At 49.8% G+C, this 57,671-nt stretch carries 45 protein-coding genes and 1 pseudogene (1 of these 46 running past the window's edge); 25 read left to right on the top strand and 21 right to left on the bottom strand.

The annotated features are described in order from the left end of the window. The 8 genes from bamB to ndk form a co-directional block, all read right to left on the bottom strand. Positions 1–1,041, bottom strand: partial view of an outer membrane protein assembly factor BamB gene (bamB, locus tag C3B51_RS16430; RefSeq protein WP_125721008.1) — the 5' portion only. Its footprint begins 135 nt before the window's first position; only the first 1,041 of its 1,176 coding nucleotides appear in the window; it begins with the start codon at positions 1,039–1,041; the stop codon falls past the left edge of the window. Positions 1,042–1,050: 9 nt separating this feature from the next. Further along, entirely contained in the window at positions 1,051–1,668 is a 618-nt protein-coding gene (locus C3B51_RS16425) for a YfgM family protein (protein ID WP_130245770.1), read from the bottom strand. A 72-nt stretch (positions 1,669–1,740) separates the two neighbouring features. Next, entirely contained in the window at positions 1,741–3,018 is a 1,278-nt protein-coding gene (hisS, locus tag C3B51_RS16420) for a histidine--tRNA ligase (protein ID WP_125721012.1), read from the bottom strand. A 133-nt stretch (positions 3,019–3,151) separates the two neighbouring features. Continuing rightward, positions 3,152–4,270, bottom strand: coding sequence for a flavodoxin-dependent (E)-4-hydroxy-3-methylbut-2-enyl-diphosphate synthase (gene ispG, locus C3B51_RS16415; RefSeq protein ID WP_046005072.1), 1,119 nt, complete (start codon positions 4,268–4,270; stop codon positions 3,152–3,154). A 5-nt stretch (positions 4,271–4,275) separates the two neighbouring features. Continuing rightward, positions 4,276–5,286, bottom strand: a complete 1,011-nt coding sequence (locus C3B51_RS16410; RefSeq protein WP_130245769.1) for a RodZ domain-containing protein — start codon at positions 5,284–5,286, stop codon at positions 4,276–4,278. Next, entirely contained in the window at positions 5,283–6,917 is a 1,635-nt protein-coding gene (pilW, locus tag C3B51_RS16405) for a type IV pilus biogenesis/stability protein PilW (RefSeq protein WP_130245768.1), read from the bottom strand. Before pilW ends, C3B51_RS16410 begins: the two co-directional genes overlap by 4 nt. A gap of 135 nt (positions 6,918–7,052) precedes the next feature. Then, positions 7,053–8,183, bottom strand: a complete 1,131-nt coding sequence (locus tag C3B51_RS16400) for a bifunctional tRNA (adenosine(37)-C2)-methyltransferase TrmG/ribosomal RNA large subunit methyltransferase RlmN (RefSeq protein ID WP_125721018.1) — start codon at positions 8,181–8,183, stop codon at positions 7,053–7,055. A 188-nt stretch (positions 8,184–8,371) separates the two neighbouring features. Then, positions 8,372–8,803: a nucleoside-diphosphate kinase gene (ndk, locus tag C3B51_RS16395; RefSeq protein ID WP_010383936.1), complete on the bottom strand. Its 432-nt coding sequence runs from the start codon at positions 8,801–8,803 to the stop codon at positions 8,372–8,374. A 313-nt stretch (positions 8,804–9,116) separates the two neighbouring features. Here ndk and yegQ point away from each other — a divergent pair, with 313 nt between their 5' ends. The 7 genes from yegQ to C3B51_RS16360 all read left to right on the top strand — a co-directional run bounded on the left by yegQ (position 9,117) and on the right by C3B51_RS16360 (position 16,804). After that, positions 9,117–10,475, top strand: a complete 1,359-nt coding sequence (yegQ, locus tag C3B51_RS16390; protein ID WP_130245767.1) for a tRNA 5-hydroxyuridine modification protein YegQ — start codon at positions 9,117–9,119, stop codon at positions 10,473–10,475. 24 nt (positions 10,476–10,499) lie between these two features. After that, complete coding sequence (locus tag C3B51_RS16385; RefSeq protein WP_046005076.1) at positions 10,500–10,751, top strand: YfhL family 4Fe-4S dicluster ferredoxin; 252 nt, start codon at positions 10,500–10,502, stop codon at positions 10,749–10,751. A 187-nt stretch (positions 10,752–10,938) separates the two neighbouring features. Then, complete coding sequence (locus tag C3B51_RS16380) at positions 10,939–11,697, top strand: EAL domain-containing protein (RefSeq protein ID WP_125721022.1); 759 nt, start codon at positions 10,939–10,941, stop codon at positions 11,695–11,697. 11 nt (positions 11,698–11,708) lie between these two features. Next, positions 11,709–14,387: a PAS domain-containing protein gene (locus C3B51_RS16375; RefSeq protein ID WP_130245766.1), complete on the top strand. Its 2,679-nt coding sequence runs from the start codon at positions 11,709–11,711 to the stop codon at positions 14,385–14,387. Beyond that, positions 14,387–14,794, top strand: a complete 408-nt coding sequence (locus tag C3B51_RS16370) for a response regulator (protein WP_125721026.1) — start codon at positions 14,387–14,389, stop codon at positions 14,792–14,794. The genes C3B51_RS16375 and C3B51_RS16370 overlap by 1 nt, the downstream gene beginning before the upstream one ends. A gap of 3 nt (positions 14,795–14,797) precedes the next feature. Then, positions 14,798–15,727, top strand: a complete 930-nt coding sequence (locus C3B51_RS16365) for a GGDEF domain-containing protein (protein ID WP_130245765.1) — start codon at positions 14,798–14,800, stop codon at positions 15,725–15,727. Between the two features lie 378 nt (positions 15,728–16,105). Continuing rightward, positions 16,106–16,804 carry a helix-turn-helix transcriptional regulator gene (locus C3B51_RS16360; protein ID WP_125721030.1) on the top strand — a complete coding sequence of 233 codons (699 nt, stop codon included), beginning with the start codon at positions 16,106–16,108 and terminating at the stop codon, positions 16,802–16,804. Here the strand turns inward: C3B51_RS16360 and C3B51_RS16355 are convergent. The 4 genes from C3B51_RS16355 to C3B51_RS16340 are packed head-to-tail and all read right to left on the bottom strand — an operon-like array spanning position 16,801 to position 19,965. Then, on the bottom strand, positions 16,801–17,586 hold the full coding sequence (locus C3B51_RS16355) for a CsgG/HfaB family protein (RefSeq protein WP_125721032.1): 786 nt from the start codon (positions 17,584–17,586) through the stop codon (positions 16,801–16,803). The genes C3B51_RS16360 and C3B51_RS16355 overlap by 4 nt on opposite strands. Next, entirely contained in the window at positions 17,586–18,002 is a 417-nt protein-coding gene (locus tag C3B51_RS16350; protein WP_130245764.1) for a curli assembly protein CsgF, read from the bottom strand. Before C3B51_RS16350 ends, C3B51_RS16355 begins: the two co-directional genes overlap by 1 nt. A 2-nt stretch (positions 18,003–18,004) precedes the next feature. Further along, positions 18,005–18,439, bottom strand: coding sequence for a CsgE family curli-type amyloid fiber assembly protein (locus tag C3B51_RS16345; protein WP_125721034.1), 435 nt, complete (start codon positions 18,437–18,439; stop codon positions 18,005–18,007). 5 nt (positions 18,440–18,444) lie between these two features. Then, a complete protein-coding gene (locus tag C3B51_RS16340; protein ID WP_130245763.1) occupies positions 18,445–19,965 on the bottom strand; it encodes a curlin in 1,521 nt (506 codons plus the stop codon). A 719-nt stretch (positions 19,966–20,684) separates the two neighbouring features. On the opposite strand from C3B51_RS16340, the gene C3B51_RS16335 reads away from it, so the two are divergent. Beyond that, positions 20,685–23,186: a S8 family serine peptidase gene (locus C3B51_RS16335; RefSeq protein ID WP_130245762.1), complete on the top strand. Its 2,502-nt coding sequence runs from the start codon at positions 20,685–20,687 to the stop codon at positions 23,184–23,186. Positions 23,187–23,315: 129 nt separating this feature from the next. On the opposite strand, the gene C3B51_RS16330 is transcribed toward C3B51_RS16335, so the two are convergent. Beyond that, positions 23,316–23,603: a hypothetical protein gene (locus C3B51_RS16330; protein ID WP_130245761.1), complete on the bottom strand. Its 288-nt coding sequence runs from the start codon at positions 23,601–23,603 to the stop codon at positions 23,316–23,318. 83 nt (positions 23,604–23,686) lie between these two features. Further along, entirely contained in the window at positions 23,687–24,082 is a 396-nt protein-coding gene (gene gloA2, locus C3B51_RS16325; RefSeq protein WP_130245760.1) for an SMU1112c/YaeR family gloxylase I-like metalloprotein, read from the bottom strand. Between the two features lie 352 nt (positions 24,083–24,434). Here gloA2 and C3B51_RS16320 point away from each other — a divergent pair, with 352 nt between their 5' ends. The 3 genes from C3B51_RS16320 to C3B51_RS16310 all read left to right on the top strand — a co-directional run bounded on the left by C3B51_RS16320 (position 24,435) and on the right by C3B51_RS16310 (position 29,173). Beyond that, entirely contained in the window at positions 24,435–24,887 is a 453-nt protein-coding gene (locus C3B51_RS16320; protein ID WP_125721042.1) for a hypothetical protein, read from the top strand. A 459-nt stretch (positions 24,888–25,346) separates the two neighbouring features. Beyond that, positions 25,347–26,774 (top strand): hypothetical protein, encoded by a 1,428-nt coding sequence (locus C3B51_RS16315; protein WP_130245759.1) that lies wholly within the window; start codon positions 25,347–25,349, stop codon positions 26,772–26,774. A gap of 209 nt (positions 26,775–26,983) precedes the next feature. Continuing rightward, positions 26,984–29,173, top strand: a complete 2,190-nt coding sequence (locus C3B51_RS16310) for a TonB-dependent receptor (protein WP_130245758.1) — start codon at positions 26,984–26,986, stop codon at positions 29,171–29,173. Between the two features lie 12 nt (positions 29,174–29,185). On the opposite strand, the gene C3B51_RS16305 is transcribed toward C3B51_RS16310, so the two are convergent. Beyond that, entirely contained in the window at positions 29,186–30,502 is a 1,317-nt protein-coding gene (locus tag C3B51_RS16305; protein ID WP_130245757.1) for a sensor histidine kinase, read from the bottom strand. A 9-nt stretch (positions 30,503–30,511) separates the two neighbouring features. After that, entirely contained in the window at positions 30,512–31,915 is a 1,404-nt protein-coding gene (locus tag C3B51_RS16300; RefSeq protein ID WP_130245756.1) for a sigma-54-dependent transcriptional regulator, read from the bottom strand. Positions 31,916–32,147: 232 nt separating this feature from the next. On the opposite strand from C3B51_RS16300, the gene C3B51_RS16295 reads away from it, so the two are divergent. Genes C3B51_RS16295 through C3B51_RS16285 form a run of 3 tightly spaced genes read left to right on the top strand, consistent with a single transcriptional unit; the run spans position 32,148 to position 36,561 of the window. Beyond that, positions 32,148–33,395, top strand: coding sequence for an efflux RND transporter periplasmic adaptor subunit (locus C3B51_RS16295; protein WP_130245755.1), 1,248 nt, complete (start codon positions 32,148–32,150; stop codon positions 33,393–33,395). A gap of 33 nt (positions 33,396–33,428) precedes the next feature. Then, the gene (locus tag C3B51_RS16290) at positions 33,429–34,121 is read left to right on the top strand and encodes an ABC transporter ATP-binding protein (protein ID WP_130245754.1); all 693 of its coding nucleotides are present in this window, start codon (positions 33,429–33,431) and stop codon (positions 34,119–34,121) included. Between the two features lie 28 nt (positions 34,122–34,149). Continuing rightward, positions 34,150–36,561, top strand: coding sequence for an ABC transporter permease (locus C3B51_RS16285; protein ID WP_130245753.1), 2,412 nt, complete (start codon positions 34,150–34,152; stop codon positions 36,559–36,561). Between the two features lie 59 nt (positions 36,562–36,620). Here C3B51_RS16285 and C3B51_RS16280 read toward each other — a convergent pair whose 3' ends face one another. Continuing rightward, the gene (locus C3B51_RS16280; protein ID WP_130245752.1) at positions 36,621–38,144 is read right to left on the bottom strand and encodes a hypothetical protein; all 1,524 of its coding nucleotides are present in this window, start codon (positions 38,142–38,144) and stop codon (positions 36,621–36,623) included. Positions 38,145–38,808: 664 nt separating this feature from the next. Here C3B51_RS16280 and C3B51_RS16275 point away from each other — a divergent pair. Next, the gene (locus C3B51_RS16275) at positions 38,809–40,887 is read left to right on the top strand and encodes a winged helix-turn-helix domain-containing protein (protein ID WP_130245751.1); all 2,079 of its coding nucleotides are present in this window, start codon (positions 38,809–38,811) and stop codon (positions 40,885–40,887) included. A 170-nt stretch (positions 40,888–41,057) separates the two neighbouring features. On the opposite strand, the gene C3B51_RS16270 is transcribed toward C3B51_RS16275, so the two are convergent. After that, positions 41,058–43,157, bottom strand: coding sequence for a TonB-dependent receptor plug domain-containing protein (locus C3B51_RS16270; protein WP_130245750.1), 2,100 nt, complete (start codon positions 43,155–43,157; stop codon positions 41,058–41,060). Positions 43,158–43,233: 76 nt separating this feature from the next. Between C3B51_RS16270 and C3B51_RS16265 the strand changes: the two genes are divergently transcribed. Further along, positions 43,234–43,635, top strand: a complete 402-nt coding sequence (locus C3B51_RS16265; RefSeq protein ID WP_130245749.1) for a MerR family transcriptional regulator — start codon at positions 43,234–43,236, stop codon at positions 43,633–43,635. Between the two features lie 137 nt (positions 43,636–43,772). Here the strand turns inward: C3B51_RS16265 and C3B51_RS16260 are convergent, their stop codons facing one another. Together C3B51_RS16260 and C3B51_RS23600 are read right to left on the bottom strand one after the other, a co-directional pair. Further along, complete coding sequence (locus C3B51_RS16260) at positions 43,773–44,891, bottom strand: hypothetical protein (RefSeq protein ID WP_130245748.1); 1,119 nt, start codon at positions 44,889–44,891, stop codon at positions 43,773–43,775. A gap of 141 nt (positions 44,892–45,032) precedes the next feature. After that, positions 45,033–45,203 carry a hypothetical protein gene (locus C3B51_RS23600; protein ID WP_165389178.1) on the bottom strand — a complete coding sequence of 57 codons (171 nt, stop codon included), beginning with the start codon at positions 45,201–45,203 and terminating at the stop codon, positions 45,033–45,035. Between the two features lie 26 nt (positions 45,204–45,229). Here C3B51_RS23600 and C3B51_RS23980 point away from each other — a divergent pair. The 7 genes and pseudogenes from C3B51_RS23980 to C3B51_RS16230 all read left to right on the top strand — a co-directional run. Next, a pseudogene (locus C3B51_RS23980) lies at positions 45,230–45,442 on the top strand (transposase); the annotation flags it as partial. A gap of 253 nt (positions 45,443–45,695) precedes the next feature. Further along, the gene (locus tag C3B51_RS23795) at positions 45,696–45,866 is read left to right on the top strand and encodes a type I restriction-modification enzyme R subunit C-terminal domain-containing protein (protein WP_206076648.1); all 171 of its coding nucleotides are present in this window, start codon (positions 45,696–45,698) and stop codon (positions 45,864–45,866) included. Between the two features lie 60 nt (positions 45,867–45,926). Next, the gene (locus C3B51_RS16250) at positions 45,927–47,678 is read left to right on the top strand and encodes a restriction endonuclease subunit S (protein ID WP_130245747.1); all 1,752 of its coding nucleotides are present in this window, start codon (positions 45,927–45,929) and stop codon (positions 47,676–47,678) included. Beyond that, positions 47,678–49,429, top strand: coding sequence for an AAA family ATPase (locus C3B51_RS16245; RefSeq protein WP_130245746.1), 1,752 nt, complete (start codon positions 47,678–47,680; stop codon positions 49,427–49,429). Before C3B51_RS16250 ends, C3B51_RS16245 begins: the two co-directional genes overlap by 1 nt. Next, the gene (locus tag C3B51_RS16240; RefSeq protein WP_130245745.1) at positions 49,429–50,304 is read left to right on the top strand and encodes a hypothetical protein; all 876 of its coding nucleotides are present in this window, start codon (positions 49,429–49,431) and stop codon (positions 50,302–50,304) included. The genes C3B51_RS16245 and C3B51_RS16240 overlap by 1 nt, the downstream gene beginning before the upstream one ends. Further along, positions 50,301–51,386, top strand: a complete 1,086-nt coding sequence (locus C3B51_RS16235; protein WP_130245744.1) for a PDDEXK nuclease domain-containing protein — start codon at positions 50,301–50,303, stop codon at positions 51,384–51,386. The genes C3B51_RS16240 and C3B51_RS16235 overlap by 4 nt, the downstream gene beginning before the upstream one ends. Continuing rightward, positions 51,383–52,927, top strand: a complete 1,545-nt coding sequence (locus tag C3B51_RS16230; protein ID WP_130245743.1) for an HsdM family class I SAM-dependent methyltransferase — start codon at positions 51,383–51,385, stop codon at positions 52,925–52,927. Before C3B51_RS16235 ends, C3B51_RS16230 begins: the two co-directional genes overlap by 4 nt. Before the next feature lie 184 nt (positions 52,928–53,111). Here C3B51_RS16230 and C3B51_RS16225 read toward each other — a convergent pair whose 3' ends face one another. Then, complete coding sequence (locus C3B51_RS16225; RefSeq protein WP_130245742.1) at positions 53,112–54,299, bottom strand: NAD(P)/FAD-dependent oxidoreductase; 1,188 nt, start codon at positions 54,297–54,299, stop codon at positions 53,112–53,114. Positions 54,300–54,668: 369 nt separating this feature from the next. On the opposite strand from C3B51_RS16225, the gene C3B51_RS16220 reads away from it, so the two are divergent. Continuing rightward, a complete protein-coding gene (locus C3B51_RS16220) occupies positions 54,669–56,774 on the top strand; it encodes a S8 family peptidase (RefSeq protein ID WP_130245741.1) in 2,106 nt (701 codons plus the stop codon). A 181-nt stretch (positions 56,775–56,955) separates the two neighbouring features. Further along, the gene (locus C3B51_RS16215; RefSeq protein WP_130245740.1) at positions 56,956–57,141 is read left to right on the top strand and encodes a hypothetical protein; all 186 of its coding nucleotides are present in this window, start codon (positions 56,956–56,958) and stop codon (positions 57,139–57,141) included. The last annotated feature ends 530 nt before the right edge of the window (positions 57,142–57,671 follow it).

Genomic DNA, 57,671 nt, shown 5'->3' with positions numbered 1-57,671 from the left:
CAGCCAGTGCAGGTTGCCTTCCTGATCACCCACAACCAGATAGTTGCCAGCCACCGCAGGTGTGGTCAGATACCAACCACGCAACGCAGGCTGGCTCCAGCGTTCAATGCCTGACTCTCTATCTAGAGCATAGAGCACGCCTTCACTGTCTACCAAATAAATGGTATTCAGCTCGACACTGAGGTCGCGGTAACTGCTATATTCCCGGTCCCACAATACATTACCATTGCGCACGTCCAGGGCTGCCAGTTTACCATTATAGGCAATGGTATACACGGTACTGCCAACCACAACCGGTTTGGTATCGACATCAACCAGACGCTCGAACTCGGACGCGCCTTTCGCAAGGGCAATATCCGTGCTCCAGGCCATAAAGCCATTCTCGGCAATCAAAACCGACAACTTGCCACTTTCTTCGCCAACCAGCACACCACCATTGGCCGAGGTGGGTGAGCTCAAACCGCGCAATGTCAGTGCCGGTACTTCCTGCTCAAACTGCCAGCGTTCTTCACCGGTATCCGGGTGCAGTGCCAGTAGTTTGCCTGAACCCAGGTTGACATACACTAAGCCGTCTCCGGCAGCCGGTGTTGAAAGCGCCTCTCCTGGCACAGACTTACGCCAGACGATTTCCCCGGTGTCACGGTCCAGTGCAATCACTTCACCGTGCTCAGAGCCGATATACAGTTTGCCATAGGCCTGCAAAATGCCGCCCGATAGCTTTGCTGTGTCATCGTCTTCCCAGGGCCAGAACGCCGGGTTCTCGCGTGTATCGACTTCCCACAGCGTGTCACCACTGCTGACATCCAGCGCAGCAACCAGGCCATTGCGCTCAGCCACATAGACCGTACTCTGGTAAAAGGTTGGCGTCAGGCGAGAAAAATAATGCTCAACACCATCGCCCACAGATTCCTGCCAGATCACGTCTGTTTCAAACTGGTTTACGATTTCAGGTAGTACCAGCTCTTCTTCATCATCACTTGAAGAGCACCCCAGCAATGACGCCATACACAGCGCCAAAGAGGCCATAGTCAACTTCTTCATGGCTACTCCTTACAGTGCTGTTGTGCCAGCCAGGTCGTCCAGTTTAATTTGTAGCAGTGGATTATTGTCGCTACCACCGGCGGTCACTGCTTTTTGGTATTCGTCACGTGCAGCGTCTTTTTTGCCTTGCGCCAGCAGAATATCACCTTTAACTTCAGCAACCTGAGCAACGAAGCTCTCTGGCATTGGGTTGCCCAAAGTAGCCAGTGCAGCAGCGTAATCTTCGCGCGCAGCCTGTACACGAGCCAGGCGCAGATAGGCTGTGGCTTTTAGTTCAGGGGTTTTCACAGTATTTGCCGCAAAGGTGAGCTTTTCTTGTGCCACATCCAGCTTGCCTTGCTCAACCGCTTCTTTTGCCGCCACAAAGGCTGCCAGAACGGCGTAGCTAGATTCGCCATTGTTTGCTAAAAAGTCATCGCTTTTGGTCAGAACGTCACCACTCTCAACCAACTGGTTGTAGGCTTCAGAACCTGCTTCTGCGGTGTCGATTTGATGCTGGTTATACGCTTTCCAACCATACAGGCCACCCAGGCCCAGCACCGCGCCGATGATCAAAGATGTTCCATTTTCGCGGAAAAATCGTTTTATTGCTTCGGCTTGTTGTTCTTCTGTTGAATAAATTTCCATTCTGACCTCTTAATTAATAGCGTAAAGCCAGTCTTTTCAGATATCTGGCCTGACTTTACTGCGCCGCTGCGCTTAATCCACTAACGCCGACAGCAAGCTTTTTGCCTCTGCCAGTGTCAGGGTAACTTGTTCTTTATGTTCGCGGAGATACTTAACAGTCACCTTACCTTCGGCCAATTCATCTTCGCCAAAAATCAGGGCAACTTGCGCATCGCTCTTATCCGCACGTTTCAGTTGTTTTTTGAAGTTGCCACCACCGGCATTGACCAGTACGCGCAAGCCAGGGATTTCACTGCGTAGTTGTTGTGCAATCACCGGCGCCTGAATGCCAGCCTGTTCACCCATCGCTGCAACGAACACATCTGCATTACGGCGTAATGTGCCAATACGCTCAAGCTCTTGTAACATCAGTACGAGACGCTCCATGCCCATAGCAAAGCCCACAGCCGGCGTCGCTTTACCACCAACCTGCTCTACCAAGCCATCATAACGGCCGCCGGCACACACAGTACCCTGAGCGCCTAAGCTGTCCGTCACCCATTCGAATACGGTGCGATTGTAATAATCCAGGCCGCGTACCAGTTTTTCATTAACCTGGTATTCGACGCCCGCAGCGTCCAAACGTTCACATAAATTTGCAAAATGTTCGCGCGACTCTTCGTCCAGATATTCAGACAGTTTTGGCGCGTTGACCAAAATGGCCTGCACGTCTGGATTTTTGCTGTCCAGCACACGTAATGGATTGCTATGCATACGGCGCTTTGAATCTTCGTCCAGGTGCGCTTCGTGTTGTTCCAAAAAGGCAATCAAAGCATCACGATAGGTGGCGCGCGCTTCGTTTGAACCCAGGGAATTCAGCTCCAGGCGAACAAATTCGCTGATCCCAAACTGCTGCCACAAACGGGCAGTCATCAGGATCACTTCCGCATCCATATCGGCGCTGGCTACGCCAAACGTTTCCACACCAAACTGGTGGAACTGGCGGTAACGGCCCTTTTGCGGACGCTCGTGACGGAACATCGGACCCATATACCACAAGCGCTGCTCCTGGTTATACAGTAAGCCATTCTGGTTACCAGCCCGTACACAAACTGCGGTGCCTTCAGGACGCAAGGTCAGGAGATCGCCGTTGCGATCTTCGAAGGTATACATTTCTTTTTCAACGATGTCGGTGACTTCACCAATCGAGCGCTTGAATAACTCGGTGGACTCCACGATGGGAAAGCGGATCTCCTGATAGCCAAAAGATGCCACTGTGTCACGTAAGATAGATTCTACCTTCTGCCAGACTTGCGTATCACCCGGCAGACAATCGTTCATACCTCGAATTGCCTGAATTTGTTTTGCCACTGAAATTCCTAGTAATCTAATTTTTTACACGAAATGGGTGGCTATGCCCGATGGCTTAGCCATTCCTGATAAACCCGCTATTATACCCAGCTCGGCTAAAACGTAAACGCTTAGTTTACCGGGCCTGCGTTACTTACTCGACTATCTTGACGTCGATTTTGGGTTCGTTTTGTTGTTTTTCAACATAACTGCGCACCTGCTCTTCGAGCTGCTCGACGATATGGTCGTTATCAATACGCAATTTCTGGCGCTCGCCATTGATGTATAAGCCCGAACGACGGTTTGCACCGGCCAGACCCAAATCGCTCACCAGGGCTTCACCCGGACCATTGACCACGCAACCAATGACGGACACGGAAATAGGCGCTGTGATGTCTTCAAGGCGCTCTTCAAGCTGATTCATGGTATTAACCACGTCAAACTCCTGGCGGGAACAACTTGGGCAGGCGATAAAGTTAATACCGCGCGAGCGAATGCGCAGCGACTTTAAAATATCAAAACCAACTTTGACTTCCTGAACCGGATCGGCCGCTAAAGATACCCGCAGCGTATCACCTATTCCCTCGGCCAACAGCATGCCCAGGCCCACTGCCGACTTCACTGAACCGGCACGCATACCACCGGCTTCGGTGATCCCTAAATGCAGTGGCTGATCAATCTCTTTGGCCAGCAGACGATAGGCGCCGACCGCTAAGAAAACGTCCGACGCTTTCACCGAGACCTTAAACTGGTCGAAGTCGAGTCGTTGCAGTATCTCAACGTGGCGCATCGCTGACTCAAGCAAAGCTTCGGGTGTTGGCTCGCCATATTTTTCCTGCAGATCACGCTCCAGCGAGCCACCATTGACTCCGATGCGGATCGGAATGTTCTTATCACGTGCAGCATCGACGACTGCACGAATACGCTCTTCATTGCCTATGTTACCTGGGTTGATGCGCAAGCAATCTACGCCATATTCAGCCACTTTCAGGGCGATACGATAATCAAAATGAATGTCGGCGACCAAAGGTATCTCGGACTGTTCTTTGATGCTCTTAAACGCTTCTGCGGCTTCCATAGTCGGAACAGAGACCCGCACTATGTCCGCGCCGGCATCGGCAATCGCCCTGATCTGGGCTACCGTGGCGTCTACGTCCAGGGTATTGGTGTTGGTCATCGACTGCACGGCGATCGGTGCTCCGTCCCCGATGGGCACATTCCCCACATTAATGCGCGTGGATTTTCTACGTTTGATCGGTGATTCTGAAAACATGACGATTACTCTGCTAACGGTAAATTAAATTTGGCTAAACGATTGCGCGGCAGGCTTGAAATGTCCACGGCTTCGCCATCCAGTGTGATGCTCACGGCCAGGTGTTTGCCCAGCACGACGGAAAATGGGGCCTGTCCACTGACGGTCATGGTGTATCCCGCTTTTTTAACGCCAAACGCCACTCGCTCCTGACTGGCATCAAAGATCTCAACCCAGCTGTCTTCTTTAAACACCATCACAATAGTGCTCTGGGCAAACTCAGATTGTGCATCACCCGATACAGTCTCTGTCGTCGGCGTTGCCTGCGCTGCACTGTCATTATCACGCTGTACAGTCGAACTTTGCGCAGGCTCTGGCAGTGCCTCGGGTTGACCTTCCGGCGTCTGCACTGCAGATGCAGGCTGCACTTCCACACTTGATTCAGCTGTCTCTGGCGTATTTTGTGGCGCATTGTCTGCAACCGATGTTTCAGTAACTGACGTGTCTGGTATCGAAGCCATTCGCTCGGCATTCAATGAACCCGGTACTATTTGCGGAGTATTGTCTGTTGCCACGTTGGCCTGTGGGATATCCCGGGCATCACCTGGGGTGATCTCACTTTGACTACTGCTGTTTTGCCAGAACCAAATCGCTGAACTGCCTATTACCAGAATTAACACCGCGTAACTGACCCACATCAGGCGATTATCGTGAGCTTCTTTTTCCGTGCGGCGCGAAAAGCTTTTCATTTTGCCTTTTTGCTCTGGCACAACCGGAGACTGGTAAAGTTTAAGAGTTTGTTGTGCATCCAGACCCAACAAACCACAGTAGCTCTTTATGTAACCACGCACAAAGGTCTCAGGCCCGAGCTTGTGGTAGTCGTCCTGCTCCAGTTTGTTGATCTGGGTTTCACTGAGCTTCAGCCGAGCGGAGATCTCCTCATAGCTGACACCCTTATCATGTCTGGCCTTGGCCAGTGTTTGTCCGAGCGACAGTAAGTCGCTGCTGTTTTCTGTGTCTATTTCTGTTTCGTTCATAAAATATAGTTATCTGGATCCACGATTAAGAGATGCCGTCCTGGTTGTAAGACGATATCCGGGGTCAATTTGTTCCACCGCATCAGGTCGTCAATCTGGAGTTCATATTCCATCGCAATGTCGAACAGCGACTGACCTTCGCCTATAGTGTGTACTATCTTAGGATTATTTAAATACACCACCTGACCAACCGACAACTGGTCCGACTCACGCAAATTATTCCATGCCATCAGCTTGTCTAACTTAAGGTTATACTTCACTGAGACGTTAAACAGGTTCTCCCCCAGCCGAATGGTGTGCTGAGGGACGCTAGGTAACACAATATCGCGATTCAACAAGCCACCAGGCGCGCGCTCAGGGGCACGCTGTTCAGGTAGCTGCGCAAGCCAGCTATCTGTCCTGGGTTCCTCACCGCGGGGGCGTGAGGAGGGCGCAGAAAACGCAATATCAGATGGGTCGGGCTCATAGAAGACCACCTGGCCTTGGGTGCGCGGGGCAACCGGCTTAATAGTCTCAGTAACCTTGTCCGGCGCTGTTGCCGGGGCAGCTACTGTATCCACTTTGGGTGAATGGCCGGTGAATTGCTGTGTCCGCAATGAGCGAGTTTGTACAGGCGCGGGGGCTGACTGTGACGTCAATGCCTCTGCGGGCTCCGATGTAGACACCTGAGCACGATTAGCGGCCGGTTCTACTTTCCGGCGCACTTTGATCTTAGGTTCAGCCACCAGGTGCGTGGGTGACTTGTGCGTGATTTTAGTCAACTGGGCCTGACGGTATTGCTCTTTGAGACGCTCAAACTCGCTGTCCTTCAGGCGTTGCTGGATCACCAGGGCTGCCTGGGGAGAGTCCGGGTAAGTTTGCAACAGCAAAGCAGCCGTTTCTTCGGCCTTCTGTAGATGACCTTTGCGCAGCTCCAGTAAATGAGACAGCAATAAGCCACGTGCCGACACAAACCCACGCTCACCATAGACCTTAAGAATTTCTTCGGAGCGGTGCAGTTCACTCTTTGCATAGTGCAGACCAGCCATAAGTAGCAGAGTCGACTGACGCTGACCATTGTGTTTTTCGGCACTGCCCAGATACTCCAGCGCCAGCTCGAAGTTATCCTGACGCAATGCACACAGGGCTAGATTTTCATAGCTTTGTGCAACGCGAATATAGCTTGGGATCTCAATGGCTTTAAACAGCTGCTCCGTCGCTTCATCATATTTGCCGATGCGACATAAGAAGGTGCCGTAGTTATTGAGTGTGTTTGGGTCTTTCGGCGCCAGTGCCAGAGCCTTTTGATAGGCCTGCTCGGCACGGGCATTCTCGCCTACCTGCTCATAGTAATAAGCCAGAGAATAATGGGCTTCGGGGAGTTGCGGTGCCAGTGTCAGCGCACGCTCAAGGTTATACTTAGCCTGGGTGTTGTTGCCGTTGGCCAGGTATTGCAGGGCCAGCGAGATGCGGGTTTTAGCAGCGTCTTCGCGACTTGCCTTGCTTTGCACGACGGGCTTGTCGCTGTTGGCATAGCGAGTTTCGGTCACGCAGCCACTGAGCAGCACACCCAGCGTGAAGAGTAATCCGGCACGCCCGATCACAGTGCGCTTTGAGACCTCAAAGGAGAAACTTTTTACCAATGAAAACATAGCTAAACTAAACACTTTAGTTAAAAGCGCGCACTGACAGGTGACAGTCGGCGTAAGGCCGCAGGCATAGCTCACCAGAGCGCGGTTGATCTATGCCCATATATTACCCGAATGCGTTCGAGTTTCACCCTTTTTTTAGCCAACCTTCACCGCTATCGCGTTGTCTTCCAGCTGCTTTTTCTTCGCCAGACGCTTGGTTCTGTCGACCACGTCTCCCACCAGCTGACCACAAGCGGCATCGATATCATCGCCACGGGTACGGCGCACGATACAGGTTAACCCGGCTGCCTGAAGTACTTTAGAGAAACGGTCAATACGACTGTTGCTCGAACGCCCATACTCATTGCCCGGGAACGGGTTGAATGGGATCAGGTTGATTTTAGACGGCGTGCCTTTCAATACCTGAACCAGTTCATGGGCATGATCGGTGCTGTCGTTCACGCCCTGCAACATCACATATTCAATGGTGACGTCTTTATTGGCCTTTGAGCCATCGATATAACGACGACAGGCCGCCAGGAACTCTTCAATGGGGTACTTTTTATTGATAGGCACCAGCTCATCACGCAGCGGATTGTTTGGCGCATGTAAGGAAATCGCCAGTGCTACGTCTATTTTTTCTTTCAGAATATCCAATGCCGGTACCACACCTGAAGTGCTCAGGGTCACACGACGCTTAGACAGACCAAATCCCCAGTCGTCCATCATCAGTTCCATGGCAGGCACGACGTTATTGATGTTGAGCAGCGGCTCACCCATGCCCATCATCACCACATTGGTGATAGGACGCTTAGTGCTGTCACCATCATGCAAGCCAATGTCTTTGGCTACCCGCCACACCTGACCAATGATCTCACTGACTTTCAGGTTACGGTTAAAGCCCTGCTGGGCCGTTGAGCAGAAGGTACATTCCAGCGCACAACCCACCTGAGAAGATACACACAAGGTAGCGCGGTCTTTTTCCGGGATCCACACGGTCTCGACTTCCTGTCCGCCATCCAGCACAAGCGCGTACTTGATAGTGCCATCGCTGGCCTGCTGACGTACCGAAATTTCCGGTGCACGGATCTCACACTCAGCCTGCAACTTAGCACGCAGCTTTTTATTGATGTTGCTCATATCATCGAAGTTATCGATGCCGAAGTGGTAAATCCATTTCATGACCTGATCGGCGCGAAACGGCTTCTCACCGTATGATGCAAACAACTCGCGCATCCCCTCGCGATTTAAATCAAGTAAGTTAATTTTTTTCTCAGTCGTAGTCATGAAACAACCCCAGATCAGATGACGGCCAGTGCAAATTTAATAAAACGCCAAATTGTACAAAATTTAATCAGCGCTTTCAAATCTGAATACTTTGCTAAGCCTGTTGTCTGTCGCATTCAGGCTTAGCAAAGTGCATCAGGGACGAAAAAAGGGCGCTAAGGCCCTTCTTTGATGTCACCGTGCTCGAATTAACGAGTACGTGCGCACAGCTCTTCTTCAGTGAAGAAGTAAGCGATTTCACGTGCAGCAGACTCTGGAGCGTCTGAACCGTGTACCGCGTTCTCGTCGATGCTGTCAGCGTAGTCAGCACGTAGCGTACCCGCTAGCGCTTCAGCTGGGTTAGTTGCACCCATGATTTCACGGTTTTTACGGATTGCATCTTCGCCTTCAAGAACCTGAACCATTACTGGACCAGAAGTCATGAACTCAACCAAAGCACCGAAGAAAGGACGCTCTTTGTGCTCTGCGTAGAAACCTTCCGCTTTCTCTTGAGAAAGGTGGATCATTTTAGCTGCAACGATCTTCAGACCAGCAGACTCGAAACGGTTGTAGATTGCACCGATGTGGTTTTTAGCGACCGCATCAGGCTTAACGATTGAAAAAGTACGCTCTAAAGCCATCTTTTTTGCTCCAAAATGAAATTAATGAATTTATACGGGCGCGAATTATACGCGTTTTAGATGTAAAAACCTACTATTTCTGTCCCGCGATGAATTTGTGTGAAACCAGGCCTTATGTGGCCGCAGGTTGGGCAATTTGTCAGGGACCCCGCAAAACCTGATCCAAGTCAAAAAACACCTCGGCGGCTTGCCCTATACTGCGCCGCTTTTTGATTTAACCCAATCGTCCGGTTCACTGCAATGCAGGGCGCGCAGACGATTGATTTACCCCAACAGCTGACCCGTAATCAGTTCAATGTATGAGGTTTTTGAGATGTTTGTACCTGAGCTCCTTTCACCCGCCGGTAGTTTAAAGAATATGCGTTACGCTTTTGCGTACGGTGCCGATGCCGTGTACGCCGGCCAGCCGCGCTACAGCCTGCGCGTGCGCAACAATGAATTCGACCTGGCTAATCTGGAAATTGGCATTAACGAAGCCCACCAGCAAAACAAAAAGCTCTATGTGGTCTCTAACATCGCGCCGCACAACGGCAAGGTCAAAACTTACCTGCGCGATATTGAGCCAGTTATTGCCATGCAACCGGACGCGCTGATCATGTCCGATCCGGGCCTAATCATGCTGGTACGCGAAAAGTGGCCCGATATGCCCATTCACCTGTCCGTTCAGGCCAACGCCGTCAACTATGCAGCGGTGCAGTTTTGGGCAAAGCAAGGTATAGAGCGGGTGATCCTGTCGCGGGAGCTGTCACTGGAAGAAATTGCCGAGATCCGCACTTTGTGCCCGGATACTGAGCTGGAAGTATTTGTGCATGGTGCGCTGTGTATGGCCTACTCAGGGCGCTGTCTGCTCTCTGGCTATATCAATAAGCGCGACCCGAACCAGGGCACCTGCACCAATGCCTGTCGCTGGAGCTACGACGTTAAGCCGGGAGAAGAAAACGCCACAGGCGATGTGGTGCACAAAATTGACCCGCAACAGGTGATCCCGACGTTAGGTGACGGACAGCCGACCGATCAGGTGTTTATGCTTGAAGAGCAAGGTCGCCCGGGAGAGTATATGCCGGCCTTTGAAGATGAGCATGGCACTTATATTATGAACTCCAAAGACTTGCGTGCCGTGCAATACGTTGATCAGCTGACCAAGATGGGCGTGCACAGCCTGAAAATTGAAGGCCGGACTAAGTCTTTTTACTATGTCGCCAGAACTGCGCAGGTTTATCGCCGCGCCATTGACGATGCCGTCGCGGGCAAACCGTTCGATCCGTCATTGATGCGAACACTGGAAAACCTGGCGCACCGGGGCTACACCGAGGGCTTCCTCAAGCGTCATGCCCATCAGGAGTACCAAAATTATGACTACGGTCATTCTGTGTCTGATCAACAACAGTTTGTTGGGGAAATTTTGGGTCGCCACGACAATGGCCTGGTGGAAATTGACGTTAAAAACAAGTTCTGTACCGGCCACAGCCTGGAACTGATGACCCCACAGGGCAATATCAGCTTTAACCTTGAGCACATGGAAAACAAAAAAGGCGAGCAGATCAGCGATGCCAAGGGTTCGGGCCATATTGTGAAGATCCCACTGCCCGAAGACATTGACCTGAGCCATGCCATTTTGATGCGTAATCTGGGTGCACAGGAAGACACCCGCAATCCGTTTAAAAAAGCCTGAACTGGCCAAAGCGGAGCGTAAACCATGGCGTTACTGATCAACAGTAAATGTATTAACTGCGATATGTGCGACCCGGAATGCCCCAACCAGGCAATCTATATGGGTGAGAAAATCTATGAGATAGACCCGGATAAATGCACAGAATGTGTCGGCCACTACGACCAGCCAACCTGCGTCAGTGTCTGCCCGATTGACTGTATTAAACCAGACCCCGCACACCGCGAGAGCCTGGATACGCTGGCTGAGAAGTTTCTCAAACTCACAGGCCAGAGCTAATCTCTGCTAAAAGCGCCCACGGGCGCTTTTTCCTTTTGTTATTATTCGGATATCTGCACAGCAAAGTAAACTTCAACTCGACTCCCCAACGTATCATTCCCTTGTAAACCTGCGCACAGTTCGATTGCAAAACCCATGGGCTGTGCCAGACTTGTTAAGGCGTCTAACTTTTAAACAGGGAGTCTCTATGCCTGGCTGCAAAACTTGTCGTTGCCACACCGATTACAAAATGGACATCACTATGGCCATGCAACCAATCGTGGACCTGCGCACCCGACAAGTCTATGCCTACGAAGCTTTGGTCAGAGGCACGCAGGGTCAGTCGGCCGGACAGGTACTCGCTCAGGTCACAGAAGACAGCAAATATTATTTCGACCAGCTGTGTCGCACCACCGCCATTGAAATGATGGCAGGACTTAGCGATATCGCTAAGCTGTCGATTAACTTTTTACCCAACGCCATTTACGACCCCCAAACCTGCTTACGTAAAACGCTCGAAGCCGCCGATAAATTCAATCTCGCAAAAGAGCGAATTATATTTGAGGTCTCTGAGCAGGAACACCTCACCGACCATGAAAAACTCATCGACATTGCCAACACCTACAATAAAAACGGCTTTAAGGTTGCGCTGGACGATTTTGGCGCAGGTTACGCCGGTATAGAAGTGCTGCATCGCTTCCAGCCCGATATCATTAAGCTCGATATTTCACTGATAAACGGCATTGCACAAGACCCGGTCAAACAGGCCATTGTCGACGGTATTTGTCTGATGGCACGCCGACTGGACATAGACTTGGTAGTCGAAGGCGTTGAAACCCTGGCGGATTACTACTGCCTGTGTGATTTAGGCGTTTATTTAATGCAGGGCTATCTGTTTGCCAAACCTGTGATTGCAACTTTGCCCAACCCCAGCTTTCCCGCGGAGCCAGCCGAGCACCCCGAGTAAGGATAACTACCATGAAAGCCAACAGTTTTGAGTCATTTTTTCATGATGCCTATATGCCACACGGGCACTGTTATTTATGGCAACCCCATTTGCTGTGGGGCAATGTTATCTCGGATTTACTCATTGCCACCGCCTATTTTTCTATTCCCATTGCCATTATGATTTTTGCCAAAAAAAGACCAGACGTCGGTGGTCACTGGCTGTTCATACTATTTTCAAGTTTTATTCTGCTGTGCGGATTAACCCACCTGATTGGCATTTACACCGTCTGGCAAGGTGCCTATGGCATGCATGCCTTAGCCAAAATGGCCACTGCGCTGGTCTCTATTACCACCGCGGTGTACATGTTCCGCCTGATCCCCAGCGCCATTGCCATTCCCACGCCAAATCAGTTTCAGGGGGTGTCGCGCAAGCTCGATAAGGTCACTCAGGAAAAACACCAGCTGGATTCAAAACTGGCTGAGCATGAGTTAACTCATTTTATTCTCAACACCCTGCCTGCCAGTATTGTGGTCCTCGACGAAAGTTTTAGAATTACCCAATGTAACCCGCACTTTCTCAAAACCTTAGGTCTGTGTGACACACAACCCAATGGCCAGCCTCTCAGCGAGCTGATTGAATTCAGTGACCCCTTTACCACCATGGAAACACTGACTCATAAGCTGGGCGATGCCGACACGGCAGAGCTGGCGACTTTATGTCAGGTCAAAGTGCAAAACAGAGCGCCAATTCCAATGGAAATGAAACTGGTTAAGGCCCAGTTTGAAGGGCAAAGTGTGGTGCTGGCCTTGTTTAATAACCTGAGCACTTTGAAAAGCACCGAGCGAGCGCTCAAAGAATCAGACAAGAAAATGCGCCGGGCCATCAATGCCACCGCCGATGGTATTTGGGAGTGGAATGTGGTGACCGGCGAAGTCAGTTACTCACCGCGCCTGATGGCGATGATAGGCAAAGCCAGCATTGAGCACCCAAGCTATGACGACTGGTATGAACATATTCACCCGGATCACCGCCAGCGTGTGGAGCAGGCCATTGAACAACACTTTCAAAGCAAAGAACAGTATCAGGTAGAATATCAGGGTCGTAACGAGCGCGGCGAATACAGCTGGTTTATGGCGGTGGGGAATAGCCAGTTTGATGAGCAGGGCAAACCACTGCTGATGTCTGGTGCGCTACGTAATATCGACTCCAGCAAAATACTGGAGCGCCAGATCAGTGAAAAAACCAATATCTTAAATGCGATTTACAACGGCGCCAGTCAGGCCATCTGGCTGTTACAGGTAGAAGAAGACGGCGATTTTACCTTTCTGGAATTTAACCCCACCGCCTGCCAGCGAGCATCCGTTAAGCTCGAGGATATTCAGTTCAAACGCCTGTCCGAGCTACGGGGTAAAATATTTGATGACCAGATAATCAACCATATTCAGGACAATTACCGGACCTGCTGTGAGCTTAAAAAGCCACTGGAATATATCGAAATGCTGCCAACGCATGGCCAGGAGCTGTGGTATCAGACCACCCTTTACCCTTTGCTCGACAGTCAGGGCAAAGTGAACAAGCTGGTTGGTACTGCCATCGACATCACAGCACGTAAATATGCCGAAACCGAACTGCGCGACAGCCAGCAGTTTTTGCAGCGTATTATCGACTCCGCCGTGTGTGGTTTATATCTGTTCGACTTGAAACAGCAAACCAATGTGAAAATCAACCACAGATACACACAACTGCTCGGTTACACCCTTCAGGAACTGGAAAGTCTCAACATGATGAACCTGTTCCACCCAGAAGAGCGCGCTTTGTTGGAAGCCCATACTCAGGAGGTTGCCAGCAGCCAGGACGATGCACTGATCCCCCTAAAATATCGCTTTAAGCACAAACAGGGACACTGGGTCTGGTGTTACTCGCTGGATACCATAGTCACCCGAGATGAAACCGGCGCACCTGAGCTGATGCTGGGCACCTTTGTGGATATCACCGAGCAGACTAATTTGCTACGTGAATTGCAGGAGTCCAATGCCAGCCTGGAGCATTTTGCCTTTATTGCATCCCATGACTTACAAGAGCCGCTGCGCAAGATTTCCGCCTTCTCCGACAGCCTGTCGCAACGGCTAGCACCCGCGTTGAAAGAAGATGATAAAGCCTGCTTTGAAATGGACAGGCTGCTGGATGCAACAGAGCGCATGCGCACCATGATCCAAGATCTGCTGAAACTGTCCAGGCTCAATGCGCACCAGCTTAAACTGACCCGGGTCTCCCTCAACAGCCTGATCACCGAAGCCTGCGATCAGCTGAGTTTTAAAATAGAGGAAAGCCATGCCCAGATAACCTGTGAAACCCCGGATTGCGAGCTGGAAGTGGATGCCTCTTTGTTTATCCAGATCTGGCAAAACCTCATAGCCAACAGCATTAAATTCTGTGGCGCAGATGTACCCAGCGTACAGATCAGCGCTAAACGAGAGGGCACAAGCCTGACACTCTTTTATCAGGACAACGGCATTGGCGTACCTGAGCAATTCCGGCAACAGATTTTTGAGCCTTTCAGACGTTTGCACGGTGACAGCCACAAAGGCAGTGGGATTGGTCTATCCTTATGTAAAAAGATAGTTGATCTGCATGGCGGACAGATTGCCTGCACCGACAGCGAGCAGGCTGGTGCGCGCTTTGTGATCACGCTTAAGCAACGGGAGTGATGATGGAAATTGTATTGGTAGAAGACGACCCGGATGACATTTATTTCTTTCAGCAAGCCTGCGTGAACTTGCATCAGGCACCTAAAGTCACTGTGTTAAACAATGGCGTTGAGTTTATCTCTCACGTGCAGAACAGCGACAGCCAGATGCCCGTTTACCTGCTGGACTTAAACATGCCACACAAAGGCGGGCTGGAGGCACTGGAAGAGCTACAACAAAAGGGTTTGGTGAACTCTTTACTGGTGATCTGCTACACCACGTCGGACAGCCCCAAAGATATCGCCAAAGCGTATCACTTGGGCGCTAAGTCTTACTTAACCAAACCGAACCGCTTGACGGAGCTGACCGAGCTGGTCCAGACCCTCATTAAGTACTGGTTTCAGTACAACCAACAACGCAAAGGATAAGCTATGAATACCAGGCTAATCTATTTACTCGAAGACAATCAGGATGACGTTTACTTGGTGAAAGAACTGCTGAGTCAGCAAGGCGGAAAGCATAAGTACGCCATTAACGCCTTTGAAACCATAGAATCGCTGCGTGATGCCATTGCTCAGCTTAATCCCGAGGTCATTTTAATGGACCTTAACCTGCCACAAAGCCGGGGACTCGAAACCTTACTGCGGGTCAAAGACTTTGCCGCACATATCCCCATCATAGTGCTGACGGGGATGTCTGACGAAATGTTTGGCGAGAAAGCCATTCAACTGGGCGCACAGGATTATTTACCCAAACACGAACTCAGCGCCCATTTGCTGAGGAGAACCATCGCTTTTTCTAAGGAGCGCTTTGATATGCAGCGCAACCTCGAAAACCTGGTCAGCCTGGACCGGCTCACTATGCTCAGTAACCGCGGTGCACTGGACAAGCACTTACACACTCAGGTGCAGGATGCCCGGCGTTATGGCAAGCAGTTTGCCATGCTGTTTATCGACCTTGATAACTTTAAAACCATTAACGATGAGCTGGGCCATCAGGCGGGCGACCAACTACTCAAGCTGCTTGCTACCAAACTCAAGATGTACAAGCGCAGCTCAGATTTTGTGGCGCGCTACGGCGGCGATGAGTTCGTGGTGATTGCCCCAAATATAGATAACCCGGCTCAGCTGGAGCTCTTTACCCGCTACAAGCACACCTTGCTGGCAGACAGCTACTGCTTACAGGATCAGCAAGGCAATATGCACGAAGTGACACTGGATCTCAGCATCGGCGCCGTGCTGTTTCCGGATCATGGCGATGGGCCAACTGCGCTGTTAAATTGTGCGGATAAAACTATGTATGAGGCCAAAGCTCAGTCACTGCCCTTTTTACTGGCAGAGGCCACCCGTCACTCAGCTTAATCTTACGGCCTGATAACCATCCCCTGTCAGGCCAGCCGTTAACCTCACTTATTCTGTATTTAAGCCTCTGCGGGTATCCTTCACCCAGCCTCAACTCATCGCTTTTCCTTACTGACAACCCTGTTTCCACTTTAACTGAAACATAAATGTAAAAATTAACAGGCTCAGCGAGCAGCAACTTACTTTCTTCTCTGGGGCGGGCAAAACACAGTCCTGCCGCGCATTACAGCAAACTATCACCACATCGAAGGTTAAAATGGAATGTTCCAATAAGACATACTGATCCGGTCAGTTCCAAAAATTGGAAATAAGTACTAAACATCTTGTAAAAAATATGTATATTTAGGTTAACGGAACAACAAAAGGACAGTCGAGAAAATGATGTATTCAGACAACCAAACGCGTAGTGCTCTGTTTGTCCTGACAGACCAAAAGACTAATACGCTGAGTCAGGATTTCCTCATGTTTGTCAAAATGCTTGAGGCTTGCGGTAACAATATCAAGGTCGATACCCGCCTGCCCGCCACTGAGCACAGGGCGCAGTACCAGCTGTTTCTGGTCGATGTGAGTCATCGTGAATGCCGAGACTTACTCAGCGCACAGCTCAGGGCGTTGGCACAACATCACAGTGTCTTGTTATTCAATGCCTGCCCGGATACGCTGAACGAACAAACCGCCCTGCTCGCCAATGTCAAAGGCGTGCTCTATCAAGGCGCTTCGCCGGAAAGCCAGTTTAAAGGCATTCAGCGCGTACTTGGTGGCGAACTCTGGTTTGGCAGAGGCGCCATTTCACTGGCATTCAGTGCCCTGATGCAGCGCCTGCCACAAACTTTGCCGGGCCTGTCGGACGAGCAACGTGACATTACACTGGCCTCGCTCACCAAGCGCGAAAAGTCTGTGATCCGGTTGCTGGCCGATGGCGCCAAAAACGACGATATTGCTGACTCGCTCAATATCAGTAGCCATACCGTCAAAACCCACATCTACAGCGCCTTTAAAAAGACCAACTCGCGTAACCGGATTGAGCTGGCCAACTGGGCACAACAGCATATCCCCTTTGGCGGACTGGCTAATTAACCTGCCTGCTGTGGAGCAGACTTTGCTGCCCACACCCCTTTTTCGAGGCCCTGATGAACCAGTAACGTCAGGGCCTTTTCAATCGCCTGAGTCACACAAATATGCATGGGCTCATTTTCACTATACCCGGCTTCCGCTTCGGCCAAACGTTTGTAGCTGACGTAGCGGAAAAAACCAGCCCGCATTTCTTTAGACAGCACTTTTTTACTGGTAGCAACCGATAACAAAACTTGCCCGGTGCGCACATCAACCGCCCGCAGGTAGATACTGATGGTGTCTTCACGATACAGCTCGGATGCACCAATGCCGAAGTACTCCATCCCCATACCGCCTGTTTTAATGTTGGCATCATAGCTGATGATGCCACCTTCGAAGATCAGCTTGGCGTGAGTCAATGGCGGCAGGCTGTTTGATGCCTCCTTGTCCTGCATTGCAGCGCGGGTGATCTTGCGTTCGGTCAACAGGTTTTGCAGCCCCTCGCGCTCGATGGGAATAAACCAGTCGGTTTCATGCAGCGCCTGCATCAAAATAGAATTGGCCCCCTGGGTCACCGCCGTTGAAAACGAGCTGACATTTTCCTGGGGTTTATATTGTCCGGTCTGGTCACGAAACGAATAGACTGACACTGGAATTGGACCACGCGGTGCGGGCAGCGCTTTCAACTCACTAAACACCTCAGTGGCAGCCAGCGGCTCGGCCTTCGCCATGGGAGGTGGCAAAACGGGGATACTGCTACAGGCACTCAGTAACAACATGAAACAGATAATACTCAAATACTTCATTAACCAAACCTCGGTACTTCCAGCGTCGTAATATCGCCCGTCAGTGTGTTGGTGATCTGCACCGTAATGGAATCGGGTGTGCTGGTGATCACCTGAATTTCGTAATCGCCGCTCATAAAGGTCGAGTCTTTATCAAAAATGCTGTCCTCAACTTCATCGCCAAACGCCGTAGACGTAATTTCCCGCACCATGCGGTTCAGGTAAGTCCGCTCCAAGGATTCCTGAAAGCGATCGCCATAGGATTTTTCAATTACTGGTGCGCGATGTTTATTTTGTGCCTGGGCCTTATTTAATAGCATATTGGCATTGAGGGGATTGCCGCCAAACGACGGATTAATGGGTTTGTAGACTAATTCCGTGGCATGCAGCGACAGGCTGCATAGCATTCCAAAGCAGCATATTATTGTTGTTTTCATTGTTACCACCCGCTTGTTGCTAAATCTGGAGAGTGTTGCTGATGCTGTGCGCTGGCCATGGCATCCATAATGGCAAATAATGCCGCCTCAACGCGTGCCTTAAGGGGTCCACCGCGACGCCCCATTGCCGTGGCATACACCAGCTGGTTGTTCATAAATACCTGTAACCGAGTACCTGCACGAGGCAGGACGGTTTCTTTAATGGTGATATTCACCCCTGAGGTCGCCGGTACATCGCGCCACAGCTGTGAAAAGTCAAAATAGAACTGGTAACCGAAGCGGCTAATGCTCTGGTCGATAACCAGTCCACCCAGCTCAACTTCTTCGTCGGCTCCGTGACTGTGCGGTATCAAGCCAAGACACAGCATAGTCAAAACAAAAATCGATATCTTCATAAAGGCAAACTTGGCCACAAAACCGCCTGGTTTTGTGGCCATGATGGTTACTGCTGAGTCACAGTCGCGACATTGTAGTCACCGACCTGAGTAATGTTGATGGTCTGGCCACTACCATTTACGCCCCCTTCAACCAGGTTGCCAAAGCCGTCCTGATTGATTTGGATGTTGTTATCGTTGCCACTGACAACGAATGCACCTGAGTCAACACCGGCCACAAAGTTTGCACCACCGGTTTGCTCAATGGCGATGTCGTTACTGTTGCCTTCCAGCATCAGGTCAATGGCATTGAGTTCACCATTTTGTACCAAATCCAGCTGATTCAGCCCGCTTTCAACCACAGACGCCAGTGTGACCGACACCCCGTTGCTGTCACCGGTTTGCGCCACATTCAGCATATTGTTGTTGCTGGTCAGCGCGTTATCAGGGTGCGATGACTGCAACACCACCTCGTTGTTATCACCATTTTGGATCACACCCACTTCACTGCCATTGCTGTTAAATTTCGCAATGTGCAGCTGGTTGTTGTCACCCAGTTGCAAGGTGCTGTATTCATTGTCGTTGCCTGCAGCGCCCAGATAAGCCTGGTTGTCGTTACCGCGTTGCTGTGCATCGAAGTCATTGTCATTACCAACCACGTCGAACGTTGTCTGGTTGTTATCGCCCAGCTGCGCCACCGTGACATAGTTACTGTCGCCGCTGAACAGTGTGGAAGTCATGCGGTTATCATTGCCTTCCTGCTCCAGGTCTACCCGGTTGCTCTCACCTTGCAACTCGGCCAGCTCAACCTGGTTACCATTGCCTTCGCTTTGCTCTACCTGTAACTCATTATCGTTACCGGCTAGCACATCAATGGTGAATTTGTTGTAGTTGCCTTCCTGAGACACATTCAGGTCATTATCATTACCCTGTAAAATGGCCAGGTTCAGCTCATTGTAAGTGCCGTTTTGATCGACCTCTATGCTGTTCTGGTCGCCCTGCACATGGTCAATGTTCACTTCACCCCAGGTCCCTTGTTGAGTCGCCGTTACCTGGTTGTTATTACCCTGCATATCGGTGTTATAGAACCAATGACCGCCGCTGCTTTGCTCAACATGGATACGGTTGCCATCACCATTAATGGTGTTGGTGACTTCGTTATTGATACCAATGTAACCCACACCGCGCTGGGTAATGTTTAAGCTGTTGTCGTTACCATTGAGCTCAGTTAATGCCCCATTGGCCTCACCATCTTGGCTGTATTCCTGTGTATTGCCATCGCCTGCTGCCGTCACTTTGGTCAGATTGCCCGTGCCCGCCTGAAATACGGTGGTCGTATTGCTATCGCCTTCAATCGACAGTTCGCTGACATTGGATTCACCTTGTTGTGAGCTGGTGAGCACATTGCCTACGCCATTGTTAGAGCGCTGCGTTACCGTCAGCGTATTACCGGTGTTGTCTACCTGGATCAGCTGTGCCAGCTCAGACGTTGAAGCAGCTTTTGCTTCTGTGTCGGCAGCCTGCGCCACGCTGACACCAGATAATGCCAGTGCAATTGCACAGCAGGTCAGTGATTTCGAAAATTTCACCTGGTTCTCCTTAGAGTTATTTATCATTTTTACTATGTCCTTCAACTTGTACGCCTTGCCTGCCTGATGATTTGAGCACACTGTCTAAATGGAGGTTGCCAGCTCCTGATCTGTGCGCTCGGGCAGCCACAGTACAATTCAACCCGGGTTATCTTCACCGCTTCCCTCAAAACAGCCGTTATCCATTCTGGGATAATGGCATCCAGAGGGCCGCATTCATACTCGCTTAGTCGTTACAGCCTGAGTCCATTGCCCAGCATCTGGCTGCGCAGTGTTTGCACGTTTCATTTTATGGACTCACACCTTCACTCTAGAGCGCCAGGTCAGCCAGGGAAATGAGAAATAATTTGGAATCTAATAAACAATTAAAATTCATACAGTTAAAACAGAAATGATTAATTTACCGATATTGATACAACGCAGCCTCACAAAATAGTATGAGTCAAAGAATGACCAACACTGGCTGTTCTAACCCACAAAAAAGCATGAAAAACACATGCAGAATTCTATTCAAATGACAAAAAAGTGGGATTTTTACCACCAAAACACGCTTTGAAATTGCATCCTCAATTCAGGCTGTTTTAGCGTGAGCTCAGTTGCCAAACCGAGTTATCGACTGCCAGCCTCCGGGCCTGGTGGTTTACACATCATGCCCACTTAAGTCGAGCACACACCATGACGTCATGGTCAACAACTCAACTTACAATCTAGGACAAATGATGAAATTAAAATTTTCTGCCTTAACATTGGCATTACTGCCAGTTTTCAGCGGCGCAGCACAAGCTGCAGTACAAATCACAGCGACAGAAAAAACCAATGACAACAGCGTCATGGTAGTCTTCAAAAAAGATGCGTCCAGTGCCCTGCGCGCTCAGGCTCGTAACCTGGTTAAAGCACGAATTTCCGATAATAACGCCGATGAAGTCGATGACCGTTATAAGCACGTCTTGTCGGGCCGCCTTGCCAACTTCAAACTGGACGGGCTCAGCAGCAAAGAGGCCATTGCAAAACTGGCAAAACACCCGGCGGTAGAATTTGTTGAGCCGGATTATCAGGTTAAGGCGCTGGGTATTCCAGATGATGCACGCTTCGGTGAGCTGTGGGGTCTGCACAACACAGGACAAACCGGTGGCGTTGAAGATGCCGATATCGATGCGCCAGAAGCCTGGGATATCAGCATAGGTTCACGCGACGTGATTGTCGGTGTTATCGATACCGGGGTTGACTACACACACCCGGATCTGGCGGCAAACATGTGGCAAAACCCAGGTGAGATCGCAGGAGATGGTATAGATAACGATAACAATGGCTATGTCGATGATGTATACGGTGTGAATGCCATCACAGGCACAGGCGACCCAATGGATGACCAGGGCCATGGTACTCACGTATCAGGTACTATCGGTGCCACAGGTAACGACGCCACGGGTGTGGTGGGCGTAAACCACGAAGTCTCTATCGTCGGTTGTAAATTCCTGGACTCCTCAGGCAGCGGCTCCACTTCGGATGCGATTGAGTGTATCGATTACATGGTCTCACTCAAGCAGGCGGGCCATAACGTACGCGTTCTAAACAACAGCTGGGGCGGCGGCGGTTTCAGCCAAACGCTGGCAGACGCCATCACGGCCAGTGAAAACGCGGATATCCTGTTTGTGGCGGCAGCCGGTAACGGCGCAGTCGATAACGACAGCAACCCGCACTACCCGTCTAGCTATGAGCATGACAGCGTGTTCTCAATTGCCTCAACCACAGACAATGACACTATGTCTTCTTTCTCACAATGGGGTCTGACGTCGGTTGACATGGGTGCACCAGGTAGTGCCATTCTGTCAACGGTACCGGGCGGCGGTTACAGCAGCTTCTCAGGTACATCCATGGCGACACCACATGTTGCCGGTGTCGCAGCACTGGTGCTGTCTATCGACCCGACGCTGGATACACTTTCACTGAAAAACCTGCTGATGCAAAGCGGTGACGCCAATGCAGCACTGGAAGGTAAAACCGTGGCTGGCACGCGTCTGAATGCACACCAGGCACTGCTTGATGCCGATCCGTCACCTGGCTTCAGAATGGGCGTTACGCCAGGCGCACAGGAAATCACAGCGGGTGAAACGGCCAGCTATGAATTCAACTTCACCTCAGTGGCTGACTGGCAAGGCGACATCGCGCTGACACTGGACAGCGCACTGCCAGGCGCCGTGCTGTCACAAAACACCGCAACACCCGGTAGCACAGTCACCCTAACCGTTCCGACCACGGCGGATACTCAGTGGGGTAACTACAGCTTCACAGTCAACGCCACCTCTGGCGACTTGGCTGAAAGCAAAACTGTTAGCCTGTCTGTACTGCCACAGGGCCTGAGCGACTTCAGCTATGACAACACTACGGCTGTGGATATTCCTGATAACGATGCCAATGGTATCAGCTCAGTGATCACGGTTGCTGACGACATCACCATTTTCGGCAGCAACACGCTGGTCGACATCACTCACACCTATATTGGCGATCTGCTGGTCACCCTGACTTCTCCGGCGGGTACCTCAGTCACCCTGCACAACCGCAGCGGCGGCAGCACTGACAACCTGGTTGGCAGCTTCGATTCAGCAGCCTTTAATGGTGAAGCCGCACGTGGTGACTGGACACTGAATGTGTCAGACAACGCGGGTGTGGATACAGGGACTCTGAATAACTGGACGCTGACACTGACAGGTCTGGGTGAAGTCTCTGCACAGCCTCCGGTTGCCGGTTTCAGCTTTGAAAAGAGTGGCCTGAGCGTGACCTTTACTGACAGCAGCACCGATGCCAACAATGACATCGTCAGCTGGCAGTGGGACTTTGGTGACGGCAACAGCAGTAGCGATGCGAATCCGACCCATGTTTACACCACGTCGGGCACTTACTCTGCGACACTGACTGTCACTGACAGCGAAGGTAACAGCAACAGCACCACACAGGAAGTGACTGTCAGCTCTGACGATATCGCACTGGAAGTGGTACGTACTAACAAGTCACGTCTGGGCTTCTACCGGGTATCCCTGTCATGGTCTGGTAGCAGCGCTGAGCAAGTCGACATCTATCGCGATGGCGCCCTGCTGCGTACAGTCAATAACTCAGGTCAGTTCCGTGATTTCGGCCGCGACCCTGCGGTAACGGGCTTCACCTATAAGATCTGTCAGGCAAGTGATATTTGCTCAAACGAAGTGAGTGTGAGTTTCCAGTAATCTGGTTTGATTAACTTCATTCCAGTAACCTGGTTCGAGTAATCTCGTTCCAGTAATCTGGTTTGATTAAACAAATCTAGATTTAGTCACAAAAAGGGCCGCATGTCACTGCGGCCCTTTCTATGTGTGCTACTGTCGGCAGGTTTGCTTGATGAGTTTGGTTTGTCTGGCCATCTCGGCCTCGTTGTTCTTGCTCTTGGCTACTGCGAAATCCACCTGCGCATCATTGCATTTGTCTCTGAGTTCCTTGTCCATCAGGTAAACCTGATCCCGTTGTGCCTGAGCCAGACCTTCAACACCACTGTATTCCTGACGCTCCTCTGGAGCCTTGTCTTTCTCATACGGCGCGGGTTGAGATACTTTGCACCCAGCCAGCACCAATAAACTCAAACCAATGATTAAACCATTCTTTTTCATATTATTACTTCCTGATATGACGAGGCCTCGATGGTATCATAAGGAACCAAAAAAGGAACAAACCTGCGCAGACATCACTCCCGCTACGCTTCATATAATTCCAGCGGTAAATCATCCGGATCGGCAAAAAAACAAAAGCGCTTTTGAGTGTAGGGGTCGATGCGAATGGGCTCACAACTCACCCCTTTGGCTATCAGTGCGTTGCGTGCTGCTTCGATATCAGTGACGGACAGTGCAAGGTGGCGCAGGCCCAGGGCTTCCGGGTAACTGGGACGCGCAGGCGCTGCGGCAAAGTGAAACAGTTCAATCTGGGTGCCATCTGGCAGCATGAGATCCAGCTTATAGCTCTGACGCCCGCTTTGATAATTTTCGGCAACGACGGTGCACCCGATCACATCAATATAAAAGGCTTTGGCGCGTGCATAATCAGAGCAAATAATCGCAACATGGTGAACACGGGTAATATAGTTGGCAAGCATAGGGCGTGTCTGTGACAACAAAAGCCGTACTGTGCCGCATCCGGCTGAGCATGTCCACCTGTCGCGTCTTGACGAACATCCTGACTAACCCTGCCTGAGTGCCCCGCCAACAAATAAACATAGACACATGTACCTAAGTTCTATATAAACAGGATCGCCACACTCAGATACAACTTGTTAACGCATAGAGTCGTTTATCTGGTTACACCGGCCGGCAAAATTAAACACCCGCGTCATCGTGATTAACTGAGTATGTGCAGTGCAATTCCCATCATGGGTAAACGAATAGACTGGCTGATAGCGAACCTGTGTTCACTATCATGCGCTGCTATGTATTAAGGATAAAAATAGAATGAAAAAAACACTCCATTTGGCATTGGGGCTATTAGCCGCGAGCTATATTAACCCCGCACAGGCCGAGCTCAGCGTAGGTGCTGGATACCCGTATGGCGGCCTGATTGGCGTTCAGTATACCAATGTCGTAAACGACGACCACCTTGTATCGCTTTCAGCAGGCTTAGTTGGCGCAGCCATAAGCTACGAATACATCCTGAGTAAGGATAGCAAGCATACGTTAGGGGTAACCGCCGGCAGTGAGGTACTCACCAGTGAAGAAGGGTTTGCCGCACTTACCTACCATTACTATACACAAGGCGCGCTTCAGGAAGGTTGGGCATTTGGTGCTAGCGTCGGGGTTCGTCGCACCGATGAGCGGGAGTATCGCTCTGACATACTCGATATCTTTGGTACCGAAAAAGTAGAGACCAAAGCATTGATTGGCCTGCATATCGGTTACCGCTTTTAATTTTTCGCACTTATGGGCCTGCCCCTTTAGGGCCCAAATTTCATTCCACCCCTCCATAAATAATTTTTCTCACTTTTTTCATTGTTTTTTTTGCACTATTTATTTTTATTGTAATAATTGAGTTACACATGGTTAATTGAATTCATCGCCACCTCATTTTCTCGCAGCAACCTGACGCACCGCTTTTGATGCACAAACCTTTCGTCGAAGTAAAAATATTCACAACACTATCAATGGTTAGAGAATTTATTCCCATATTAATGGCAATGAAGGCGACATATTTACACAGCGCAAGATATTACCCTGTTCGACCTCTCGAGCGATACGACCACACGAATAACAATTTAACAAATAAGAACAACTGATAAACCAACAAAATCCAACCTATTGATCTTATTATAACAACCAATTAAATTACCCATTCCTAATACAGGACTATTGGAAAAACAGGAAATATTCATGAAAATAAAAACAATCACGATGGCACTTCTTGCCGTTTCAGCAAACTCTGCGCTCGCACAAAACCAGGAAGTGGACGAATACGGTCTGACGGTTGGTGCATCACATACCATTTCAATGTTTGGTAAAGATGCACAAAACGCCGAAAAAGAACGCCTGAGCACACCATTTAAATCACTTTCTGCTCAGCGCATGGCAACTACCAGTAGCACCGGCAGCACTTGGTATATCAACTCAACCGAAATGAACCGTTTTTGTGAATGGTGGGATGGTGAGAACCCGCTCGGTGCCGATCCACAGCCAAGTGGTGCTGCCTCCATGCAAGAATCAGCAGCTCAGGAATTTGCTATTTCACCACAGCGTACCTGCCGCCTTTGGACTGAATACCCAAGATACTCTTATGGTTACGCCGATGTATACTTGGGCAATGACAATCGACTTGATAAGCCCGTCGTTGTTGTTCAGCCTTATCACGTTGACATTTCAGACTCCAGCTATACCAAACAAGCATTTTACAATGACGTAAACAGCGGTGGCCTGATGAGCAGCCTGAGAAACGCAGGGTACGATGTGATCTTGTACCGTTACAGATCTCAGGACAAAGGCATTGAGTACAACGCTGACGGTGTTAAACGTTTATTAGAAGTCATCAATAGTAAGTCGGGCGTTTCTTCAACCTCTTTTGTCGGCTTATCTATGGGTGGCGTTGTGACCCGCTTTGCCTTGCGCGAAATTGAAAAAACCGGCTCACTCAACAATGTCGCGACCTTCATTTCTTTCGACGCACCACATCTGGGAGCAAACTTCCCACGTTCAATTTTGGATAACACCAATCGCCTGCTGGATAAGGTCGACTCAAGTCTGTGTGGCTTAAGCGGTACCTGCCGTGAAGCACGTCGTAAGCTGGAAGCCATTAAAGCCAAGCTGAATACCAAAACCTTTAAAGAGCTGATCATGGACACCCCTTCAGGTTCGTCAGATCGCAGTGCGCTGCTGTCAAAACTTGCCGGGCTTGGTCACGTACAAACTGTACCGACCCTGGCAATCACCAATGGTGCGCAAAGCCGTACTCAGGGCGCCCCTACTTCTATTATGACATCGCACTTTAAGCTGCACCGTAAATGGTATAACGGCGGAAGCAAATACTTTAAAGTTTACACTAAGCCAAGTGTTGATAACGTGGCAGGTGGCTATGCGGACTTTTATCAAGTCTTTTCCGATCTGATTGCGGAGCAGGAACACCCAATCACACCTTATGTGACAATAGGTCAAAAGCATTCTTTTGTTTCAACCCGCTCAGCCCTGGCTGGCAGTGCAAACTACTGGGATGAAGTCGCGGCTTATCCAAGTAACAACGAAGCACATATGACACTGACCTATACCAAGGCCAGAAAGATCCGTGAATGGCTGGATAGATATCAAAACTAATCAGCACGTTTAATTAGTAAACGCCTAAGTTGCGAGTCTGCTGTATGACTCGCAACTTCACAATACCCACCACCCTTTTTGACACTCAACCACCGCATACTCCAGTGGTATTTTCGCAACACTGTACACCTACCCCTTGTTCGCCAACACGGACGAACCCGTCAGACTGTACTACACTCAGTAAACAATAAATTAATCTATGATTTTCAATGACAATAACGATTGCGCAGGGTGCGGGCCAGGCACTGTTATTTTTGACGTGCGCCTTTACTGCGACGACACAGGCAGCTGAGGATGCGGATATATTCGAGCTGAGCCTGGATGAATTACTGAACGTCACCCTCAGTGGCTCGGCCGTGCGCGATCTGAACCTGGAAACCACCCCTATCAGTGCCAATCCATTTAACCTGAGTGCGCTCAACCTGCCCTTCAGTATTGATGTCATTGAACGTAAAACCATGCGTGCGCGCGGCCTGACCACAGTCACCGGCGCAGTCGAGAACCTGGTGGGCGTGATATCGGGCGAATCACCCGCCGAGCCTTCGAGCTTTGCCATGCGTGGCTATATTCGTGATTCCGTCTCTGTGGTGCGTGACGGCATCAAGCTTGGCCCGGCGTCGATGACTATGCGCCCCCACAATACCTTTAACCTGCAACAAATCGAGGTTATAAAAGGACCTGCCACGCTGCAATTTGGCCAGGGCACGGCATCCGGTGTGATTAACATGATCACCCGTAAGCCACAACTGGACGCCCCCGTCAGCAGTGAAGCCTTTGTCTCGCAGTCACGCTTTGACACCCGAGAATGGGGTGTGGGGTTAAATATGCCGGTGTCGGCAAGCACTGCTGCCCGGGTTGATGTGAATAAAACCCAATCCGATGGCTGGGTTGCGCAAACTCAGTCTCATTCTCTCAATGCGACGGCGTCACTGCTATGGCAACCCAGAACAGACCTCCGCTGGCTGGTGAGTTTTGATTACCTGGAAGATGACCTCCCTGCCTACTGGGGTACCCCGTTAGTCCCGGTTGATGCCGCCAGGGATCCAAACAGCGACATCGTCACCAGCACCGATGATCGGGTGCTGGATCTGCAAACCCGCTACCTCAACTACAATGTTGCCGACAGCCGCTCTGACTCCGAGCATTTGTGGTCGCGCCTGAGTGTCAACTGGCAGCTCACAGAGGCGCTGTCGCTCAGCAATACCCTGTTCCATTTTAAAGCCGATCGCGCCTGGCAAAACGCCGAAAGCTATGTGTTTAACCCGGCCAGCGGACAGGTTGACCGGGACCGTTTTTTTGTTTTTCACGACCACACCTTTTATGGCAATAAGCTTGAAATGGTGTATCACCACAAAATAGCGAACATGCCCCACCAGCTAGCCTTTGGCGCAGAATTTAAAGCCACCGATTTTAGCCGGGAAAGGGGCTTTCCCGACGGAGACAGCGTCTCCTTATTTGCCCCCGTTGCCGGCCAGTTCGGTCCGTTAGACAAACACCTCAGTCCGACCGACATTCGCCAGTGGGGCATCTATCTGAACAATGCCTTGTCGGTCACCCCAGACTGGCGCCTGTTTGGCGGTCTGCGCCGCGACCATATCCGGCTGGACCGGGACAACTATGATGTATCGGGCGCTTTTCTTGCCGATGAAAGCTTTGCGCGCACCTTTACGCCACTTGCCTATCAGCTGGGTACCAGCTATCAGTTCAGTGAGTCGCTCAGTGCATATGCTCACTGGAGCACCGGACACGACCCGGTGGGGTCAAATATTTACCTGGTCAACGCTAATGAGAACTTTGATTTCACCGATATTCGTCAGTACGAATTTGGCATCAAAACGATGCTGAGCGCATGGCAGAGCGAGCTAACCGTCTCCTGGTTTGATATCGCGCGGCGTAATATTTTGCTGCTGACCTCCCACGATACCGTGGGCAATTCAGGCACCCATGTGGCGCACGGGCTGGAGCTGGCCATTACCAGCCAGCCTACCGAGCATTTTCGTTTAGGGGGAAATATTGCCTATACCGATGCCAGCTACAGATCCTTTGTCGATCCGGACTTTGGTGTCAACGCCAGCGGCCACACCCCACCGAATGTGCCCGAAATTGTGGCCAATGCCTGGTTTAGCTGGGATCAGATTATGGGCTTACCGCTTGAGATTGGCGGCGGTGTGCGCCATGTCAGTGACCGCTATGGTAATTTTCAAAATTCAGTGACCTTTGCGCGCTACGAAACGGTTACCCTGTTTGCTGCCTACCAGTTCGAACACGCCAGGCTCAATCTCAATGTGCGCAACCTACTAAATGAGACCTACGCGCCCTGGGCAGATATTTTTTACCCGGCCCAGGCTGCCATTGCCGCACCCAGAACCGTTGAGCTGAGCCTGCATATTAACTATTAATGCGCACAGGGCTCAGCCAAACACACAGCGAAAGCAGGCCCCCTGAGGTTTTTGCAAATAGATAAGGTCGCCACCATGACTGACCATGATCTGCCGCGACAGGCTCAGACCAATCCCGGAGCCTTGCTGTTTTGTAGTAAAAAAAGGCACAAACATCATATCCACCACATGGGGCTCCACACCCGGACCGCTATCACGAACTTCCACATACACCTGCTGCGCGTCGTTCTGTGCCAGCGTCAGGTGGATCACTGGCTGCAAAGTGGGGTGCGCCTGCTCAATGGCCTGAATGGCATTGGTCAGCAGGTTGATCAGCACCTGCTCAACCTGTCCGGGGTCCAGCATCACCAACAGTTTGGTTGACACCGTCAGCTCACTTCGGATCCCCGCCTCATCGAGCTGATTTTTATGCAAGGCGAGTAACCGCTCCAGCAAAGGCGCCAAATCGGTAGGCTTGAGGCTCGGGCGCGGCAAACTGCTGAGCGCTCTGAAACGGGTGATAAATTCTCCTAAATGCTCGGTACGGGCCGCCAATGTGTTCAGTGCCAAAATCAGGTCGTCTTTATCGTCCTCATCATCAAAACATAACGTATCGGGTAATAACCCACGGCAGGACTGAGCAATGGAGGACAAAGGTGTGATAGAATTAGCCACTTCATGGGTTAACACCCGGGTCAGACGCTTATAAGCCTGCTGCTCTTTGTTGATCAGCGCATTGTGGATGGAGGTCAGGGTGATCACTTTGCGGATCTGGCCCTGAATTTGTGCCACACTGATCTGCACCGACAAGGTATCCTGCTGCTCACCACGCTGCCAGGGCGCACTGGTTTTTAACTGAGTATCACAGCGCTGAATTAATTCGCCCAGGTGTTCAAGCTGCTGTACACTGCTTACTGGCTTGCCCAGCAGGCGCGCCACTGCCGGATTGGATTCAATCACTTTGCCGTCGCTGTCACAGACCAGCACTGCCAGCTCAATGTGCAAGAGTAAAGCCTGAAAAAACTGTGCTTGCTGCTCAGCTTTAAAACGCGCCGCCTGCAAGGTGTGGCGGATCTCGTCATACTCCTGATGGAGCGGATGGCTGGGGCCCAGCCGCAACGTACTGTCGCCGTTTACCAGCGCCCGGATCACCGCCGTGCTTTGCCTTTGCTGCTGGCCAAACAGGGTAAACACCGCGCCCCCACACACCACTATCAGCAATAACAGTAACAACCAGGTGGCGCTGAGCCCCCCCTGAAGATAATGCCCCGTTGCGCCGCTGACCAGCATGCACAAAGCACCCAGTTGTAAGGTCAATACCCAGCGGGGATAGCGTTTCAGATTATGCATAACCAGGCCCTACAAACCATATTTTTCTAAGCGCCGATACATGGCACCGCGGGTTAACCCCAGCGCTTTGGCGGCATGGCTGACATTACCCTGATAATGCTTGAGCGCAGCGCGAATTGCCCGTTGCTCCAGCACCTCTAAATCGAATGTATCGTAATCGTCAGCCGGGCCTTTGCCCGGCGTGCTCTGAACTGCCGAATTTGCACCTAGCACTGAGCTGATATCCAGCCTGTCACCGTCAGACAGGATCACGGCGCGCTCAATGGCATGGGCCAGCTCGCGCACATTGCCAGGCCAGGTGTAGCCACACAGCGCGGCCATATCCTGCTCAGCGATCTGCAATGTACGTTTGTATTTGTGTGCAAAGTGCGTCAGATAATAGTTCACCAGCAACGGGATATCTTCGCTGCGCTCACGCAGCGGCGGCAGGCGAATTTCCACAGTATTAATACGGTACAGCAGATCTTGCCGGAAACGCCCTTCATTGACCGCCTGTTGCAGGTTGTCGTTGGTTGCACAGATCAGCCGGATATCCACCTCAACCGCTTTAGTGCCGCCCACCGGCGTAACACAGCGATTTTGCAACGCCGCCAGCAAGGTGGCCTGCTGCTGCATAGGCAGGTTCCCCAGCTCATCCAGAAACAGTGAGCCGCCACTGGCCAGTTCAAAGCGCCCTATTTTATCGCTTTTGGCATCGGTAAACGCGCCCTTTTTGTGACCAAACAGCTCGCTTTCGAACAGGCTTTCGGAAATCGCCCCCATATCCAGGCTGATCATCGGCTGCGCCGCACGCAGACTGGCGCGATGAATGGCATGAGCAGCCAGCTCTTTACCCGTACCACTCTCCCCGGTGATCAGGATATTGGCATCTGACTGGGCCGCTTTGTCTATGGTGGCAAATACCTGCTGCATGGCCGCACTTTGGCCCAGAAAATCAAATACCGGGCTCGTTGATGACTCGGTTAAGGCCTGATTGAGCCCCTGCGTCTGGCGGGTCAGCTTACCCAGCTGCTGCTTATCTTTGGCATGAGCAAATGCCGCCGCTACGGCGCCGAGCAACTGCTCATTTTGCCAGGGCTTAGCAATAAAGTCCGCCGCCCCGGCCTTGATGGCATCGACCGCCAGCTGAATATCGCCATAGGCGGTCATTAGCAGCACCACAATACTGGGGTCCTGCTGGATGATTTTCTTCAGCCAGTAAAACCCTTCCTGACCGCTAATGGCATCGCGATTAAAGTTCATATCCAGCAGGATCACTTCAATGCCATGGGCCTTGATCATGTCTTCGATATCAAACGGGTTATCTGTGGTTTTAACTAGCTGGTAGTGTTGTTTGAGTAGCAGCCTTGCCGCAACCAGAATATCCGGGTTATCGTCCACCACTAAAATGGTCCCGGGTTGTTTTGCACTCACGCGCTGTCCCTGTTTTATTTTTATTTGCCTGCAAGCTTAGCGCATTGCATGCGGATGTGTCCATTTATGGGCAGTTGTACAAACAGCACTGTTCTATTAGCGGACACTTGTGCTCAGTCCCCTCTTACTAAAAGCCAGTAACCGATTGTATTTATTAACTTTTAACTTTTGGCACGCCACTTGATTAACTGACTCCATATACCTGCAAAGAATCGACAACAGGAGTGGCACTATGGATAAGAAAATTGAACGCTCAGGATTACAAAAACACCTGAAAACAGGCGTGGCCGTCGGCCTGATACTGGCCACCGCCCTGGCCTATGCCTTTGTTCAGCCCGGCAGCACCGGGCGCAGTCAGACGGTGGCGCTTAATAGCCTGACCATCAGCACCGTCAAGCAAGGCCAGTTTATTGATGCGCTGAGCCTGCGCGGCCAGGTGGTACCAAAAACCACCATCTACCTCGACACTGTGGCAGGCGGGCGGGTTGAAGAGCGCCTGGTTGAGCAGGGTGAATATGTTGAACAGGGCCAGCCATTGGTGCGCCTGAGCAACACCAACCTGCAACTGGATGTGATGAGCCGCGAAGCCCAGGTGACCGAGCAGCTTAACTTTTTGCGTAACACACAAATGAACATGGAAACCAGCCGCCTTAATCTGCGTCGCGACTTGCTGGAAATAGAGCTGCAGATCAACCATCTGAAAAGACGCTACAAGCAGTCTGTTCAGCTGGCTAAAAAAGGCGTGCTGGCGCAGGACACCCTGGATGAGATAAAAGACGATTTAGCCTACTACCAGGCCCGCAAGGAGCTGACACTGGACCGCCAGAAACAGGAAAATACCATACGTGAGGTGCAGGTAGCGCAGCTCGAAGATAGTGCCGAGATGCTGCAAAAGAACCTCAAGTTTGCCCGCCACAACCTCGACAATCTGCTGATCAAAGCGCCGGTCTCTGGCTACCTGAGTGAGCTGGACGTTGAAATTGGCGAATCGAAAGAGCGTGGCGCACGCCTCGGTCAGATAGATATCCCCGACGAATACAAACTCACGGTGCGTCTCGACGAGTTCTATCTGAACCAGGTGCACAGCGGCATGGCGGTACAAGTGTCACTGGACAGCGAGCAAGTGAATGCGCAGGTAAGCAAAATTGACAGCCGGGTCACCAACGCGCAGTTTCAGGTTGAAGTGGCACTGCCTGCGGGGCTGGCTGGCATCAAGCGCGGTCAGAATCTGGATGTCGCGCTGATGTTGGGAGACAGCAATGACAATGCCCTGCTGATCAACCGCGGCGCGTTTTATACCAGCAGCGGTGGCAACTGGGTGTATGTGGTGACGGGTGACAGTGCGGTGCGCAAAGACATTGTACTGGGCAAGAAAAACCGCGATTACTTTGAAGTATTAGAAGGACTGGCGCCGGGCGATCAGGTGATCACCTCCAGCTACAGCCAGTTTAATAAAGCACAGACATTACAACTGAACTAAAACCAGAATAACAACAGCCTGAAGGAATTAAAGATGATTAAACTGACCAACCTGAGCCGGGTATTTCGTACCGAAGACGTAGAAACCATCGCGCTGAACGAGATTGACCTGGAGGTTAATGAAGGCGACTTTCTGGCCATTATGGGCCCCTCGGGCTGCGGTAAATCAACCCTGCTGTCTATTTTGGGCATGCTCGACTCGCCCACTTCCGGCGCGTTTGAATTTGCCGGCACCGACATTGCCGGGTATAGCGAAAAACGCCTGGCAGCGCTGCGCAAAGCGTCCATCGGCTTTGTTTTTCAGAGCTTTAACCTGATTGACGAGCTGACCGTCTTCGAAAATGTCGAGCTGCCACTGCAATATCAGAACATCTCAAAAGCCGAGCGCAAGCAACGGGTTGAGGCAATTTTAAAACGGGTTGCCATTGATCACCGCGCCGATCACCTGCCGCAGCAGTTATCGGGCGGTCAGCAACAACGAGTGGCCGTTGCCCGAGCCCTGGTGATCAACCCCAAACTGATCCTGGCGGATGAGCCCACCGGTAACCTGGATTCCAGAAATGGCGAAGAAGTGATGGCCATGCTGCGGGAGCTGAACCGCGAAGGCACCACAGTGATTGTGGTCACCCACTCCGAAAAGGAAGGGGCCTATGCCGATCGCCTGGTGCGGCTGCTCGATGGCCAGGTAATGCTGGACAAAGCCAACAGCGTTTGGCCAGCCGCTTAACGCTCGGAATTAGAAGGAAGACCCCGTTATGTTAGTGAATTATTTTAAAACCACGCTAAGGGCGATTAAAAAAGATACCCGTCACTTTGCCCTTAATCTGGCCGGCTTTAGCATTGGTCTGGCGGCGGCCATTATGGTGGCGCTGTTTGGCGCCTATGAGCTGTCTTTTGACAAACAGCACCCCAATGCCGAGCGCGTCTACCGGGTGCATACCGACTACCGCGCCTGGGGCCTGCAACTGATCGCCGCGTCTGACTCTCACCATGCCCTGAACATGCAAAATCATGCTCAGGTGGAAGACGTGATGATGCTGGTTTCAACCGACAACCTGGCCTACTCGGCCGAGCCGATGACGCTGGATGTGAGCGTGGCCGGTGAGCAGGTGCGCCTGAGCAAAGTCTATCTGGCGACAGCCAATTTACCTGAGTTTATCAATATGACGGTGCTGCACGGCGACCTGGGCATGGCCCTGAGCCGTCCGGGTCTGCTGGCCATCAGCCGCGCCGAAGCACTGCGCCTGTTTGGCAGCGTCAACGCGGTGGGAAAAACCCTGTCGTACCAGCGCGGCCAGTACGAGATAGCCGCCGTCTTCGATGATTTACCGGACAACACCCACTTTGTGTTCGACACCCTTGCCGCGTTGCCCAAAGCGACAAAAATGCCCTTTATCGGCTATGTCTACATGCGCCTGAGCGAAGGCGCAGATGCGGAGCTTATCGCCAGACAGATGACAGAAACCATGCGCGAGCAGTCAATCGGTCGGCGCAAACTCAGAGCACTGGAGCTCAGCCGTCTGTCGGAGCTGCACTTTAACAGCAGTGGTCCGTTTGAGATGAAACAAGGGGGCTCGCGCCTGGTGATGCAGGTGTGTATTGCATTGACCATTTTGCTGCTGGTCATCGCCAGTGTGAACTTTATCAACCTCAACATAGCCGGTGCGGCAAAACGCGCCAAAGAAGTGGGCGTGCGCAAAGCGCTGGGCGCCAGTAAAACGCAACTGATCACCCAGTTTTTAACGGAGTCTTTGTTTATTGTTTTGATTGCCGCACTGGTGGCGCTGGCCCTGGTGGAAATGATGATCCCCTATGCCAATCAGTTACTGGAGCGCAGCTTGTCATTGAGTTTTTCACCACTGTTCTTGGTGGCCGTCATGGCCGTAGTGGTGCTGATCGGAGTGATCTCCGGTCTGTATCCGGCGCTGTTTATTGCCTCTTTCAGTGCCAAGCGGGTGCTCAGTGGCGACCTGCAACGTGGCAAAACCGCCATCTGGGTGCGCAAACTCACACTCGGACTGCAAGGGGCCTTATCTGTAGCGCTAATTGTAGCGGCTGCCGTGGTCTACAAACAAATGGCGCTGATCAACGACCTGCCGGTGGGGTATGCGAAAAACGATAGGCTGATCATTAAAAACCTGCCCGCAGAGGCGCTGTATCAGGAGGCCGAGCCCCGGGTGCTGAGAACCCTCAGGGCTTTGGATGGCGTTGCCCAGGTCACTCAGTCGGATACTTTGCTGACGAACGATATGACCTCAGAGCTGTTTTTGGTGTTTCCTAACGGCGAGCGCCTGGAAGGCACACAGCCAACCATAGCCACCGGCTTTCATGCGGTTGAAACTTTGGGGCTGGAGCTGATAGCCGGACGCGATTTTTCACCTCAGTTTGCCAGTGACTGGATCCAGACCAGCGACGATAACATTCGGTCATTTTCTGTATTGCTGTCTGAAAGCCTTACAAAACAAGCCGGCTACGACGACCCCAGCGTGCTGATTGGTCAAACCCTCAGTTCACACTCGGGCCGCGCCCGCGCTACGGTGGTCGGTATTGTCAGAGACATTAAAATTGGCTCAGCACGTCAGCAGCAACTCCCGGTATTACTGACCGCCGGCGATATCAATGTGGCGATTGGTACTTTGGTGATAAAGCTGCACCCCGATGTAAACAAAGCACGGGTGATGCGTCAGGCCGGACAAATCATTCGCGATGAACTGGCGATGCCAGAGGTGGAGATCAGCCTGATTGAAGACGACTATCAGCGCGCCCATATCAATGAGTTCAGAATGCAGCAACTGGTGCTGCTGTTCAGTACGCTGTCGATTGTACTGACCTGTATGGGCATTTTAGGTCTGGCGTCGTTCGCCACTATTCGCCGACAAAAAGAAGTAGCCGTACGCAAGGTGCTGGGGGCTTCTCGCATCAGCATAGTGACCATTTTATCTAAGGAGTTCATTACCATAGTAGGCATTGGTGGCCTGCTGGCCATGCCTGTGAGCTACTGGGTCATGAACACCTGGCTGAACAACTTTAACGAGCGCATTGAGCAAGCCGCCTGGGTTTACGCCGCCGCCACGCTGGGCGTGCTGGCCATTACCTGGCTAACCGTGGCCTGTCTGGCTTTTAAAGCGGCCAGCACCCGTCCTTCTTTAATACTGCGTTATGAGTAACCGCCCCGATTAGCCACAACCAAGCGGCGCACTCGCCTACTCGTGTGCGCCGCTTTTTCTCATTTGCCCTCAAACAAACGCTGCAACAATACCGGACGCTCCGTGCGTGGTATTGCCATGGCGCGCTCAATATCGGCCTGAGTCAGCACTTTGCCATGATGGGAAGACACATACTGAGCGACTTTTATGCCCTGCTCGTTCAGCCTCCCCACCAGAGCGTCAAGACGATAATAGGTGTCGAGATCCGGCCAGCGTGCCGGTGAGTGCAGCGCCTGCTCAAAGCTGCTGCCGAACATATCCTCCGTCAGCAAAATCTGCGGCTCACTCAGATACACCACCAGGTTGTGCGCGGCATGGCTGTTGGGCACATCCAGCAGGCGGATTTTTCCCCCCGCCAGGGTGTAAGATGCCGGGATGGTTTCAATTCTGACGTGTGGGCCCAGCGCTTCCGCCACGGCGTTTTTGTCTGCCGGATGCACCAGCAAGGTGGTGTTCTCAGCCAGGGTATCTCGCAGCCCTCTCAGGTGATCGGTATGATGGTGCGTCACAATATGGTACTTCACGGGCTTGCTGAGCGAAGTGCTGTGTCTTAACCTGGCCAGGGCTTTTGCCCATGATCCGGTCCCGGCGCCAGCCTGCTCGTTCATCTGCCAGGTGCCCGCCGAGATCAGATAATCACCAACATCAACAAATAGGCTGTAGCCCCAGTCCTGGCCGACAAAATAAACACCGCTTGCCAGCTCACGTACGGTCAATTCAGAAATATCAAAAGGCGTTACCGCTGGTGCCCGCGAATACGCCGCAGGAATTTGGAAAGACGTATCCACAGGCTTAGCCACCGAGACAGTGCGCGCTTTGCTGTGATACTGCGGGCCATCCGCGGTGCTGACGAGCACCTGAGATGCCCAGCGAATGGCCCCGCTGGTGCGATGGGCCATAAAGTCATAAAAGCGCTTTTTGCCCTGCTGCTCGGTCATCATCCGGCTCAATAGCCCGTTGTTTTGGTTGAGGTAAAGTGTGTACCTGGCTTGCGAGTTACCATCCAACGGCACCGCTATCACATCGTGGGGCACGCCGGCAATATACGCCGTATCCAGCCACTGACTGGGTTGCTTAAGCTGCGCGAGCTTACGCACGATCAGGGTATCCAGCATGGCTTCGTAGCCCAGCGTGGTATTATCAAAGGTAATACGCGAGCTGGGTTGGAAGCGTTGTAGTGCATGGTCAATGCTTGCCCCTTTATTGCCTGCAAACAGCCGATGGATCACTTCAGGGGCATCGCTACCATGACTGCCTACCCGGCGTGAATTGGCCTGTTTAAATACCTTACGCTGAGCGACAAAATCGATGCGATAGTCGTTTTGCAGCTCGCTTAAATAGGTGACCATGGGTCCCTGCAAAGCATGGCCGCTAAGCCACTGAGAATAGTGATACCAGGTTTCACTGACCGAGATGCCTGGCAAAGCTAGTAAGTGCTCACCGCCATAAGCTGCTACCGTGCGTTCGATGATCTGCGCTTCGCGCGATTGCGCATGAGCGAATGGACATACGCCCACCATGGCAATGGCAGATATCAGCAGCAAAACGAATGGCTGCCTGACTAACAGGTTCAAGCCAGGCTTAAGGTGGTTAGCTACACTGGCGAAATGATTAAAAAAATGTCCCAAAAGATAAATAAAGCGTTTGTTGTTATCACAGTACATAGGCTTTGCGCTCTGTTGTTATTACTCGCCTGCCATTGAACGCAAAGACACAGAGCAAGGCCACAAAGCCCCCCTAATGAAAAGCTGATGAATTGCTGAGGGCCGGTAACTAACTGAATAAAAGAGATAAGTTTTATATCCTCCGTCATCCCAAGCTCTTTTCTCCGAAATCCCGGTCTCTTCTCTCCGCCATTCCGGCCTCTTCTCTCCGGCCTCCGAGCTGGGATCTATTCACCGGCGACTCGCAGTGGTAGCTCTACTCTGACACTTACATTGCTGTTACCGTCCGCAGCAGCCGAGCTGTGTTTTAGATGGTTCCCGGCTCGCTGGCCGGGATGACACGGGGAAACTGCTCGGGATGACAAGGGTAAGCTGGCCGGGGTGACTCAGCAAGGTGATTTTATTCAGGCGCATATAACCTCATATCACTGCCCGCAGCAATACACTGTCACAATTCACCGCATCAGATCTGCGCTTGCACACCTCGACAGACATAACATTGCGCCGTACACTCAGTGCCGGATTCAGGCAGTTGCGGATTACGATGGCACAGACAAGATTCTTTATTAACGAGTTTGAAATCGATCTCTCCCGCAGTGTGGTGATCCAAAACGGCCAGCATACTCAGGTCGAGCCCAAAGTGTTGCAGGTACTGCTGCTACTGGCAAAGCGCCAGCGCGAGCATGGCGAACTGGTGGTCACCCATGAAGAGATCATGACGCACGTCTGGCAGGGCGTTGAAGTGGTGCCCAATGCCCTGCAACGCTGTATTGCCATTTTGCGCAAGGTACTGGGAGACAATGCCAAAAACCCCAGCATAATCGCAACGCACCCCAAGATTGGATACCGCTTACTGGCACCTGTGCGCTGGCCAGAATCAAGCACAGACAGAAACCAAGACAGAACAAAAAACCCTTATTTAAAATATTCTTTTCTGATAGTAAGCACCATCTTACTCTGTATCTTGTTATATCTTGTCTGGCCTACAACGCAGCCGCCCGGTTACACCCGACTGACTCCACTAACCCACACCGATGCCCACGAATCCCATGCTATTTTTAGCCCCGATGGCGATTATCTTGTCTTTAACCGGTATGCCGGAAGCTGCACCAGCCACTTATGGGCACGGCACATAAATAGTGGTCAGGAGCAGCGGCTCAGCGCCACACCCGGACAGTTCGGTGCGCCCGGTTTTACCCCGGATGGCCGCGAGCTGGTGTTTGCCGCCAAAGCCGATTGTGAGCAACCGAGCACCCAGTCCTGCTGGGCACTGGCTACGCTTGATTTTGCCCAGGCGCTCACTAAACCACACGCTATCGAGCCGCGTTATTTGTGCGATGCAGGGCAGCCACACGCCCTCAAAGCGCTGCCCAACCATGCGTATGCCTATTTGCAAAGCGACGAAAGCCAAACCCGGCTGGTGCAGTACAATGACCTGACCAAGGCCGTCGACACCTTATATTCCGCAGCGGACGACTACCTGTACCACTTTGACTATCATCCACACCAGCAGCACTTTGCCCTGTTTAGCCGCGATCAGTCGCTTAATCACGCTCTGACAGTGCTGGATAAAAACGCAAAACCAGTGCAGCGCAACACCATTACCTTGCTGCCACAGATGGACCCAACCGCCTCGCTCACCGGCCGCTTTACTCCCGATGGCCGCACGCTGCTGGTTGTCAGCAACGGCCAGCTTTACAGCCTTACCTTGAGTGGCAAATTAAGCCTGCTTCCTACAGCCGCCACTGAGCTGCTTGGAGCAGACAAACATCCGACCCGCCACACCTTACTGGCGGTTAATGGCCAGAAGGACATTGATATTGCACAACTGACGCTCAGTCACACAGACTCGGCTGTAGCTGTTTCAGTAAAGGATCTGAACAGCCGCGCCCTGCCCTACCCCAGCCTGTCGCGCACGCAGGCGCAGGAGCGGCAGGCTCAGTTTTCACCCGACGGCCAGCAGATTGCTTTTATTTCTAATCGCAACGGTGCGGATCAGCTCTGGATATGGAAAGAGGATCGGGCCACTGCACTCAGCAACATCGGCGCTTCGCATCCTGTTCATGGCTTTGCCTGGTCGCCGGATGCCAGACACTTACTCTGGGCACAGGGTGGCAAGCTATACCGCACTGATTTATCTGGCCAACAGCACAGCCTGAGCACAAAATTGCCAGTTCATTCAGTACAGGCCTGGCATCAACCGGGGCAAGCGCTGGTGCTGATCAACGATCCCGTGCCCGGCGGGTTGTATCTGTATGATTTGGCAAGTAGTGAGCTGAGCAAACTGGGGATTAATGGCGTGCACCGCGCATGGCAGGCAGGTGAGCAGGTGTACTACAGTGACGCACAGGGTAAGGTAAAACGCTTTACACTGGGTGACAATCCCACCCACGCCAAAGCAATTACTGCTCTGAATGGACGCGCTATGGTCATAAAAGATAAGCATATTTACAGCGTGGACCAGAAAAACCTGACGCTGAACCGCTACGACTTAGACGGTAATCTGCTTAACACGCTGCGCCCCCTGAAGCCCACCGCCTGGAAATTCAGCGACGTGCATCAGGCGCAACTGTTACTGGAGCAGTTTATTGCTATCGAGCAGGAGCTGGTACTGATTGACTAAAAGCAACAGCCCCTTCTCCGTCACCCCGTGCTTTCTTCTCCGTCATCCCGTGCCTCTTCTCCGTCATCCCGTGCCTCTTCTCCGTCATCCCGTGCTTGACACGGGATCCACCAAAAAGCGCACTTGGTTTATCAGTAACAGACACCGCCCAGAACAGCGACACCATAGGATTAATGACCAAACTTAATACGCACACCCGCATTCACAATAAAGCCATCGTTGCGCGACCAGATATCCGTGGTCCACTGACCACTGACTGCCTGCTGTGGCAACAACAGCGGATGCTCATCGGTTTGTTTTACATCCAGCAGGTTCTCAAAGTTGATAAACCAGCTGTAACGTCCGGTGGTGATCTCGCCCATCAAACCCAGGTGCCAGTATGGATCGGACTCAGTAACAAACGGATTGGCATTGAGGCGCTGCGGCCCGGTGTAATAGGCCTCAAACCCGGCGCGGAAGTTGCCGTGTTGCTCCCACATGGCCACAAACCCGGCCGAGTGTTTAGGCGTCAGCGCAATCTCAGTACGCGTCTTGCCATCCACGCTTTGGGTTGCATCCAGATATAAATAGCTGGCGGTCAGCTTCACGTCGCGCCAGTAATAACGCAGCAGCACTTCTGAACCACGGATCTGGCTCTCGCCCAGTGCATTGGTCAGCCGTACCTGGGTGGGCGGCGTGCCATCCGATGTTGGCACTACCTCCAGCTCGGTCACGTTATCCACATTCGAGCCAAACAGGGTCAGACTGGTTTCAACCGAATCAAAGGTGTAGGTAAAGTCCAGCGAGGCGGTTTCGGCCTCCTCCGCCTGCAATTCACCGATGGGTGCTAAGCGCGATAAACCTGCCGCTTCAATGTCTTCCACAAACGGCGTTGGCGCAAAATAGCCCTGCGCGTAAGAACCGCGTACCGTCAGCTCGCCCGGACGATACAACAAGGTCACCCGCGGGCTGAACTGAGTACCATATTCATTATGGTCATCCACTCGTGCACTCACCGAAGCGGTCAGCGTATCGCTCAGGGTGTGATCCAGCTGGGCAAACAGGCCCGGCACGTCATAGCTGTAATCAAAGGTCGGAAACGTCTCGGACTCAAACACATCCGACTGATAGGCAACCCCTAACAGCCAGTCGGTTTTATCGTTGTAACCACTGACACTGGTTTCAAACAAGTAGCTTTCGTGCCTGTCCTCTTCCAGCACCAGACCAAAGCCGTGCTCATGGTTTTGCACCATGGCCGATGAGCGCGCATGCAGCGTGAGCGTGTCGGACATCGGCTGGCTATACACCAGTCCGCCATCCAGTCGCTCTGAATCCTGCGTTTGTACGTACGGGTTGCCATCTGCCATGGTAAACCCGTCTTTAGTACCACCATTACGCTGCTCCGTCATGGCACCTGCCGTCACATACAAGGACTCGCCCTGCTCACCTTCCCAGAACAAGCGTGGCCGTGCGGTGTAGCGCTCATAGCCGGCCAAATCGAACCAGCCGTCGTTATCTATGTCTTCGGATTTCTGATGGTGTGCGCCCAGCGTCAGCGAGCCTTTCAGGTCATCGCTCAGCGGGCTTTCGATGTAAGACGTCAGATCCTGGCCATCACGGGTGGTCAGATTAAGCAGCACCTCGCCCTTGAACTCGTCGCCCGGCTTGCGAGAGATCAGGTTGATCACCCCGCCCAGCGCCGAGCCACCATATAAAGAAGACGCCGAGCCTTTGATGATCTCCACCCGGCCTAAATCCGTGGGTGGAATTTGTAACAGACCTATCGACGCAGCCTGATTACCATACAGCGGCAGGCCATCGGCCAGTAGCTGAGTGTAGCGACCATACAAGCCCTGCAGTCGAATATTGGCACTGCCCAGCGCAGGCGAGGTGGTTTGCATGCGCACACCGCCGGTTTCGGCCACCAGCATGGAGATGTTACCCGGGCGCATCGCCGCCTTTTCTTCGATTTCTTCGCGGTTGATCAGCTCCACCCGCACCGGCTGCTCATCGGCAATCCGCCCAGAGCGCGTCGCCTGGATAACGATTTTTTCCATTTCATGGCCGTGATCATCATGGTGCTCATCGTCAGCATGCGCATCATGATGGCCGTCTTCATGCTTTTCTTCAGCATGAGGCTCCTGTGCCTGATGCTCAGGCCCCGGCGCAACCAGCGCAGCACTCACAGCAGTGGCCAGCGGACTCAGCGGCGCCGCCACACTCACCGACATCCCCAGAGATAAACAACTTAAAGACAAAACCAAACCGGCAGAACGAAACGTATCAGACATAACGAATTACTTGACCCTCAGGACAGGAATAAATGATACTGCCGATGCTAAAGGTTACAGCGACAGGAAGGTCAATATGAAAATCAGCGAACTTGCGACGAAATCCCAGATAAATGCGAAAACCATCCGCTATTATGAGCAAGTTGGCCTGCTCAAAGCGCCGCAACGCGCCAGCAACGGCTATCGCCACTACCAACCGGGCGACGTAGATACCCTGATCTTCATTCGTCGCTGCCGCGAGCTCAACATCCCGCTCGACGACATCAAACGCCTGGTAGAAGTACAAGCCGACCCCAACGCCTCCTGCGCCGTGGTCGATAAAATCATCGCCGAACAACTCGCCCAGGTACAACGCGCCCAGCGCGAACTCGCACTGCTTGAACAATCCCTGCAAACCCTCGCCTCATGCAGCGCCGAGCAGGTAGACCAGTGCATCATTTTGCATAAGTTGAAGGCTCGGGAAGGGGTTGAAAAATAAAACCAAGAATTGCTGTAAAGCATTTCAAAATTGCAAGACTGTGCCTTTCAGGTTTAATTTGTCCCGTTTAAAAAGTGATACCTCAAACCTGAATCGCTTAATTGAAAATACCGACAATGCATAACGGAGTGAGGCAATCAGTATTTGAGCTGATGGGTTTGTTGAAAATAGGCAAACCGCTTTTTGACCAGCTGTTTATAACTCTGGTAGTGACTAAATTCTTCAACGATTGTATCTGCCGCTACACCATGATTTTTAAGCTCAACCTGAGTAAGGGTGAACAAGTTAACAAACAAAAATGGGCGGATACAGTGATGCTTTTCGGTTTCAGCATAGCGATAGCGTAAAATTAACAGGTCCTTCCTGACATCCTCCATCGAAAAAAGCTGCTTACCTTTTCGCCAACGCTCAAAGCGCTTTTTTATTGCACATGTATCAGGGTCCACTAACTCTGCTGAACCAGCCTTAACAGACGGCCCATCAATATCAGGATCCTTAAGCCGCTTACGAACGATATCACGATATAAATCTACCCACTTCCCTTTACGTTTGGCATTGTCTTTGCTCCAGCGGGCTTTAAATGCCTCCAGCATGCACTCACTAGAAAGACTCAGACCTCCGCTCGATTTCTTCCCTGTAGCTTGCGGGGTTACCTTTTCCAATATCGAGAAATCTGGTGCGCCATAATCAATCTCTTCATACAATTCAAACAAAGCGGCCCAGTACATCACCATTCTAATCAAGTACACAGATGACTCTTCGGTCGTTGGACTTATTAGGTTAGGTTTGTCAATTAATAGCCATTGCCTGATAAAGCGATGGGCCACTCTTGTTTCCTTAGTTTCCCGAAGCTTTTTGATAATGTCATGCTCCAAATCACAATGAGCACTCAGGAAATCCCAGTAAGAATGAAAGCTGTAATCTTCTTCTTTTTCCAATTGCGCCATACTTTCTGTAATTGCACCTTTCAAAAGGCACCAAGCGCCCTGATTTTGTAATTCGGCTGGAGTGATTTCATTAATGTCTATGTCAAAGGCGCGAACATTAAGGTAGCTCTCAAACTCCTCATAATTTAGTGCGCCAGCTCTCGCCTTCCGAAAAATCTGGTGATCGCAAGTAATATTCTGATCTTCCTTGATTACTCTTGAAAGTTTAACGAATAAATCTTCATAAGAATCTATACCTTTTGATGCATGAAGAATCAATTCGGGCAAGTGATTGAACAGCAGCCCATGGTTAATCGCATTTCCAAACATATTTCAGTCAAATGTCCCTTTTCCGTTGGTTGTTCTGAACCACAATAGCCATGAACCAATTAAATTAACAGGAATAAACTGATGAATATAATCAAACCACAAGACAACTCTGCGAATATGCCAAATGCAAACAAAGGCACCTCAGGTACCAACAGGCAGCATGATCAGGTGCATGGAAACCGGAGCAAACAGATACAGCAAAACAGGCAGCAGAAGAGGAAGTAACAAATGAGCCTGAAAATGGCAGTTCGAATGCGTATAAGACTGAAACACATCAAGAGCTTCTACAAAGCCTTCTGCTACATTATTCACATACTTCCATCCGCCATCATTAGCATATAGGAAACCAGCAGCATTGGGTATTGGATGTCGTGTTTAAGGAAGATGCTTGCCAGATTAGTGAGCCGATATCGGCGGAAAACATGGCACTGTTCAGACGGGTCGTTCGCAATCTGGTAAAACAGTACACAGGCCGTAAAGATTCGATACGTGGCAAGTGCGTTCGGGCCAGTTTTGACGATGAATTCAGGGCAGAGCTTATCTTTGGTTAATGCTCGTTAACGAAGTATGCTCTCACCCTTCTTCAATTGGCTATATTTCACCAGCTCAATATGAAGCTAACTTCTATGATAATTTAAGTGAGTCGGGTAAAGTAGCCTGACCTAAACCAACTAGTCTCTGATGAACTCGGGGCGATTTACTAGCCGATACAATCTCGCTAGTAAAATATGCTATCGGTTTGGAGGCAGAGCATAAGCCTTTTGCTGAGCAAGTAGACGCTTAGACGCTTAATTTAAAAAATGGATCTTCCGTCATAATGCCCAAAGAAAAACAGCATTTGCCGAAGAACAAACCACGTGGCTAAGGTTGAAAAAAGACCATATTGCAGCAAGTTACTCCATTGAACGCGATGACTTTGACTGTAGCCCTCTTTCCGATCGCGGTGGCTTACAAAAAAGCTTGGGGCTTGCTTAACACCGAAACTAAAAACGAATTTGATAGCCTAATGGCTGAAATGAATCAGGAATTAATTGCGTGAGCGAAAATACTGAACTACCTAAAAATTGGATAAAATGTGAATTAGGTGAAGTTGTTGAAATTCACGACAATGAGAGAAAACCTATTAACAACTCAGAGCGGAATAGTCGCATTGAGAATAAAGCATTAAATGAATTATTTCCATACTACGGTGCTACTGGACAAGTGGGGTGGATTGATGACTTTTTATCTAATGAAGAGTCAGTATTAGTGGGTGAGGACGCAGCTCCTTTTCTAGATCCCATTAAAAATAAAGCATATTTAGTTAAAGGTAAGTTCTGGGTGAACAACCATGCACATATTTTGCGCGGATTACAGGGGTATGTTTCAAATAAATTTATCCTTCATCAAATGAATTATGTTGACTATCAAGAGCATGTCTCGGGCTCCACTCGCCTCAAGCTAACAAAAACAGCTTTAACAAAAATGCCTTTCACATTATGTCCATTTAATGAGCAAAATAGAATTACTGATAAAATTGATGAGCTATTTTCTGAGTTAGATGCTGGAGTTAAAGAGCTTGAAGCAGCGCAAATTAAACTCAAACACTATCGCCAGTCCTTACTCAAAAGTGCGGTTGAAGGTGCTCTTACTCAAAAATGGCGAGATGACAATAAAGATAAAATTGAAGAAACAGGCAAAGAGCTTTTAAATCGTATCCTAATTGAACGGAAGCAACGCTGGGAACAGAATAAACTCGAAGAGTTTAAAGAAAAAGGCAAAAAACCACCAAAAAACTGGCAAGACAAATATCCTGAGCCAGTCCAGCCTGATACAACTGATTTACCTGAACTACCTGAAAGTTGGGTTTGGGCAAGTGTTGATCAGCTAGTCTACGAATCAAGTTACGGTACATCAGTAAAATGCGCGTATGAAACTGGAAATACTCCAGTATTAAGAATCCCTAATGTTATAAATAAAAAAGTATCCATATCTGATTTAAAAGAGACGGTCGATCTCTTTGATATCGGCTTGAATAAACAGTTACTTTCTGGTGATATTTTGATTGTGCGTACCAATGGTAGCTTATCTCTAATGGGGCAAACTGCTCTTGTAAGGGATATAGAGGATGGTTTTTACTTTGCCTCATACTTACTAAGATTAAGAACTCCAATGGATACTATTCTGCCAGAATGGATGGATCTATATTTTGGGTCTAAGAATGCCCGTGCATGGATAGAAAACCAAGCTTCTTCATCAGCAGGGCAAAATAACATAAGTTTATCTAAGTTCTCAAACTTACATGTGCCACTCCCCCCTTTAGAGGAACAGGTTCAATTAATCTCGATGTTAGCGAATGAATTTGACTCAATTGACAGACAAAACGAAGCAACAGACCTTGGTTTAAAGCAATCCGAAGCCCAGCGTAAAAACATCTTAAAGTCAGCTTTTTCTGGCCAACTAGTGCCACAAGACCCTGACGACGAACCCGCTTCAGTATTGCTTGAGAAAATTAAGCAAGAACGTGTAGCTATAGCAAAAATATCAAAACCTCGAAAACAGAGTAAACCTAGAAAAAGAGTTGAGCTGATGAATACCTTACTCGAAGTGTTAACCGCTGAAAATGACTGGATTGATGCCCAAAATGCCTTTCAAAAATGTGGCATTGTTGACGGCACTTCAACCGATCGTATCGAAGAAATTTATACCGAACTGCGCAAACTAGAAAAAACAGGCAGAATCAAAATTCAGCGCCAAGGTGACTTCGACCAATTAAAATTAACTACGCAAGACATTAAGGAAGACTAATGCGCCTAGCCTCATTTACAATCGGATCAGATCGCGAAGGTGAGCGCCAGCGATTTAAAAACCTTAAAAATGTCACCATCGACTTTGAAGAACAAGAGTGGATCACCTTAGTCATTGGCTGGAATGGCACAGGTAAGTCAAACGTACTTGAGGCATTAGCTGTTTTATTTCGTGACCTTATTATGGGTAAAAATGAGAGAGGAGAAAAAGATAAACCAACGTTTTCTTACGTCCTTCGTTATTTTTGCCATGAAAAAGAGATCGAGATAGATGCTGACCCTGATCGTGTTAAAGAGGCCTATAAAATCAGTTACAGAGATTTAGGTGAAAATAAGTCAGAGGAGTCATCTCAAGCAGATGTATTGAGCGAGCTGAAAGGAAAGAAAGAGCTAGCTGAAATTGCATTTAGTAAGTTCAAAAAGCAGCAAGACGACTTCTTGCCAAAATATGTTTTTGGTTACTACTCAGGCCATAGCGATAGGATGCAGTCAGTTTTTAGGCCGTACCTTCAGCAATATGATAAAAAGCTTCGCAATGCAAAATCTGAAGATCCGGGTTTAAGGCGTTTATTTTATGCATTACCTGTACATAGCCAATTTGTGTTACTTGCCTTTGTATTAAGACAAGATGACTTAGTTAGGCATTTTCTAGACACCCAATTAGGTCTAGAAACGGATGAAAATGCGGAAAGTATTGATTCTGTGCTGCTAGAGCTAAATGAGCCTTCATGGAACTTAAATAAAAGTAAAGATCCAAAAGGTAAATATGGCGCTTGCAAAGAAAAACCCGATATCTTTTGGGGAGCAGAAGGTGTTGTGCGTGATTTTTTAGATCGTGTCCATGAGGTTTCTACTGCACCTATAAAAATTAAGCGCAAAGATGAAGCAACGTTATGGAATAAAAAAGAGCGGGAATATCTTTATATGTTTATCAAAGATATTTACAAGCTCGATGAACTGGTTGGAGAGCAAGAGCCAAGAGAGTTTTTCCGTGATCTTGAAAGCACCTACGTTTCAGAGTTAATTAGCGAAGTTCGTATTAGAGTAAAACTTAAAAAGAATGATGGTAGTGTCACCTTCAGAGAATTAAGTGAAGGCGAGCAACAATTGCTAACAGTGTTAGGTCTATTAAGGTTTACTGCTGAGGAAGAAAGTTTATTTTTACTTGATGAACCAGACACTCACTTAAACCCTAAGTGGAGCGTTGATTACATTGATTATCTTAATAAATTTGTAACCTCTAGTTCTAAAGGTGAAAACAATAGCCATATCGTTCTCACTACACATAACCCAATTGCAATTGCCGAATTAACACGTGATCAAGTACAAATTCTTAATCGTGATGACGAAACCAGAACTATAGAATCGCATAAGCCGCATTACGACCCTCAGGGAATGGGATATGCAGGAATAGTCACAAGCGATATGTTCGGATTAGGCTCTTCTTTAGACAAGAGAACACAGAAGAGGCTTGAAAAGTACAGAGCGCTTGCGAGCATTGAAAACAAATCTAAGTTTGAAAAATTGCGTTTACAGGTTATTTCTGACTGGTTGGAGAATGACAGATTTACGATGACTCAACGAGATGATGATTACGAAAGATATATAAAAATCCGAAATACGTTGTTGAAAGAAAGGTCAGGTTCAGAAAGTCTGAAAGAGCTTATAGATTATGCACTAAGCTTATCGCAAGAAGAGCGTGACCAAGTTGCGACAGAGGCTATTAAAACATTGCTTGATGAGGACGAGTAATGCGGTTCGTTGACAATACTTTTATTGATTTACCTGATGGATGGGAAGATCGTGCAGAAGCTGCAACGCAAGACCTGATAAATGGCAATATTGTCGCTGATGATAGAAGTGCTATATGGAAGGAGCTTAAAGAAAGCTTAGAATTACTTTCTAATGGCCGATGCTGGTATTGCGAAACAAATATACCAAGAACAGATAACGCGGTTGATCATTATAGACCTAAAGGCACTGTCAAAGGCGTTTCTATAGATGAGGGCGGTAAGGATATCACCAGATATGATATCGCTCCCGAGCATTTGGGTTACAAATGGGCAGCTTTCAAAGAAGAAAACTTTAGATTTTCTTGTCAACATTGCAATGAATTTAGAAAAGATTTGCAAGGAACTGCGGGGGGGAAATGGAACTACTTTCCGCTAATTGATGAAACCGAAAGAGCCTATAACGAACTTGATGAAGACAACGAAAATCCCAGTTTATTAGACCCCTGTAAAAGACTTGATTGGAGAATGCTGTCATATGACAAAAGCGGGGCACCGTTTTCTCGCTATCCAGAAGGTTCAGAGGAAGATCTAAAAGTTAAATATTCAATTCGACTTTATCACCTAGATCAAAAACGTCTAAACGAAGGACGCCTTGCCCAATGGAATTTATTTAAGCCTTTAATCATTGACGCTAAAAAGTGGTATTTGAAAAAGTTAAGACGAGACCAAGGAGCTGAAGCTTGCTTTCAAAATGAGCTTCGAAAAATAGGGAAATGGTTTAACCCCAAAAGCAAACATACTTACTTGGGTTATCTTGTTTACCAATTAGAACAAGATAAAGATAAGGATGATCTACACTCTTGGATAAGCGAACTTATTAAGACGGTTGGATGAATGAAATGATGACCACTAATGATGAATTATTTACTGGAATTCATACCCTAATTATTCAAACTAAACAGCAAGCGGCAGTTGCTGTTAATGCATCATTAACTATGTTGTATTGGCAAATTGGTCAACGTATTCATCAAGCGGTATTAAAGGGTGAGCGCGCTGAATATGGTAAGCAGGTGATTGCAAATTTATCCGAGCAGCTGACCCATGATTTAGGCAAAGGCTGGGGCAAGCGTAATTTGCAATATATGGTGCAGTTTTACGAAACATTCCCTGAGCAGCAGATTGTGCACGCGCTGCGTGCAAAATTAAGCTGGACACATTTCAAGCAATTAATTCATTTAAAAGATCCTCTCCAGCGTGAATTTTACGCTCAAATGTGTGCGCTAGAAGGTTGGAGTGCGCGTACCTTAGATGATCGAATTAACAGTATGTTATTTGAACGCACGGCATTGTCTAAAAAACCTCAAGAGCTGATAAAGTTGGAGTTGCAAAAATTAGCAACACAGCAATCCGTTTCAGCTCCTTTGCTGCTTAAAGACCCGTACGTGTTAGATTTTTTAGGTCTAAATGATCATTATCTAGAAAAAGATTTAGAAGATGCCATTTTGCGCGAGCTTGAGCAGTTTTTGCTTGAGCTAGGTGCTGGCTTTTCGTTTATTGCTCGGCAAAAACGCATTCAGCTTGATGGTGATGATTTTTATATCGATTTATTGTTCTATAACCGCCAACTCAAACGCTTAGTGGCGATTGATTTAAAGCTGGGCAAGTTCAAACCTCACTACAAGGGGCAAATGGAGCTTTACCTTCGCTGGTTAGATAAACATGAGCGCCAAGCGGACGAGCAAGCTCCTCTCGGGATTATTTTATGCGCACAAAAAAATCAAGAACAAATAGAATTGCTAGAAATGGATGAAGCAGGCATTCACGTAGCTGAATACTTAGCGGTATTGCCAAAACGAGAAATATTGCATCAGCGCTTGCAAGATGCAATTAATTCTGCCAAAAATCGGTATAATCCTACCCTTTTAGACGGTAGTGATCCTGAGAGCAGTCAATCAGGTTTGGATAGAAACAAATGAATGCCCCCGCATTAGTACAAAAAGTTTGGAATTACTGTCATACATTGCGTGATGATGGTGTAGGTTATGGCGACTACTTAGAGCAGTTAACCTATCTGCTATTTTTAAAAATGGCACACGAGTATGCGCAGCCGCCTTACGACAGAGATACTAAAGTTCCGACAGAGTATAACTGGGAATCTCTAAGTGGGTTAACAGGTGAAAAACTTGAAGAGCAATACCGAAAGGTTTTAAAAAACCTCGCAAAAGCTGGCGGCATGTTAGGCGCTATCTTCTATAAAGCCGAAAATAAAATCCCTGACCCTGCAAAGCTATCTCGTATTGTTACCATGATTGATAACGAAAATTGGATAAGCTTAGATGCCGATGCCAAAGGTGACTTATATGAAGGGCTTCTGCAAAAAAATGCGGAAGATACAAAAAGCGGTGCAGGTCAATACTTTACGCCTAGACCATTGATTGATGCCATATTAGCGTGTGTTCAGCCTGAACCAGAGAAAACCATTGCAGATCCAGCTTGTGGTACAGGTGGCTTCTTTTTAAGTGCTAGTGATTGGATTGCCTATGGCGATCCTCAGTGGATTCAAAAAGAAATGAATCACTGGAATCCATCGAAGCATGATGAAACCATTGTTCCAAAGTCGAAGTTAAATAAGGCACAAGCACAATCGTTAAGAGACAAAACATTTAGAGGTAATGAGATTGTCCCTTCAACAAGACGCATGTGTTTGATGAACTTATTTTTACACAATATTGGTAGCATTGATGGGCAACCTGAAGTTGAAAGAGCAGATGCATTACTAACACCATTAACAGGTGAAAGTAAGGTAGATTATGTTCTCGCGAATCCACCTTTCGGCAAGAAAAGCAGTGTAACCATAACCAATACTGAAGGTGGTGAAGATAAAGATGCGCTTACTTATGAGCGTCAAGATTTTTGGGCAACCACAACCAACAAACAGTTAAACTTTTTACAGCATATTGTTTCAAGCTTAAAAGACACTGGTAAAGCCGCTGTTGTATTACCTGATAACGTATTGTTTGAAGGTGGTGCAGGTGAGCGTATTCGTAGAAAATGGTTAAATAACTGCGATGTACATACCATTTTAAGATTACCGACAGGTATCTTTTACGCTAATGGTGTGAAAGCGAATGTTGTGTTTTTTGATAATGCCACCCGTGACGAAAAAGTTCATACCAAAGGTATTTGGTTTTACGATCTAAGAACCAATAAACATTTCACGCTAAAACAACGACCAATGACACTGAATGACTTGAAAGACTTCATTAAGTGTTATAACCCTGAAAACCGTCATGAACGTGAAGAGACTGAGAGGTTCAAATACTACAGTTATGATGAGCTAATCAATCGAGACAAAGCGAGCTTGGATATATTCTGGCTAAAAGATGACAGCTTAGATAACCTTGATAACTTGCCACCGCCTGATGTTTTACAGCAAGAAATCATCGACCATTTAGAAGCTGCCTTAGCCGCATTTAAAGATGTAGCGGCTGGGTTGCCAGCTAGTACTGTAGAATAGTTAATAAGCCGCAAATTTGCGGCTTATTTATGGGTGAAAAATATGAAATTAATAGCAAGTGGTGTTGCAGATCGCTCAAAGTCTGCTAATGACTCTAATTTTCGTCCTCGATCTTAAACGTACTTAAGCATTAGAAGAGTGTACCTGGCCACACTACGGGCAAACTTTATTGTCTCTACACAACCTAACACGCCTGCCCGCACGCCCAGCCGCAGCTCCAGGCGTACTGGAAGTTATAACCGCCGAGCCAGCCGGTAACGTCGGTAACTTCGCCGATAAAGTACAGGCCAGGGGCTTTTTTGGCTTCGAAGGTTTTGGAGCTGAGTTCGTCGGTGTCGACGCCGCCGAGGGTGACTTCGGCGGTGCGGTAGCCCTCTGTGCCATTGGGTTTGATGTGCCAGTGGTGCAGCGCGTGGGCCAGCGTTTCGATTTCGCTGTGGCTGAGTTGGTTGGCATTTTTTTCCGGCACCGTTTGCTCGTTAATTAAAACCTCGACAAAGCGCTTGGGTAATATAGTACTAAGCAGGTTTTTCAAAGACTTATTACCTTGCTCCTGACGCCAGTCGTGCAGTTGTGCCTGCATATCGATGTCGGGCAGCAGGTTCACAATCACGCCCTGTCCGGCGCGCCAGAAGGAGGAGATCTGCAAAATTGCCGGGCCCGAGAGGCCACGGTGGGTAAACAGCAGGTTTTCTTTGAAGCGGGTGCCGTCCTCGCTTTGTGCTGTGCAGGGTAAACTGACGCCGGCCAGGCCATCAAAGCGGGCTTTGTCGTGGTCATGCAAAGTAAAGGGCACCAGCGCTGCCATGGTGGGCAACACTTTCAGGCCAAACTGCTCGGCAATTTTATAGCCAATGGGGGTGGCGCCCAGTTTGGGCATAGTCAGGCCACCAGCGGCCACCACCAAAGACTCACAACTGAATACCTGCTCTGAGGTGGTAACAAGATAGCGACCGCCCTCGGTGCGTTCTACCTTAATGACTTCGTTACGCAGAAACAGCTCTACCCCGGCCCACTCGCATTCGGTTAGCAAGATGTCGACTATGTCCTGCGCGCTGTTATCACAAAACAGCTGCCCCAGGGTTTTATGATGATATGCCAGGCCGTGGCGGTCCACCAGCTCAATAAAGTCGTGCTGGGTATAGCGGCTCAGGCAGGACTTCACAAAATGCGGGTTTGCGCATAAATAATTCTGTGGTGTGGCACCCTCATTGGTAAAATTGCAACGACCACCGCCGCTAATGAGTATTTTTCGGCCAGCTTTTTTGCCCATATCGACCACCGCCACACTACGGCCCCGATACCCAGCCTGTGCCGCGCACATCAGGCCAGCCGCGCCCGCGCCGATGATCACCACATCAAAGTTCAACATTGTATATTGTGTCCTGAAAAAGTTATGCGCTTATTGTATCAACTTATGCTCTGGAGGTGGAGTAATGCGATTATTTAGCAAACAAAGGCACATAAATTTATCACAAGTAGTAATAAAATATTAACCATTTACAATCATTTACAATACTAACTAAATCATACTTCATCCTGTAACAAAGAATAATTATGCAATAAAAACAACAGATTATTGCAATAAACGAACTATCTAGCCATCCGCTTATAACTAAAACAATAGTGTAAATAACAAAACAGCACTTTAAATACTTTAACCAACTCTTTACCTTCGATAACCATCTGCTTGCACACGCAAACAGAACAACAACAAGTAAGAAACTAGGGAATTCTAAGAATGACAACACGTAACCTAAAAATCGGCGCGGTAGCGCTGGCAATGTCTGGCATGTTTGCCGCCTCTACTGCTATGGCTAATAACGCTGAAGCACTTAACAACAGCGTAAGCATGGCGCAACTAAGCCAGAAAATGCAGAGCCAAAACACAGCCGGTACGCAGTTCATCATCAAGTACAAAGACAACAGCAACCAGCTTATGTCTATTTCAGGTGCAGATATGTCACCAGCCATGATGAACTCACGCGCTCAAAGTTTCGTGAAGAACTTCAAAAGCAAGAAAAAATCTTCACTACAAACTAAGTACGTTCGTAAGATGGCACTGAGCAACCACCACGTTATGCGTGTTGACAAAAAGCTAACTCCGGCAGAAGCACAAAGCCTGATGCAGGAAATGGCAGCAACCGGTAACATCGAATATATCGAAGTTGACCAAATGCTACAGCCGTTCGCGACACCAAACGATCCGCGTTACTCAGATCAGTGGCACTATTTTGAAGCAGCTGGCGGCATTAACGCACCAGCAGCATGGGACAAAGCAACGGGTGACGGTGTAGTTGTTGCGGTACTGGATACGGGTTACCGCCCTCATGCCGACCTGAGCGCGAACATCCTGCCAGGCTACGACATGATCTCTGATATTTCTGTTGCAAACGATGGCGGCGGTCGCGACAGCGATGCACGTGACCCAGGTGATGCAGTGTCTGCTAACGAGTGTGGTTACACTCACAGCGCACGCGACTCAAGCTGGCACGGTACGCACGTAGCGGGTACTGTTGCTGCGGTTTCTAACAACGGCGAAGGTGTTGCCGGGGTTGCATACGATGCGAAAGTAGTACCGGTTCGTGTACTTGGTAAGTGTGGTGGTTTGACTTCAGATATCGCAGACGCGATTGTCTGGGCATCTGGTGGCTCAGTATCTGGCGTACCTGCTAACGCAAACCCGGCTGACGTCATTAACATGAGTTTAGGTGGCAGCGGTGCATGTAGTTCTACCACGCAAAACGCGATCAACACAGCACGCGCAAACGGTACAACCATTGTTATTGCAGCAGGTAACGACAACGACAACTCTGCAAACTACAACCCAGGTAACTGTTCTGGCATCATCAACGTTGCGTCTGTAGGTCGTAACGGTGGCCGTGCTTACTACTCAAACTACGGTTCAAACATCGACGTTGCAGCGCCAGGTGGTGCTCAAAGCTTCGCTAACGACCCTGAAGGTATTCTGTCTACTTACAACGCAGGCAGCAACACGCCTTCAAGCGACAGCTATGCTTACTCACAAGGTACGTCAATGGCGGCACCACACGTTGCGGGTGTAGCGGCACTTATCAAACAAGCTAAACCTACTGCAACGCCGGACGAAGTAGAAAGCATTCTGAAGAACACAACACGTAGCTTCCCTGCGACTTGTACAAGCTGTGGTACTGGTATCATCGATGCATCAGCCGCGGTAGATGCAGCGCTGAACGACACTGGCGGTAACGAGCTGGAAGATGGCGTTGCTAAAACAAGCCTGAGCGGCGCAAAAGGCAGCCAAACTTTCTACACCTTTGAGGTAGGCAGTGGTGTAAGCCAAGTTACCTTCACTATGAGTGGCGGTACGGGCGATGCGGATTTATACGTACGTGCAAATGCTAAACCAACCACCAGCGTTTGGGACTGTCGTCCGTACGAAGGCGGTAACAACGAAGTTTGTACTATTGATAACCCATCTTCAGGTACTTACCACGTAATGATGAATGGTTACTCTGCATACAGCGGTGTAAGCCTGAAAGCTGAAACAGCGGGCGGTTCAACCGGTCCTGTTGAATTAAACGAGTCTAACCTGTCTGCAAGCACAGGTGGCTGGGTTCAGAAGTCTCTGGAAGTCCCTGCGGGCATGAGTAACCTGACTGTGACCATCTCTGGTGGTACAGGTGATGCTGACCTGTTTGTTAAGCAAGGCAGTGTACCTAGCAGCTCAAACTGGGACTGTCGTCCTTATAAAGGCGGTAACTCTGAAACCTGTACTTTCACTAACCCGCAAGCGGGTACCTGGTACTTCGGTCTTAACGCTTATCGCTCATTCTCTGGCGTAACACTGAGCGCACAAGCTCAATAAGCAACATTCCCCAGGCTTTATAATGAGGGCTAAACCTTAGGGTTTGGCCCTTTTTTATTGGCTGAGATTTGGTGTTGTTGGCTCCCGAATCACTGAATCGGATAACGATCTGGTATGTGGATGCAGTGCATATAACTGGTTTTCTGAATAGCCTGCTAATAGTTCCCGGCTCGCAGGCAGGATGACGGTGCTGTATGTCGATGCGGTGCATATTACTGGCTTTCTGAATAGTCTGCCGGTAGTTCCCGGCTCGCTGGCCAGCGATGACAGTGTGGTATGTAAATGCGGTGCACATAACTGGCTTTCTGAATGGCCTGCTAGTAGTTCCCGGCTCGCTGGCCGGGATGACGGTAAATACGAAACCTGAGATACTATTTCCGCACTCATTCTATCCGTTGCAGCTCCATATTACGCTCTTCCCCGTCATCCCGTGCTCGACACGGGATCTGCTCACCGGCGACTCAATAAGATGACCTTACACCGGGCATGAAACCTCACTTACTACCTGCGGTACTTGTGGTGTTTATTAAAGGTTAACTGTATGGCCTGTGGATGCGGTGCAAATAGCTGGCTTTCAGGATGGTCTGCCGGTAGTTCCCGGCTCGCAGGCAGGATGACGGTAAATACGAAACCTGAGATACTGTTTCCGCACTCATTCTATCCGTTGCAGCTCCTTATTACGCTCTTCCCTGTCATCCCGTGCTCGACACGGGATCTGCTCATCGGCGACTCAACAAGATGACCTTACACCGGGCATGAAACCTCACTTACTGCCTGCGGTACTTGTGGTGTTTATTAAAGGTTAACTGTATGGCCTGTGGATGTGGTGCACATAACTGTCTTTCTGAATGGCCTACTAATAGTTCCCGGCTCACTGGCCTGTCTCTTGATCACATT

The organism is Pseudoalteromonas rubra, from assembly GCF_004212645.1.
Lineage (GTDB): Bacteria > Pseudomonadota > Gammaproteobacteria > Enterobacterales > Alteromonadaceae > Pseudoalteromonas > Pseudoalteromonas rubra_G.
The sequence above is the reverse complement of the archived record's forward strand: the minus strand, read 5'-3'. Positions and strand labels throughout refer to the sequence as shown.

What these genes read in the sequence shown, in the direction of transcription:
- C3B51_RS16425 (WP_130245770.1), bottom strand. Translation starts at nt 1,668, where the DNA reads ATGGAAATTTATTCAACAGAAGAACAACAAGCCGAAGCAATAAAACGA.
- ispG (WP_046005072.1), bottom strand. Translation starts at nt 4,270, where the DNA reads ATGTTTTCAGAATCACCGATCAAACGTAGAAAATCCACGCGCATTAAT.
- C3B51_RS16410 (WP_130245769.1), bottom strand. Translation starts at nt 5,286, where the DNA reads ATGAACGAAACAGAAATAGACACAGAAAACAGCAGCGACTTACTGTCG.
- pilW (WP_130245768.1), bottom strand. Translation starts at nt 6,917, where the DNA reads ATGTTTTCATTGGTAAAAAGTTTCTCCTTTGAGGTCTCAAAGCGCACT.
- C3B51_RS16400 (WP_125721018.1), bottom strand. Translation starts at nt 8,183, where the DNA reads ATGACTACGACTGAGAAAAAAATTAACTTACTTGATTTAAATCGCGAG.
- ndk (WP_010383936.1), bottom strand. Translation starts at nt 8,803, where the DNA reads ATGGCTTTAGAGCGTACTTTTTCAATCGTTAAGCCTGATGCGGTCGCT.
- yegQ (WP_130245767.1), top strand. Translation starts at nt 9,117, where the DNA reads ATGTTTGTACCTGAGCTCCTTTCACCCGCCGGTAGTTTAAAGAATATG.
- C3B51_RS16385 (WP_046005076.1), top strand. Translation starts at nt 10,500, where the DNA reads ATGGCGTTACTGATCAACAGTAAATGTATTAACTGCGATATGTGCGAC.
- C3B51_RS16380 (WP_125721022.1), top strand. Translation starts at nt 10,939, where the DNA reads ATGCCTGGCTGCAAAACTTGTCGTTGCCACACCGATTACAAAATGGAC.
- C3B51_RS16375 (WP_130245766.1), top strand. Translation starts at nt 11,709, where the DNA reads ATGAAAGCCAACAGTTTTGAGTCATTTTTTCATGATGCCTATATGCCA.
- C3B51_RS16370 (WP_125721026.1), top strand. Translation starts at nt 14,387, where the DNA reads ATGATGGAAATTGTATTGGTAGAAGACGACCCGGATGACATTTATTTC.
- C3B51_RS16365 (WP_130245765.1), top strand. Translation starts at nt 14,798, where the DNA reads ATGAATACCAGGCTAATCTATTTACTCGAAGACAATCAGGATGACGTT.
- C3B51_RS16360 (WP_125721030.1), top strand. Translation starts at nt 16,106, where the DNA reads ATGATGTATTCAGACAACCAAACGCGTAGTGCTCTGTTTGTCCTGACA.
- C3B51_RS16355 (WP_125721032.1), bottom strand. Translation starts at nt 17,586, where the DNA reads ATGAAGTATTTGAGTATTATCTGTTTCATGTTGTTACTGAGTGCCTGT.
- C3B51_RS16350 (WP_130245764.1), bottom strand. Translation starts at nt 18,002, where the DNA reads ATGAAAACAACAATAATATGCTGCTTTGGAATGCTATGCAGCCTGTCG.
- C3B51_RS16345 (WP_125721034.1), bottom strand. Translation starts at nt 18,439, where the DNA reads ATGGCCACAAAACCAGGCGGTTTTGTGGCCAAGTTTGCCTTTATGAAG.
- C3B51_RS16335 (WP_130245762.1), top strand. Translation starts at nt 20,685, where the DNA reads ATGAAATTAAAATTTTCTGCCTTAACATTGGCATTACTGCCAGTTTTC.
- C3B51_RS16330 (WP_130245761.1), bottom strand. Translation starts at nt 23,603, where the DNA reads ATGAAAAAGAATGGTTTAATCATTGGTTTGAGTTTATTGGTGCTGGCT.
- gloA2 (WP_130245760.1), bottom strand. Translation starts at nt 24,082, where the DNA reads ATGCTTGCCAACTATATTACCCGTGTTCACCATGTTGCGATTATTTGC.
- C3B51_RS16320 (WP_125721042.1), top strand. Translation starts at nt 24,435, where the DNA reads ATGAAAAAAACACTCCATTTGGCATTGGGGCTATTAGCCGCGAGCTAT.
- C3B51_RS16315 (WP_130245759.1), top strand. Translation starts at nt 25,347, where the DNA reads ATGAAAATAAAAACAATCACGATGGCACTTCTTGCCGTTTCAGCAAAC.
- C3B51_RS16310 (WP_130245758.1), top strand. Translation starts at nt 26,984, where the DNA reads ATGACAATAACGATTGCGCAGGGTGCGGGCCAGGCACTGTTATTTTTG.
- C3B51_RS16305 (WP_130245757.1), bottom strand. Translation starts at nt 30,502, where the DNA reads ATGCATAATCTGAAACGCTATCCCCGCTGGGTATTGACCTTACAACTG.
- C3B51_RS16295 (WP_130245755.1), top strand. Translation starts at nt 32,148, where the DNA reads ATGGATAAGAAAATTGAACGCTCAGGATTACAAAAACACCTGAAAACA.
- C3B51_RS16290 (WP_130245754.1), top strand. Translation starts at nt 33,429, where the DNA reads ATGATTAAACTGACCAACCTGAGCCGGGTATTTCGTACCGAAGACGTA.
- C3B51_RS16285 (WP_130245753.1), top strand. Translation starts at nt 34,150, where the DNA reads ATGTTAGTGAATTATTTTAAAACCACGCTAAGGGCGATTAAAAAAGAT.
- C3B51_RS16275 (WP_130245751.1), top strand. Translation starts at nt 38,809, where the DNA reads ATGGCACAGACAAGATTCTTTATTAACGAGTTTGAAATCGATCTCTCC.
- C3B51_RS16270 (WP_130245750.1), bottom strand. Translation starts at nt 43,157, where the DNA reads ATGTCTGATACGTTTCGTTCTGCCGGTTTGGTTTTGTCTTTAAGTTGT.
- C3B51_RS16265 (WP_130245749.1), top strand. Translation starts at nt 43,234, where the DNA reads ATGAAAATCAGCGAACTTGCGACGAAATCCCAGATAAATGCGAAAACC.
- C3B51_RS16260 (WP_130245748.1), bottom strand. Translation starts at nt 44,891, where the DNA reads ATGTTTGGAAATGCGATTAACCATGGGCTGCTGTTCAATCACTTGCCC.
- C3B51_RS16245 (WP_130245746.1), top strand. Translation starts at nt 47,678, where the DNA reads ATGCGCCTAGCCTCATTTACAATCGGATCAGATCGCGAAGGTGAGCGC.
- C3B51_RS16240 (WP_130245745.1), top strand. Translation starts at nt 49,429, where the DNA reads ATGCGGTTCGTTGACAATACTTTTATTGATTTACCTGATGGATGGGAA.
- C3B51_RS16235 (WP_130245744.1), top strand. Translation starts at nt 50,301, where the DNA reads ATGAATGAAATGATGACCACTAATGATGAATTATTTACTGGAATTCAT.
- C3B51_RS16230 (WP_130245743.1), top strand. Translation starts at nt 51,383, where the DNA reads ATGAATGCCCCCGCATTAGTACAAAAAGTTTGGAATTACTGTCATACA.
- C3B51_RS16225 (WP_130245742.1), bottom strand. Translation starts at nt 54,299, where the DNA reads ATGTTGAACTTTGATGTGGTGATCATCGGCGCGGGCGCGGCTGGCCTG.
- C3B51_RS16220 (WP_130245741.1), top strand. Translation starts at nt 54,669, where the DNA reads ATGACAACACGTAACCTAAAAATCGGCGCGGTAGCGCTGGCAATGTCT.
- C3B51_RS16215 (WP_130245740.1), top strand. Translation starts at nt 56,956, where the DNA reads ATGACGGTGCTGTATGTCGATGCGGTGCATATTACTGGCTTTCTGAAT.